At 71.4% G+C, this 49177-nt stretch carries 60 protein-coding genes; 32 read left to right on the top strand and 28 right to left on the bottom strand.

The window, feature by feature from the left end; all coding sequences use genetic code 11:
• Positions 1–212: 212 nt before the first annotated feature.
• Positions 213–764 carry a TetR/AcrR family transcriptional regulator gene (locus tag ADL15_RS43765; protein ID WP_067705290.1) on the bottom strand — a complete coding sequence of 184 codons (552 nt, stop codon included), beginning with the start codon at positions 762–764 and terminating at the stop codon, positions 213–215.
• Positions 765–841: 77 nt separating this feature from the next.
• Between ADL15_RS43765 and ADL15_RS43760 the strand changes: the two genes are divergently transcribed.
• Positions 842–1807 (top strand): alpha/beta hydrolase, encoded by a 966-nt coding sequence (locus tag ADL15_RS43760; protein ID WP_067705273.1) that lies wholly within the window; start codon positions 842–844, stop codon positions 1805–1807.
• A 4-nt stretch (positions 1808–1811) separates the two neighbouring features.
• Here ADL15_RS43760 and ADL15_RS43755 read toward each other — a convergent pair whose 3' ends face one another.
• The gene (locus ADL15_RS43755; RefSeq protein ID WP_067705271.1) at positions 1812–2696 is read right to left on the bottom strand and encodes an aldo/keto reductase; all 885 of its coding nucleotides are present in this window, start codon (positions 2694–2696) and stop codon (positions 1812–1814) included.
• A gap of 96 nt (positions 2697–2792) precedes the next feature.
• Between ADL15_RS43755 and ADL15_RS43750 the strand changes: the two genes are divergently transcribed.
• Positions 2793–3683, top strand: coding sequence for a serine hydrolase domain-containing protein (locus ADL15_RS43750; protein WP_067705269.1), 891 nt, complete (start codon positions 2793–2795; stop codon positions 3681–3683).
• Here the strand turns inward: ADL15_RS43750 and ADL15_RS56140 are convergent.
• Together ADL15_RS56140 and ADL15_RS56135 are read right to left on the bottom strand one after the other, a co-directional pair.
• A complete protein-coding gene (locus ADL15_RS56140) occupies positions 3642–3923 on the bottom strand; it encodes a hypothetical protein (RefSeq protein WP_067705266.1) in 282 nt (93 codons plus the stop codon). The genes ADL15_RS43750 and ADL15_RS56140 overlap by 42 nt on opposite strands.
• Complete coding sequence (locus tag ADL15_RS56135; RefSeq protein ID WP_232344920.1) at positions 3920–4573, bottom strand: hypothetical protein; 654 nt, start codon at positions 4571–4573, stop codon at positions 3920–3922. Before ADL15_RS56135 ends, ADL15_RS56140 begins: the two co-directional genes overlap by 4 nt.
• Positions 4574–4803: 230 nt before the next feature.
• Here ADL15_RS56135 and ADL15_RS43735 point away from each other — a divergent pair, with 230 nt between their 5' ends.
• The 3 genes from ADL15_RS43735 (at position 4804) to ADL15_RS43720 (ending at position 6976) form a co-directional block, all read left to right on the top strand.
• On the top strand, positions 4804–5403 hold the full coding sequence (locus tag ADL15_RS43735; protein WP_067705261.1) for a cadmium resistance transporter: 600 nt from the start codon (positions 4804–4806) through the stop codon (positions 5401–5403).
• 227 nt (positions 5404–5630) lie between these two features.
• Positions 5631–5972, top strand: a complete 342-nt coding sequence (locus tag ADL15_RS43725) for a VOC family protein (RefSeq protein WP_067705257.1) — start codon at positions 5631–5633, stop codon at positions 5970–5972.
• On the top strand, positions 5969–6976 hold the full coding sequence (locus tag ADL15_RS43720) for an ADP-ribosylglycohydrolase family protein (RefSeq protein ID WP_067705255.1): 1008 nt from the start codon (positions 5969–5971) through the stop codon (positions 6974–6976). The genes ADL15_RS43725 and ADL15_RS43720 overlap by 4 nt, the downstream gene beginning before the upstream one ends.
• Positions 6977–6992: 16 nt before the next feature.
• On the opposite strand, the gene ADL15_RS52235 is transcribed toward ADL15_RS43720, so the two are convergent.
• Entirely contained in the window at positions 6993–7385 is a 393-nt protein-coding gene (locus ADL15_RS52235; protein ID WP_083972485.1) for an ankyrin repeat domain-containing protein, read from the bottom strand.
• A 40-nt stretch (positions 7386–7425) separates the two neighbouring features.
• Entirely contained in the window at positions 7426–7695 is a 270-nt protein-coding gene (locus ADL15_RS43715; protein WP_067705254.1) for a hypothetical protein, read from the bottom strand.
• A gap of 77 nt (positions 7696–7772) precedes the next feature.
• On the opposite strand from ADL15_RS43715, the gene ADL15_RS43710 reads away from it, so the two are divergent.
• Positions 7773–8150, top strand: coding sequence for a VOC family protein (locus ADL15_RS43710; RefSeq protein ID WP_083972484.1), 378 nt, complete (start codon positions 7773–7775; stop codon positions 8148–8150).
• 98 nt (positions 8151–8248) lie between these two features.
• Here ADL15_RS43710 and ADL15_RS43705 read toward each other — a convergent pair whose 3' ends face one another.
• From ADL15_RS43705 to ADL15_RS43695, 3 genes are all read right to left on the bottom strand, one after another.
• On the bottom strand, positions 8249–9082 hold the full coding sequence (locus tag ADL15_RS43705) for a MerR family transcriptional regulator (protein WP_067705252.1): 834 nt from the start codon (positions 9080–9082) through the stop codon (positions 8249–8251).
• 117 nt (positions 9083–9199) lie between these two features.
• Positions 9200–10372, bottom strand: a complete 1173-nt coding sequence (locus ADL15_RS43700; RefSeq protein ID WP_157441968.1) for a hypothetical protein — start codon at positions 10370–10372, stop codon at positions 9200–9202.
• Between the two features lie 230 nt (positions 10373–10602).
• Positions 10603–11469: an AraC family transcriptional regulator gene (locus ADL15_RS43695; protein WP_067705248.1), complete on the bottom strand. Its 867-nt coding sequence runs from the start codon at positions 11467–11469 to the stop codon at positions 10603–10605.
• 208 nt (positions 11470–11677) lie between these two features.
• Between ADL15_RS43695 and ADL15_RS43690 the strand changes: the two genes are divergently transcribed.
• Together ADL15_RS43690 and ADL15_RS43685 are read left to right on the top strand one after the other, a co-directional pair.
• Positions 11678–12511, top strand: a complete 834-nt coding sequence (locus ADL15_RS43690; protein ID WP_067705246.1) for an alpha/beta fold hydrolase — start codon at positions 11678–11680, stop codon at positions 12509–12511.
• Positions 12504–13058 carry a TetR/AcrR family transcriptional regulator gene (locus ADL15_RS43685; RefSeq protein WP_083972483.1) on the top strand — a complete coding sequence of 185 codons (555 nt, stop codon included), beginning with the start codon at positions 12504–12506 and terminating at the stop codon, positions 13056–13058. The genes ADL15_RS43690 and ADL15_RS43685 overlap by 8 nt, the downstream gene beginning before the upstream one ends.
• 10 nt (positions 13059–13068) lie before the next feature.
• On the opposite strand, the gene ADL15_RS43680 is transcribed toward ADL15_RS43685, so the two are convergent.
• The 4 genes from ADL15_RS43680 to ADL15_RS43665 form a co-directional block, all read right to left on the bottom strand.
• Positions 13069–13536, bottom strand: a complete 468-nt coding sequence (locus tag ADL15_RS43680; RefSeq protein WP_067705244.1) for an NUDIX domain-containing protein — start codon at positions 13534–13536, stop codon at positions 13069–13071.
• Positions 13537–13717: 181 nt separating this feature from the next.
• Positions 13718–14539 (bottom strand): tyrosinase family protein, encoded by an 822-nt coding sequence (locus tag ADL15_RS43675; protein ID WP_067705242.1) that lies wholly within the window; start codon positions 14537–14539, stop codon positions 13718–13720.
• Between the two features lie 32 nt (positions 14540–14571).
• The gene (locus ADL15_RS43670) at positions 14572–15042 is read right to left on the bottom strand and encodes a tyrosinase family oxidase copper chaperone (RefSeq protein WP_067705240.1); all 471 of its coding nucleotides are present in this window, start codon (positions 15040–15042) and stop codon (positions 14572–14574) included.
• A gap of 142 nt (positions 15043–15184) precedes the next feature.
• Positions 15185–15586, bottom strand: coding sequence for a hypothetical protein (locus tag ADL15_RS43665; protein WP_067705238.1), 402 nt, complete (start codon positions 15584–15586; stop codon positions 15185–15187).
• Positions 15587–16045: 459 nt separating this feature from the next.
• Here ADL15_RS43665 and ADL15_RS43660 point away from each other — a divergent pair, with 459 nt between their 5' ends.
• Positions 16046–18172, top strand: coding sequence for a 2Fe-2S iron-sulfur cluster-binding protein (locus tag ADL15_RS43660; RefSeq protein ID WP_232344919.1), 2127 nt, complete (start codon positions 16046–16048; stop codon positions 18170–18172).
• Between the two features lie 176 nt (positions 18173–18348).
• On the opposite strand, the gene ADL15_RS43655 is transcribed toward ADL15_RS43660, so the two are convergent.
• Positions 18349–19365, bottom strand: coding sequence for a polysaccharide deacetylase family protein (locus ADL15_RS43655; RefSeq protein ID WP_067705234.1), 1017 nt, complete (start codon positions 19363–19365; stop codon positions 18349–18351).
• A gap of 190 nt (positions 19366–19555) precedes the next feature.
• Here ADL15_RS43655 and ADL15_RS43650 point away from each other — a divergent pair, with 190 nt between their 5' ends.
• The gene (locus ADL15_RS43650; protein ID WP_083972482.1) at positions 19556–19813 is read left to right on the top strand and encodes an FCD domain-containing protein; all 258 of its coding nucleotides are present in this window, start codon (positions 19556–19558) and stop codon (positions 19811–19813) included.
• A gap of 7 nt (positions 19814–19820) precedes the next feature.
• Here the strand turns inward: ADL15_RS43650 and ADL15_RS43645 are convergent, their stop codons facing one another.
• Positions 19821–20450, bottom strand: a complete 630-nt coding sequence (locus ADL15_RS43645; RefSeq protein WP_067705232.1) for a DUF899 family protein — start codon at positions 20448–20450, stop codon at positions 19821–19823.
• A gap of 64 nt (positions 20451–20514) precedes the next feature.
• On the opposite strand from ADL15_RS43645, the gene ADL15_RS43640 reads away from it, so the two are divergent.
• The 3 genes from ADL15_RS43640 to ADL15_RS43630 are packed head-to-tail and all read left to right on the top strand — an operon-like array spanning position 20515 to position 22503.
• Positions 20515–20931: a DUF4440 domain-containing protein gene (locus ADL15_RS43640; protein ID WP_067705230.1), complete on the top strand. Its 417-nt coding sequence runs from the start codon at positions 20515–20517 to the stop codon at positions 20929–20931.
• Positions 20932–20968: 37 nt separating this feature from the next.
• A complete protein-coding gene (locus ADL15_RS43635; protein WP_067705228.1) occupies positions 20969–21346 on the top strand; it encodes a PadR family transcriptional regulator in 378 nt (125 codons plus the stop codon).
• Positions 21343–22503, top strand: a complete 1161-nt coding sequence (locus ADL15_RS43630; RefSeq protein WP_067705226.1) for a hypothetical protein — start codon at positions 21343–21345, stop codon at positions 22501–22503. The genes ADL15_RS43635 and ADL15_RS43630 overlap by 4 nt, the downstream gene beginning before the upstream one ends.
• A 13-nt stretch (positions 22504–22516) precedes the next feature.
• Here the strand turns inward: ADL15_RS43630 and ADL15_RS43625 are convergent, their stop codons facing one another.
• Positions 22517–22960, bottom strand: a complete 444-nt coding sequence (locus ADL15_RS43625; protein WP_067705224.1) for a winged helix-turn-helix transcriptional regulator — start codon at positions 22958–22960, stop codon at positions 22517–22519.
• 117 nt (positions 22961–23077) lie between these two features.
• Here ADL15_RS43625 and ADL15_RS43620 point away from each other — a divergent pair, with 117 nt between their 5' ends.
• A complete protein-coding gene (locus ADL15_RS43620; protein WP_067705222.1) occupies positions 23078–23944 on the top strand; it encodes an aldo/keto reductase family oxidoreductase in 867 nt (288 codons plus the stop codon).
• A gap of 130 nt (positions 23945–24074) precedes the next feature.
• On the opposite strand, the gene ADL15_RS43615 is transcribed toward ADL15_RS43620, so the two are convergent.
• Together ADL15_RS43615 and ADL15_RS43610 are read right to left on the bottom strand one after the other, a co-directional pair.
• A complete protein-coding gene (locus ADL15_RS43615) occupies positions 24075–25139 on the bottom strand; it encodes a cutinase family protein (RefSeq protein ID WP_067705220.1) in 1065 nt (354 codons plus the stop codon).
• Positions 25140–25225: 86 nt separating this feature from the next.
• A complete protein-coding gene (locus ADL15_RS43610; protein ID WP_067705284.1) occupies positions 25226–26095 on the bottom strand; it encodes an SDR family oxidoreductase in 870 nt (289 codons plus the stop codon).
• 58 nt (positions 26096–26153) lie between these two features.
• Between ADL15_RS43610 and ADL15_RS52230 the strand changes: the two genes are divergently transcribed.
• The 6 genes from ADL15_RS52230 to ADL15_RS43585 all read left to right on the top strand — a co-directional run bounded on the left by ADL15_RS52230 (position 26154) and on the right by ADL15_RS43585 (position 30923).
• On the top strand, positions 26154–26279 hold the full coding sequence (locus tag ADL15_RS52230) for a DUF1731 domain-containing protein (protein ID WP_083972481.1): 126 nt from the start codon (positions 26154–26156) through the stop codon (positions 26277–26279).
• Between the two features lie 444 nt (positions 26280–26723).
• A complete protein-coding gene (locus ADL15_RS43605) occupies positions 26724–27341 on the top strand; it encodes a TetR/AcrR family transcriptional regulator (protein ID WP_157441967.1) in 618 nt (205 codons plus the stop codon).
• A gap of 57 nt (positions 27342–27398) precedes the next feature.
• On the top strand, positions 27399–28316 hold the full coding sequence (locus ADL15_RS43600; RefSeq protein WP_067705216.1) for an ABC transporter ATP-binding protein: 918 nt from the start codon (positions 27399–27401) through the stop codon (positions 28314–28316).
• A complete protein-coding gene (locus tag ADL15_RS43595; RefSeq protein ID WP_232344917.1) occupies positions 28313–29041 on the top strand; it encodes an ABC transporter permease in 729 nt (242 codons plus the stop codon). The genes ADL15_RS43600 and ADL15_RS43595 overlap by 4 nt, the downstream gene beginning before the upstream one ends.
• A 29-nt stretch (positions 29042–29070) precedes the next feature.
• Entirely contained in the window at positions 29071–30285 is a 1215-nt protein-coding gene (locus ADL15_RS43590; RefSeq protein WP_232344916.1) for a sensor histidine kinase, read from the top strand.
• 17 nt (positions 30286–30302) lie between these two features.
• Positions 30303–30923, top strand: coding sequence for a response regulator (locus ADL15_RS43585; protein ID WP_067705277.1), 621 nt, complete (start codon positions 30303–30305; stop codon positions 30921–30923).
• On the opposite strand, the gene ADL15_RS43580 is transcribed toward ADL15_RS43585, so the two are convergent.
• Positions 30892–32319 (bottom strand): amidase, encoded by a 1428-nt coding sequence (locus ADL15_RS43580; RefSeq protein ID WP_067705214.1) that lies wholly within the window; start codon positions 32317–32319, stop codon positions 30892–30894. The genes ADL15_RS43585 and ADL15_RS43580 overlap by 32 nt on opposite strands.
• A gap of 153 nt (positions 32320–32472) precedes the next feature.
• Between ADL15_RS43580 and ADL15_RS43575 the strand changes: the two genes are divergently transcribed.
• From ADL15_RS43575 to ADL15_RS43565, 3 genes are read left to right on the top strand one after another with little or no spacing between them, the layout of a single operon-like run.
• Positions 32473–33120, top strand: a complete 648-nt coding sequence (locus ADL15_RS43575; protein ID WP_067705213.1) for a TetR/AcrR family transcriptional regulator — start codon at positions 32473–32475, stop codon at positions 33118–33120.
• Positions 33121–33165: 45 nt separating this feature from the next.
• Positions 33166–33675, top strand: coding sequence for a hypothetical protein (locus ADL15_RS43570; RefSeq protein ID WP_067705211.1), 510 nt, complete (start codon positions 33166–33168; stop codon positions 33673–33675).
• A gap of 44 nt (positions 33676–33719) precedes the next feature.
• A complete protein-coding gene (locus ADL15_RS43565) occupies positions 33720–34181 on the top strand; it encodes a hypothetical protein (protein ID WP_067705209.1) in 462 nt (153 codons plus the stop codon).
• On the opposite strand, the gene ADL15_RS43560 is transcribed toward ADL15_RS43565, so the two are convergent.
• Positions 34165–34563, bottom strand: a complete 399-nt coding sequence (locus ADL15_RS43560) for a VOC family protein (protein ID WP_067705207.1) — start codon at positions 34561–34563, stop codon at positions 34165–34167. The genes ADL15_RS43565 and ADL15_RS43560 overlap by 17 nt on opposite strands.
• A 38-nt stretch (positions 34564–34601) precedes the next feature.
• Positions 34602–34763 (bottom strand): hypothetical protein, encoded by a 162-nt coding sequence (locus ADL15_RS54740; RefSeq protein WP_198171268.1) that lies wholly within the window; start codon positions 34761–34763, stop codon positions 34602–34604.
• Between ADL15_RS54740 and ADL15_RS43555 the strand changes: the two genes are divergently transcribed.
• Positions 34752–35126: a hypothetical protein gene (locus tag ADL15_RS43555; protein ID WP_083972478.1), complete on the top strand. Its 375-nt coding sequence runs from the start codon at positions 34752–34754 to the stop codon at positions 35124–35126. The two genes, ADL15_RS54740 and ADL15_RS43555, sit on opposite strands and share 12 nt — an antisense overlap.
• Here ADL15_RS43555 and ADL15_RS43550 read toward each other — a convergent pair.
• Positions 35123–35563 carry a HEAT repeat domain-containing protein gene (locus ADL15_RS43550; protein ID WP_067705205.1) on the bottom strand — a complete coding sequence of 147 codons (441 nt, stop codon included), beginning with the start codon at positions 35561–35563 and terminating at the stop codon, positions 35123–35125. The genes ADL15_RS43555 and ADL15_RS43550 overlap by 4 nt on opposite strands.
• A 138-nt stretch (positions 35564–35701) precedes the next feature.
• On the opposite strand from ADL15_RS43550, the gene ADL15_RS53665 reads away from it, so the two are divergent.
• The 3 genes from ADL15_RS53665 to ADL15_RS43535 all read left to right on the top strand — a co-directional run bounded on the left by ADL15_RS53665 (position 35702) and on the right by ADL15_RS43535 (position 37309).
• Entirely contained in the window at positions 35702–36154 is a 453-nt protein-coding gene (locus tag ADL15_RS53665; RefSeq protein WP_157441966.1) for a hypothetical protein, read from the top strand.
• Positions 36155–36244: 90 nt separating this feature from the next.
• Positions 36245–36811, top strand: coding sequence for a phosphatase PAP2 family protein (locus ADL15_RS43540; protein WP_067705202.1), 567 nt, complete (start codon positions 36245–36247; stop codon positions 36809–36811).
• 12 nt (positions 36812–36823) lie between these two features.
• Entirely contained in the window at positions 36824–37309 is a 486-nt protein-coding gene (locus ADL15_RS43535) for an ABC transporter permease (RefSeq protein WP_067705200.1), read from the top strand.
• Positions 37310–37398: 89 nt separating this feature from the next.
• On the opposite strand, the gene efeU is transcribed toward ADL15_RS43535, so the two are convergent.
• From efeU to ADL15_RS43520, 3 genes are read right to left on the bottom strand one after another with little or no spacing between them, the layout of a single operon-like run.
• On the bottom strand, positions 37399–38244 hold the full coding sequence (gene efeU, locus ADL15_RS43530) for an iron uptake transporter permease EfeU (protein ID WP_232344915.1): 846 nt from the start codon (positions 38242–38244) through the stop codon (positions 37399–37401).
• Between the two features lie 28 nt (positions 38245–38272).
• Positions 38273–38581 carry a polysaccharide deacetylase family protein gene (locus tag ADL15_RS43525; RefSeq protein WP_198171267.1) on the bottom strand — a complete coding sequence of 103 codons (309 nt, stop codon included), beginning with the start codon at positions 38579–38581 and terminating at the stop codon, positions 38273–38275.
• 59 nt (positions 38582–38640) lie between these two features.
• A complete protein-coding gene (locus tag ADL15_RS43520; protein WP_067705196.1) occupies positions 38641–39324 on the bottom strand; it encodes a response regulator transcription factor in 684 nt (227 codons plus the stop codon).
• A 110-nt stretch (positions 39325–39434) separates the two neighbouring features.
• Here ADL15_RS43520 and ADL15_RS56130 point away from each other — a divergent pair, with 110 nt between their 5' ends.
• Together ADL15_RS56130 and ADL15_RS43505 are read left to right on the top strand one after the other, a co-directional pair.
• A complete protein-coding gene (locus ADL15_RS56130) occupies positions 39435–41048 on the top strand; it encodes a sensor histidine kinase (protein ID WP_232344914.1) in 1614 nt (537 codons plus the stop codon).
• Between the two features lie 94 nt (positions 41049–41142).
• Positions 41143–41820, top strand: coding sequence for a phosphatase PAP2 family protein (locus tag ADL15_RS43505; protein WP_067705194.1), 678 nt, complete (start codon positions 41143–41145; stop codon positions 41818–41820).
• 63 nt (positions 41821–41883) lie between these two features.
• Here ADL15_RS43505 and ADL15_RS43500 read toward each other — a convergent pair whose 3' ends face one another.
• From ADL15_RS43500 to ADL15_RS43490, 3 genes are all read right to left on the bottom strand, one after another.
• Positions 41884–43497: a methyl-accepting chemotaxis protein gene (locus ADL15_RS43500; RefSeq protein WP_067705192.1), complete on the bottom strand. Its 1614-nt coding sequence runs from the start codon at positions 43495–43497 to the stop codon at positions 41884–41886.
• Between the two features lie 115 nt (positions 43498–43612).
• Complete coding sequence (locus tag ADL15_RS43495) at positions 43613–43984, bottom strand: BlaI/MecI/CopY family transcriptional regulator (protein ID WP_067705190.1); 372 nt, start codon at positions 43982–43984, stop codon at positions 43613–43615.
• Between the two features lie 61 nt (positions 43985–44045).
• Positions 44046–45509 carry a glycosyltransferase family 39 protein gene (locus ADL15_RS43490; protein ID WP_067705188.1) on the bottom strand — a complete coding sequence of 488 codons (1464 nt, stop codon included), beginning with the start codon at positions 45507–45509 and terminating at the stop codon, positions 44046–44048.
• Between the two features lie 200 nt (positions 45510–45709).
• Between ADL15_RS43490 and ADL15_RS43485 the strand changes: the two genes are divergently transcribed.
• From ADL15_RS43485 to ADL15_RS43475, 3 genes are read left to right on the top strand one after another with little or no spacing between them, the layout of a single operon-like run.
• Positions 45710–46798, top strand: a complete 1089-nt coding sequence (locus tag ADL15_RS43485; RefSeq protein WP_067705187.1) for an FAD-dependent monooxygenase — start codon at positions 45710–45712, stop codon at positions 46796–46798.
• Positions 46799–46808: 10 nt separating this feature from the next.
• On the top strand, positions 46809–48326 hold the full coding sequence (locus ADL15_RS43480) for a hypothetical protein (RefSeq protein ID WP_067705185.1): 1518 nt from the start codon (positions 46809–46811) through the stop codon (positions 48324–48326).
• A gap of 7 nt (positions 48327–48333) precedes the next feature.
• Positions 48334–49065, top strand: a complete 732-nt coding sequence (locus ADL15_RS43475; RefSeq protein WP_067705183.1) for a class I SAM-dependent methyltransferase — start codon at positions 48334–48336, stop codon at positions 49063–49065.
• Positions 49066–49177 lie beyond the last annotated feature (112 nt).

The raw sequence follows: 49177 nt of genomic DNA, 5'->3' as shown, positions 1-49177 counted from the left end.
CCTCTTACGTCCCTGCGGCCGACGATCACCACGGATCTCGAACACGAACAACTCCTGATCAGATCAGGTGTTGCAACGTTCCCTTGAACTCAAGCAGCCAAAGTCTGGGGGCGCGCTGCGGTCCGGAGTGGGCACGGGTGTCGCGTGGCCTCACGGGCGGGACGTGGCTCGTAGCCTACGGGCGGGCGCTCGGTATTCGTACCAAATAGGGTTTAGCGGAAGGTTTGCAGGACCATCTGGACCAGGGCGTCGACGTCGGGGGCGGACATGGGTTTTCCGGTCATGCCGAGGCGGTGCAGCAGGGTGCCGACGACGACGTCGATGAGGAACAGGACTCGGTGTTCGGGTTCGTCGAGGACCTCCTGCAGGGCCAGGCGGTAGGGGTCCTGCAACTGGGTGGAGAGGACCTGGCGCAGGTCGGGGTCGTTGACCGCGTCGGTGAAGACGCCGGCGAACGCGGCGCCGATGCCCGGTTCGCCGATGCGGGCGGCGATCCAGCGGATGGCCGCGGCGATGATGTCCAGGCGATCGGTTCCGGTCAGTGGGGCCGGGCCGAACGCGTCGACGAGGCACGCGGTGATCAGGGCGCCCTTGGTGGGCCAGCGGCGGTAGACGGTGGTCTTCGCGATGCCCGCGGTGGCGGCGATCCGGTCGACGGTGGCGCGGGTGTAGCCCAGCTCGTGGACGGTGCTCAGCGTGGCGGCGAAGACCGTGGCGTCGATGCCGGAGCGGGGGCGGCCGGGCGCGCGGGTCGAGGAAGCCATGGTCACACCCTAGCGAGTTATGCTACTTCTAGTACCGATACCTGAAGTAGCGTAATAGCGGCGATCGAGGGGGACCGATGGGTGACGAGCGGGCGGCACGGGGGATCCGGATCCTGCGGGCGCTGCGGAAGGAGCCGGACTGGGCGGCGATGTCGGACGAGCAGCTGGTGGCGTACCGGGACGCGGAGAACCGCACCCGGTCGGCCCGGCTGACCCGGGTGATCAGCGGGTTCCCGGACCGGAAGGCCGTGATCGGCTGGCAGCGGGTGGTGCTGCCGGAGCACGAGCTGCGGGTGCGCGTGCACCGGCCGGCGCGACCGGTCGGCGTGGCCCTGCCGCTGGTCGTGCACGTGCACGGCGGCGCGTTCGTCGGGACCGCCCCGCAGAGCGACTGGATCAACAGTCACCTCGCGGTGCGGCTGCCCGCCGTGGTGGTCTCGGTCGAGCACCGGCTGATCGGCCCGCGGACGCCGATGCTGGCCGCCGTCGACGACGGCTGGGACGTGCTGTGCGAGGTGGTACGCCTGGCCGATGAGTGGGGTGTCGACCCCGCGCGGGTCGCGGTGTTCGGGGAGAGCGGCGGCGCGGCGGTCACCGCGATGGCCGCGCTGCGGGCCCGCGACGACGGGCTGCCGCTGCGGGCTCAGGTGCTGGTGAACCCGTGTGCCGACCTGACCGCGACGGCACTGGACTATCCGTCGATGCGGGAGCACGCCGACGCGCCGGTGCTGAGCGTGCCGCTGCTGGAGTTCGTGCGGCGCCTCGCCGTGCCGGACGGTGCCGACGCCCGGGCGGTCTCGCCGCTGGCCGCCGCCGACCTGGGCCGGCTCGCCCCGGCCCTGATCGTGGTGCCGACCCTGGACCCGCTCGCGGACCAGGGCCGGGCGTACGCCGCGCGGCTGCGGGCGGCCGGGACGCCCGCGCGGCTCACCGAGCATCCCGGCGCCACCCACGCGTTCCTGAGCATGCCGGGGGTGGTCCCGCAGGCCCGGGCCGCGCGGGCGGAGATCACTGAGTTTCTGCGGGACCACCTGACGCCGTGATCGGTCAGTCCTCCGGGATGACTCGCTCGAACAACGGGCGGGGCACGTCCGGGTCCGGGCCGTTGCGGACGCCGGTGTCCAGGGCATCGATGCTCGCGAGCTGCTCGGCGGTCAGGTCGAAGTCGAAGACCGCGAAGTTCTCCGCGATCCGGCCCGGATTCGTGGACTTCGGGATCGCTGACCGGCCGTGCTGCAGCTGCCAGCGCAGCATCACCTGGGCGGGCGTCCTGCCGTGCGCGGCGGCGATCCCGGCGATCACCGGATCCTGCAGGACGTTGCGGCGGTCCTCACCCCAGCCCGGATAGAAGGTGATGCCACCGATCGGCGACCACGCCTGGGTGAGGATGCCGTGCTCGGCGTTCGCCTTCTGCACGTCCGGCTGGGCGAAGTACGGGTGCAGCTCGATCTGGTTCACGGCGGGGACCACGTCGGCCTGCGCGAGCAGATCCGTCAGGTGATGGCGCATGAAGTTGCTGACCCCGATCGAGCGGACCTTCCCGTCGGCGAGGAGTTGCTGCAGGGCACGGTAGGCCGCGATCGTACGGTCGAAGCGGTCCGGCGCGGGCTGGTGCAGGATCAGCAGGTCGATCCGGTCGACGCCGAGCTTGCGGGTGGCCTTCTCGAACGCGTGGAGGGTCTCGCCGTACCCGTAGTCGCTGACCCAGACCTTGGTCTCGATGAAGATCTCGCCGCGGTCGATGCCTGAGCGGCGGATGCCGTCACCGACCTGCCGCTCGTTGCCGTACGCGGCAGCGGTGTCGATGTGCCGGTACCCGGCGATCAGCGCGGCCTCGACCGCGGCGGCGGTCTCCTCGGGCGGGCTCTGGAAGACACCCAGGCCGAGGGCGGGCATCGGGATGCCGTTGTTGAGGAGGAGTTGCTGGCTCATGCCTTCGACGGTAGGCGCCCGTCCGGCGGTGTGAGAGGTACTGCCATTACCGGTCAGGGCGGCGGCTTCCGGACTCCCCGGTTTAGGGTCGGCGGCATGGTGCGGACCGAGATTTTGGTACGACAGGGGAGTGACGTTGTTGTCGATGAGACCACTCGGGAGCGGTATCAGCTCGCCTCGGTGAGCAAGCAGTTCACGGCGGCTGCGGTGCTGTTGCTTGCTGAGCAGGGTGTGCTGGGGCTGGACGATCCGGTGGGCCGGTGGATCTCCGGGTGCCCGGGGGAGTGGCGGGGGATCACTCTGCGGCAGCTGCTTCGGCACACCTCGGGGCTCGGTCACTGGGAGGACTACCCGATGATCGATCTGGCGGAGTGGGTGCCGCCCGAGGAACTGCTGACGACGTTCCACGCCGTGCCGTTGAAGTACTCGCCGGGTGGTGGGTGGAGCTACAGCAGCCCTGGATATGTGCTGCTCGCGCACGTGGTGGAGCAGGCGGCGGACACCCCGTACCGAAAGTTTTTGGGTGATCGGATTTTTGGGCCGCTCGGTCTGAGCCGGACGTTCGCCGGGATGCCCGGGGATGAGCCGGACGTGGCGAGCGGTCATGACGTCGCGGGCCAGCCGGTGCCCAGCTGGGAACTGGACGTGGTCGGGATGGGCGCCGGCGACGCCTGGTCGACCGCTGAGGATGTGCTGACCTGGTTGGACTCGGAACTGTTCGGGCGGCTGTGCGCCGATCCGGCGCCGACCGGTAAGGGTGCGGAGCAGAGCGGTTACGGGTACGGCGTTTTCACCGGGGAGACGGGCGGGGCCGGTGGGCGGCGCTGGTGGCACCACAGCGGGGACAACGCGGGGTTCAAGGCGTTCGCCGCGGTCGTGCCGTCGATCGAGCGGCGGTTCGTCGTGCTGACCAACAGCGATGTTCTTGACATGGCGACGGTCCGGTCAATAGCGGAACGTGGTGACCAGGCCGCTGAGCTCGGTTGACAGGCGCGCGAGTTCGCGAGTGGCGTGCTGGGACTGTACGACGCCTTCGCTGGTGACGCGGGCGGCTTCGGCGACGCCGGTGATGGTCTGCGCGATGTCGGCGGTGCCGGTGGCGGCCTCGCCGACGCTGCGGTTCATCTCCGAGGTCGTCGCGGTCTGCTCCTCCACGGCCGAGGCGATCGTGGTCTGGAACTCGCTGATCCGCGCGATCACCCGGGAGATCTCCTCGATCGCGGTCACCGCCCCGCGGGTGTCGGCCTGGATCGCCTCGACCCGTTCGACGCGGCCAGGCCGACCGCTTCGCCGGCCGCCTGGGCCGCCTCGCTGGCGTTCTGCGAGATCTCCCGGATCGAGGCGCCCATCTGCTCGCCGCCCGCCGACACCGTGTCGACGCTGCGGGAGAACTCCTCCGCGGCCGCCGACACCGTCTGTGCCTGCGCCGAGGTCTTCTGCGCGGACGCGGCGATCTGCGACGAGACGCTCGACAGCTCCTCGGACGCGCCGGCCAGCGATCTCACGATCGCTCCGGCCACGACCACCCCGAGACCGAGGGCGAGTAACAGACCGATGCTGAGCAGCGAGATGGACAGCGTACGACTGGAGGTGGCGGTGGACCGCGCGGTGGCGGCGGCAGCTGACGCGTCGGCCGCGAAAGTGCCGTCGCGGTAGGTGAAGATCGCCTGATCCAGAGCGGTCAGGTCCTCGGTGTAGGCGGTGTGGTACTTGTCGCTGGTGGCGTCGTCGGGCGCGATGGCCGAGGTGGCCAGATGCAGGCGGGCCAGCGCGAACGCGGCCTCGATCTGGCCGACCTGGGACACGTTGGCGACGTTGTTGGAGTAGATCGCCTGCGCCGAGTCCGCCGCCTTGTTCAGCGCGAACAGCGTGACGATCCCGACGACCAGGGCGACGGCGGCCGCGACCGCGATCGAGGCCAGGATCTTTGATCCGGACGCTGAGATCGGCGAAGAGCCGACGCCTCGTCGAGGTCGGGGTGGTTTCGCCGGGCCTCAGGGCCCCCTTGCTGATCATCTTCACAAAGAGGTGACGTCGCCTGGTGTAGGACTTTTCCGGCTGTGAGACGCTCCTTGCTCGACGGCAAGAAAGCGGGGGTGCGGCACACGTGAGCCTGGGCATCATCGGTCAGGCCGTGGGCTTGTTCGCCGTCACCAACATCGACGACATCGTCATCCTCGCGCTGTTCTTCGCCCAGGGCGCCGGGGTCAAGGGCGCGACCCGGAACATCGCCGCGGGGCAGTACCTGGGGTTCACCGCGATCGTGGCGGTCGCGGTGGCGGCCGCGTTCGGTGCGACGTTACTGCCGGAGAGCTCCGTTCCGTATCTCGGGTTGCTGCCGCTCGCTCTGGGTGTCAAGGCTGCGGTGCAGGCGTGGCGGCACCGGGGCGATGACGACGATGACGGTCCGGCGGCGGGGTCGGGTGGGCCGGGGATCCTCGAGGTGGCCGCGGTGACGTTCGCCAACGGCGGGGACAACATCGGGGTCTATGTGCCGGTGTTCGCCACGGCCGGCGTCGGCGGGATGGCCGTGTATGTGGCGGTCTTCCTGGTTCTGGTGGCCGTGTGGGTCGCGGCCGGGCGCTACTTCGCGACGCGCCCGGTGATCGCTCGAGCCCTCAGCCGGTGGGGGCACGTCCTGCTTCCGCTAGTGCTGATCGGTATCGGTCTGCTGATCCTCGTGGAGGGCGGCGCCTTCGGCCTCTGAGCGGAGGTCGACGGTCACCTCGTGGTGGGTGACCCGGTCGTCCCACCGGATCAGGGCGCGACGGGCGGGCTCCTCGAGTACGGCCTGGTCGGGGTCGTCGCCAGCGAACGCACGGACGGCGTCCATGTCGGTGAAGAAACTGAGCGACGTGAACATCACCTGGTCGCCGTCGAGGCACATCCCCGCCAGGTCCGCGCGATCATCGGTCCTCCTCGTAGCATGTCGTCGTGACCGTAGACCTCTTCGCGGGCATTGCCGTGCGTGACTATGCCGCGGCCGTGGCCTGGTATCAGCGGCTGCTCGGCGGGCCGCCGTCGTTCCTGCCCAACGACGTGGAAGCGGTGTGGGAGGTCGCGGCGAACCGGTACCTCTACATCGAAGTGCGTCCGGAGCGGGCCGGGCACGCGATGCAGACGCTCTTCGTCAGCGACTTCGACTCGCGGTTGGCCGAGATCGCCGGCCGGGGCCTGACTCCGGCCGATTTCGAGGTGTACGACAACGGAGTGCGCAAAGCGCTCTTCCATGACCCGGACGGCAACGAGATCGGCCTCGGCGGGGCACCGGCGTGACCGATCGCGCGTCGGGGTCACTGTTCGGGCTGGCGTACGGGGACTCGCTGGGCCGGCCGACCGAGTTCCAGGACTACGGTTCCATCGTCGAGACGTACGGGGTGGGCGGCCCGCAGGAACTGACCGGTGATCCGGCACGGGTCACCGACGACACCCAGATGGCCCTCGCCGTCGGTGAAGCGCTGCTCGAGGCGGCGGCGGTCACCCCGGAGAGCCTGGCCCCGGTGCTGTGCCGGCACTTCGTCGCGTGGCTGAAGAGCCCGGACAACACCCGCTCGCCGGGGATGACCTGCCTGCACGCGTGCGTTGCGCTGGCCGGTGGGGCGTCCTGGCGGGAGGCCACCCAGATCGGATCGAAAGGGTGCGGGGCGAACATGCGGGTCACGCCGGTCGGCCTGATCCCGGGGCTCGGCGACGAGCAGCGGGCCGGGGTGGCGCAGTTGCAGTCCGCGCTCACGCATGGCCATCCGACGGCGCTCGCAGCCAGTGAGCTCACGTCGTACGCAATCTTTGTGCTTGTGAACGGCCTCGCGCCGGCGCAGCTGCCTGGAGTACTGCTGGAACGCTGCGCCGAGCAGCGGACCCGGTATCACGCGGACTGGCTCGGGGATCTCTGGCGGCAGCCGGGGGTGTCGTCGCCGAAGATGTTCATGGCGCACGGCTGGGACGAGTGCGCCGACGCGGTGCAGCGGGTGGTGGACGCGCTGGGGCGGCGCCGGTTCGAGGGTGATCCGTGCCGGGCGACCGGGGCGGGGTGGGTGGCGGAGGAGGCGCTGGCGACGGCGCTGTACTGCTATCTGATCTCGCCGGAGGAGCCGGTGGCGGTGCTGGGCCGGGCCGCGGCGACCTCGGGCGACTCGGATTCGATCGCGTGCCTGGCGGGTGGGTTGGCCGGGGCGGCGCTGGGGATGGCGGCGTGGCCGGTGTCGTGGCAGAAGCGGATCGAGTACGGGGATCGGCTGGCTCGGCTGGGCCAGGCCTGGGACGGTGGCGCTCTGCGGTGAGCCGAACGCGGTCCGGTCAGGGCAGATCCGCGAAGAATGCCGCAACGGGGTAGTTGGCTATTGTGCGTGCTAATTCAACCGGAGTGCTGCCGTAAGCATTCACCGTGAAGGGATCCGCTCCGTGTTGCCGCAGCAGCATGATCAGTTTGCCGTCGCCTTGTGAGCTGGAAACCGCCGTCCATAACGGAGTGTTTCCGTGCACGTTCTTCGGACTGGTTGAAGCGCCGGATTCCAGGAGGGCGATCACTGCCTCGACCGAGTTCTGCTGAACGGCGAAATGTAGCGGCGTGAACCCCCTCTTGTCCGCGATGTCAGGATCGACGCCTGCCTCCAGGTGCTGGCGAACCGCTGTCACGTCGTTGTCCAGTGCCGCGTAGTGCAGAGGGTGGCGCCCGCCTCGGTCAATCATCGATTCAGCCTTTCGGAGATCGGCATCCTACTTCTTTTTCTCAAGTTTTCTCCATGTGCAGATCGCCGAAAGTGATGAACTCGCTTGAGGGTGATTCCTGGTCCCCGCAGGTGAATTGCGCCTTCAATACCCAGCCGACTGGTATGCCCGCCGCATCGAGTTGGAGCCACAGCACCCGGGCATCTGTCAGCATGTGGTCCGGCCGCTGCCGGGCCGTCAGCCACCTCTGGAAGTCAGGGTGGTTCCAGACCGGCAGTGGGATCTGGCGCTCGACGGCAGTGCGGTGCGAGCCGTGTCCGATCATCGTCATCGCCGCTGCGGCGGTGCCTGATGAGGCGCCGTCGGCAACGGACAGGTTCTGACCGCAATTGCGGGCAGGGTGGAGGCATGACCGTGACGTGGAAAATCGAGCTCGTGCCCGTGCCGGTGACCGACGTGGATCGGGCCAAGGCGTTCTATCAGCGGATCGGCTTCACCGCCGACGTCGACCGTCAGGTCCGGGAGGGCCTGCGATTCGTGCAGCTCACACCGCCCGGGTCGGCCTGCTCGATCGTGATCGGGGACGGCATCACCGCGAAGGTGCCGGGCACGCAGGAGATCCAGGTGGTGGTGGCCGACGCCGAGGCCGCCCGCAAACAGTTGCTGGATGTGGGCGTCGAGGCCGGCGAGGTCGACCCGCAGCCGTGGGGTGACTTCGTGTACTTCCAGGACCCCGACGGCAACCGCTGGTCGCTGCAGGCCATCGCAGCACGCCCGAACGGCTGACGGCGGCAACGGCTCGCGTCGGCGCTGGGCGTGGACTGCGCCGGGTTGACGCCGCGGGTGCTGATCGACACCCGGGTGCCATCCGCGCGCGGGGGTGATCACAGCGGTCGGGGTTCGACGGGCGCGCTGCTCAGGACGCCGTCCTCGTGGATCTCCTGGCGCAGGCGGGCCACGTTGACGAACCTGTCGGCGTCGAGCGGCTGGGCATCCAACAGGCGCAGGATCGTGGTGCAGTACTGCGCCATGGTGTGGCGGCCGGGCATGAAGATCGACATTTCGTCGTACGCCGGATGCTCCTGCACGTCGGTCCCGGCTGGCAGCGCGGTGAGGGCCGCAGCGGTCGCGGCCACCGCGACCTTCACGATCCAGAACGGGCCCTCGCCGTCCAGGACGCGCCGATCCTGCTCCGGGCTCTCCAGCGCCAGGGCCCGCCACGGCCGGCCCAGCCGGGTGATGCCGGCCTCCTCCACCAGCCGGACCAGGTCGTCCGAGGCCGCGGTGATGGCCGCCTCGGCCGTTTCCCACTCCCGCGCGTCGCGTCCGAGCGGGGTGCCGTGCACCATCCTGGCGACCACGGTCGTCGCGGGCCGGTGCCGCTGCCGGGGTTGCGGCTGCGCCACGGACAGCGCCCGGGCGGCCCGGATCGCCTCGTCCTGGGCTGCGCGTTGGCGCCGGAGCTCCGCGTCGTGCGACGCGAGCAGCGCCGCGGCCCGGTCCGGCTCGTCGAGCGACTGCCGCACGAGTTTGACGCTCATCCCGGTGTCGCGCAGCAGGGTGACGATCATGGCCCGTTCCACCTGCTCGAACGCGTACGAGCGGTAGCCGGTCCGCTCGTCGACGCCGGCCGGCACGAGCAGGCCCTCGGCGTGATAGAAGCGCAGGGCCTGCGGCGACAGGTGGCACATCTCGCTGAACTCGCTGATCGACAACATGCCACCAGGTTGCACCCTCCAGTAACCACAAAGGCAAGTCCGCGCGGCACGGTCCCGAGCGGCGGCGACCGCCGCCCGGCCCGGCTGATGCCGGCAGCGGTGGTGGCCATGCCGGCATCAGTAACCGATGGCGGTGGCCGCGGCGTCACGCAGGGCCGGTGCGGTGGTGGTGTCGCTGTCGACGTACAGGTTCGGCACCGGTCGCGGTGAGGTGCGGAACAGGATGCCGTACAGGGTGGCGGCGTTCAGGTAGATCGCGCGGCCGTGCGGGTGCTTGCCGTCCGCGACGATCAGGTACGACGTGCCGTTCGCGGCAATCAGCGGCTCGAACGTGTCACTGACCGGTGCGACGATGCCGGGCAGGGTCAGCCGGGCCGCGAGCGTGGCGTAGTTCTTGTCGAGCGCCGCGACGTAGGCGGCCCGGGACGGGAACGGCGCCGGGTCGACGGTCGCCCAGTTCTTGAACAGCACCACCTTGCCGGCAGGCTTGAGCACCTTCGCGACCGCCGGGGCGTACGTGCCCACCAGGGTGCTGCTCGCGGCCGGCAGGTCGGTCGCCACCAGGGAGCTGTACTCCTGCAGCACGACGTAGTCGTACTTCTTGGTGCCGTTGACCGCGGCGGCGACCTCGCCCGCGTTCCACGTCTGGGCGAGCGTGTTCCCGAAGTGGATGACCTCGGTGACGGTCACGGTCCGCCCGGTCGCGGCGGCCATGCTCTGCAGTACCCGCGGGGTGTCCTGGCCGGTGGAGGCGGTGGCGGTGCCGATCAGGCTGTTGCCGACGAACAGGACGTCGATCGCCGTGCTCGCGACCGCGGTGGCCGAGATCGTGAAGCGGATCGTCGAGGCGGTGCCGAGCGTGGCGGCGGTGGCGTTCGTCCCGGTGTAGGCCTGCACGGTCAGGGTGTAGGTGTCGGCGGTCGCGAGCAGCGGGCAGTCGACGTAGTCGTTGCAGAGGAAGTACGGCGCGACCGATTCGGTCCGCGTCCAACTGGTGCCCTTGGCCCCGGTCAGGGTGAACCGGAGGCTGCCGGCGGTCGCGCCGTCGACGAGGTCGGCGCGGATGCTCAGATGGCGGTTGGCGAGCCGGGTCAGGTCGACGACGGTGCCGTCGAGGATCGGGCTGACACCGAGGACGGGCCGGCGGGACACGTCGTTGATCAGTGTCAGTCCGGCGATCGGGCTGCTGGTGGCGGCCGCGACCGGTGCGGCACCGACGGCGGTGTACGACAGGACCAGGGCGAGGACGGCGGTGAGGGCGAGGCGAAGCCCTCGGGCTGCGGTGGACAACGAGATCCTCCACGGGGACGGGGAGCGGGGGTGATCGCTGCGCGTCGAGGCTGCCGCAGCGTCCCGCTCATCGTCCGAGCCGGCCTCGTGCCGTCCGAGGTTCTGTCCATTCTGTCGACGGTTCCGGTTCTCGCCGGTGGCCTCGCGCGGGTCGCCGCCGGCGCTCGGGCCGCCACGCCGGCCGTTCACGAACATCCGTGAACGGCCGGGCACAGACGGGTACCGGTGTCTCAGGCCGGCTCGACCGGCAGCCACAACTCGCAGGTCGCGGTGCTGAAATCGGCGGCCCGGTCGAGCACCGCGACGATCTCCGGGCCGGGTCGCAGCCGCCACGGGTTCGACGGGAACCACTCGGTGGCGGTCGCGGCCCAGGTCTGCTGCAGGGCCAGCGGATAGGGGCCGGAGCTGCGAAAGACCGCCCACATGCCGGCCGGCACCTCGATGGTGTCGAGGTCGCCGGGCAGCGGGGTGTCCGCGGTGACCGCCACGCCGTGCAGGTAGGTGAGCGTGCTGCCCTCGGTGCGGTCCGGGTCGAGGTCGTCGCTGACCTGCAGCAGACCGGCCGGTTCGGTGTCGCCGAGGGATTTCAGTCGCTGGTGCTCCTCGGCCGGCAGGGCGGCGATGTGCTGCTGGACGTGCGGGTTCGGGCCGTGGTGGATCAGCGGGATCCGGGCGGCGTGCCCGGCGAGCCGGAACGCGGGGCGGTCGGCGATGCGGGTGTCCATGGAGGTGCTCCCTTCGACGGTCAGGCGGAACCTGAGCTGCGGTTGTGTTCGAAGGGGGCCACCGTCGCGGCGCACCGTGCCCGGGCCGGCGCCGTGGACGGCCAGGAACGCGCGACCGAACGCCTCGGCCGAGCCGTACCCGTACCGGACGGCGATGCCGAGCAGGTCACCGCCGCGGATGACGTCGGCGGCGGCCATCGTCATCCGGCGGCGGCGGACGTAGTCCGCCAGCGGCATCCCGGCCAGGGAGGAGAACATCCGGCGGAGGTGGTGCTCGGTGGTGCCGGCTGTGCGGGCCGCGCCGGCCAGGTCGAACTCGGTGCCGAGGTGCTGTTCGACGAGGTCGGTGAGTCGGTTGAGTGCCGTGATCATGGGGCCCCCTTTCGATGTCGACTCTGCCGGGGTACTGCCTGGTCGCGCCCGATCGTTGCGGCCCGATCCGATCATGCCGGGTGGGGCGGGCGGCCCCGTCGCGAGGCTCAGCACTCCGGGAAGTAGTTGATCGAAGCTGCTGGTTGACAGATCTGGCTAATACGATTAGCTTTTAGCTAACGGAGTTAGCCAAGACCTGGAGGTTGTCATGACCGAGTTCCTTGCTGTTGACGGTGGCCGGATCGCCTACGACGTGACCGGGGACGGGCCGCTCGTCGTTCTCGCCCACGGGATGGGCGACAGCCGGCACGCGTACCGTTTCGTCGTGCCTCGCCTGGTCGCCGCGGGGTACCGGGTGGCCGCCACCGACCTGCGCGGCACCGGCGACTCGGACACCGGGTTCGCCGGGTACTCGCGCACCGACATCGCCGGTGACCTGGTCGCTCTGGTCCGGCACCTGGGCGGCCCGGCCGTGCTGGTCGGCCACTCGATCTCCGGCGGTGCGGTCACCATCGCCGCGGCGACCGCGCCCGAGCTGGTCAGCGCGATCGTCGAGCTGGGCCCGTTCACCCGCAAGCAGTCGATCGCGCTCGGCGACCTGCGGGTCAAGCGCTTCCGGCAGGGCATGACGCGGCTGCTCGGCACCGCGCTGTTCGGCAGCGTCAAGCAGTGGCTGAGCTACCTCGACGTCGCCTACCCGGGTCCGAAGCCGGCCGACTGGACCGCCGAGCTCGCCCGGATCGAGAGCAAGCTGCGCGAGCCCGGCCGGATGAAAGTGCTGCAGAAGATGGGCCAGACCACCCCGGCCGACGCCGGCGAACACCTGGCCGGGGTGCGCTGCCCGGCTCTGATCGTGCAGGGCACGCTCGACCCGGACTGGGCCGACCCGCGCGCCGAGGGCGAGGCGGTCGTCGCCGCGATGCCCGCCGGGCTCGCTACCCTGGCCCTCGTCGACGGCGCGGGACACTATCCGCACGCCCAGTTCCCCGATCAGGTGGTGTCGCTCATGCTCCCGTTCCTCGCCACGGCCGTCCGTGCCTAGGGCCGGTCTGGACCGGGCCACCGTCATCGCCGCGGCCGCTGCGGTCGCCGACGAGCGGGGCTTCGGCCAGCTGACCATGGGCCTGGTCGCCGAGCGGCTCGGCGTGCGCACCCCGTCGCTGTACAAGCACGTCGACAGCCTCGCCGCCCTGCAGCAGGGCCTGGCCGCCCTGGCGATGAACGAGCTCAGCGACGCGCTGCGCGACGCCACCCAGGGGTACGCCGGGCGGGACGCGCTGGCCGCCGCCGCCCGGGCGATGCGCTCCTACGTGGTCGGTCACCCGGGCCGGTACGCCGCGACCGTCGGCGTGACGTCCGATCCGGAGGTCGACGCGGCCGGTGCCCGGGGGATCGCCTCGCTCGCCGCGGTCCTGCGCGGCTACGCGATCGACCCGGCCGACCAGACCCACGCCCTGCGTACGCTGCGCAGCACCCTGCACGGCTTCGCGACGTTACAGGGCGCGAACGGCTTCCAGTGGAACGCCGACACCGATCAGAGCTTCGAGTGGCTGATCGACTTCCTGGACCGCGGCCTGCGGCGCTCTTGACCGACATGGATCACTGGGCGAGGTGACCGGTCGCCTGGAGCAGCGCGCGGGCGAACCGGTTGAGGTCGAGGCCGGCGAGCTGCGCCGGGGTGAACCAGCCCAGCTCGCTGATCTCCTCCTGGTCGGGAGTGGGCGTCCCGCCGGCGACATCGGCCTGGTAGACGGTGGTGACGTAGGCGACCTGGTCGCCGTTCGGGTAGGTCACCTCGAAGTCGGCGCCGCCGAGCGCGTCCAGCAGCCGTAGCCCGCTGATCTCGATGCCGGTCTCCTCGCGGATCTCCCGCACGGCTGCCCGGGCCGGGGTCTCCCCGACGTCGACCCCGCCGCCGGGCACCGCCCAGCCCTCCTGATGCCCGGCGTGACGCACCAGCATCAGCCGTCCGTGCTCGTCGACGACGATGACCGCCACCGACGGCAGCAGGATCAGGGCGTGGCCGATCATCGCCCGCAATCGGGCCAGGTGCGGAGAAATACCCATTAGGGCACAGTAGCCGCATTCCGCCCCGCCCCGACCAGCCAGCTGCCGCAGGTCGGCTGGTTGTCAGGGGTTTCTCGGGTGCTTCGAGGCACCGCTGAGCGCCAGCCGGGGTCGGCGTCGGCTGGCCGCCGGAATTGCCGTGTCCGAGCCGCGGGCGCCCGGAGGCGCCCGCGGCCCTGGATCAGGCGTATGTGTAGATGCTGCTGTGCTGCAGGACCGAGGCTGGGGTCACGGTCGGCCAGGGCTGCAGCGGCTCGTTGAGGTCGACCACTCCCGCGGTGCCGCTCGCCGGGACGTAGTGGGCGGCGTCGAAGCCCCAGCGGGTCTGCCACTGGGACCACAAGCGGTCGATGTTGCAGTGGTGCAGCCAGAACGCCGGGTCGTTCGGGGAGTCCTGCTGGCCCATGTGGCCGCCGACCCAGACGTGCACCGTGTTGTGCAGGTTCGGCGTCGTCCAGCCCTCCATCCGGTTGCGCATGCCGCCGGTGGCCGAGCTGTTCCACGGCGCCGCGTCGTACGCGGAAACGCCCAGCACCGAGGTGACCTGCGCCGCCGTCGGCAGGGTGTTCGTGCCCATCGCACGCCGCAGTGACGTGGCCGTGGTGCTGCCGACGTTGATGCGCCAGTTCGTCGCGCCGGCGAACGGGCCGGTGGTGACCGGGCCGTTGCCGCCGGAGCCGTTGCCGCCCAGCAGATCGGCGGTGAACGGCGCACCGCTGGTCGAGCGGTCCACCGTCCAGTCCCAGTAGGGGACGCTCACCGACGGGTCGTAGACCTGCAGGGCCCGCTCGAACTCGATCAGGTACTGCCGGTGCCAGGGCAGGAACGACGGGGCCTGGTGTGCGTACCGGATGCCGTTGACGCCGGCGAAGTAGGTCATGTGGGTGGTGACGAACCAGTCGTAGTTGCGACCGGTGGTCTGCGCCTTCAGCCTCTTCACGGCGGCGACGAATGCCGCTTTCTCGGGGCCGGTGAGGTTGCGCGCGCTCTTACGTACGCCCATGGTTGTGCCTTTCGGATCTTCGAGAAGGACGGTCAGTGACCGTGGTCGTGCTCGACGCCGGCCAAGGCGGTGAGCTCGGTGTCGCCCAGCGTGTCGACCGCGCGGCGGGCCAGCTTGAGCAGCCCGCCGGCGTGCTTGCCCTCGTCGACCAGGACCGGCTCGTAGTGGTTGAGCGCGCTGATGAAAGCGATCGTCCCGGCCGGGACGGCGGCCGAGGGCGGCAGCTCGATCGGCATGAGGGCCAGCTTGCGACCGTCGATGAGCACCTGGTGCGGTTCGCGGGTGCGGCTTCCGGACACGGTGACCCGGGTGTTGTTCGCCGGGCCGTGGGCGCCGGTGATCCGCTTGCCGCGGTACTCGACGTCGAAGTCACGCGGGTCCGTGGTCGCGGGCTGAGCGGCGGAACTGGGGGTGGACAGGGCCTGCGCGCCGACCGCGCCACTGACCACGACAGTGGCGGCGGCGCCGTAGCGCAGGAGGTCGCGACGAGTCACGGTGGACATAGGGTTGTGCCTTTTCTGGTGGGGGTGGGCGCCGAATGGGCGCGCAAAAACAGAGGGGTTCGAAAAAGGGCACGCGGAAGGCCGGCGCGCCGGATGACAATGGCGCGCCGGAACTCCGGCGAAATGGTGTTTTAGAAGAGCGTCAGCGCACGTAAAGGGTGTAGCTCGGCACGAAGCCGGTCTGGCACCGGAACGACACCCAGACCTTGCGCGCCACACCGGCCGCGCCGACGGCGAGGCACTCGCCCTGCGCGTCCGCGACCGTGGTGAAGGCGGCGGTGTACACCTGCTTCTCCGCGGCGTAGGCGGTGGTCCGCCGCTGGTAGGTCACGCTCAGGTCGTCGCCGGCGAAACCGGGACGGACCGCGAAGGAGCGCCACACACCGGCGGCAACACCGGCCTCGCCGATGACGCCGGCCCGGCCGAAGCCGTACGTGCCGAGCGGGGCGGTGGTGGTGCGGGACGCGGCCGGAGCCGCCGCGGCGGGGGCGAGCACGGCCGCCGTCGCGCCGAGAACGACAACAGTCTTGACGATGTTTCGCATGTGAAGGATTCCTTAGTGAAATGGCCGCGGGGATCTGCCCGTGACATTGGAGAGGCCCGGCGAAAGAGATCACCTCCGCCCGACGGCACGGACCATATCACCATTCCATACTGGAGAGATGTGCAGGCTGTCACAGTTTCCTGGTCATTATTCGTACGCAATTAACGATTGTTAAGTCTGATCGTCTTCACCTGTTTTTTACATCGTTTAAAAAGCGCGTAAAGCGCCTGCGCCTCAAGCAATCGAATTACATCAATTGGCGGCGCGCCCGGAATGCCGGATTGCCGGCGTTCGGGGCGTGGGCGCGCGCGGCGGAAATGTGAGCAACGGCGGTGCGGGCCGGCGCGACGGGTGAGCTCGGAGCGTGCTCCACGTGGCCGAAGACCGCGGTGCCGCAGGGCCTCCGCGGGGCGCGAAAAGCGAGTAGTCAAAACCTGAGCGATTGCTCACAATAGTACCGTGAACAGGGAAAACACGGCCGAGCACCGGCTGACCACGGTGGACGACATCGAGACGATCGTCGGTCGCCCGATGTCGATGATCATGCTCAAGCAGCTCAGCGCACTCGACGAGGGATGCCGGACGATCCTCGCCAAGTGCCCGATCGCGGCCTTCGGCTACCGCGACGCCGACGGCACCGGCCGGACCACGTTCATCGGCGGAGCGCCCGGTTTCGTGCGGGTCCATTCGCCCACCCGGATCTCGTTCCGCCTGCCGGAGCCGGGCGAGCCGCGCGGCCCAGTCTCGATGTTCTTTCTCCTGCCGGGCGTCGGCGAGATCCTGCGTGTCAACGGCACGGCCGCCGCCCGCAAGGGCGCGGAGACGACCGTCGAGATCGCGGAAGCCTACGTCCACTGCGCCCAGGCGGTCCTCCGCTCCCGCCTGTGGCAGCCGCCCACAGCGGTGCAACCGGAGCCGGCCCTCGAGATCACCGGAGACGGGCCCCTGAGACGGCCCGGCGTTGCCGAGTTCATCGCCGCCGCACCGTTCCTCGCGCTTTCCACCTGGGACTCCACCGGTGGCAGTGACACCAGCCCGCGCGGCGACCGGCAGGCGGTGGCGCGCATCCTGGACGGCCGCACGCTCGTCATCCCGGACCGCCGGGGCAACAAACGCGCCGACACGCTCCGCAATCTGGTGCAGGACGACCGCCTCTCGTTCGCCGCCCTCGTCCCGGGCCGCAGCGGCGTCCTGCACGTCCGCGGCCGCGGCGCGATCACCGACGACCCCGCCCTGCTGGCGACCATGGCGCTGCGCGGGATCCCCCCGCACGCGGCGCTGCTCATCGATGTCGAGCACGCCGAGGTGACCGGAAACGATCCCGTGGCCCGCTCCCGGATGTGGACACCCGGCGCACACCTCGACCGCGGCACCGCGCCGGACCTGATGGCGCTGGCCAGTGCCCACCTGGCCGCCAACGCGGCGAAGACCCGCGGCGGCCCGCCCGCGTTCCTGCTGAAAGCGATCGGGGCGATCCCGGGGATGACCCGGCTGATGCGCGTGGTGATGAACCGCGCCTACCGCTCCGGGCTGAGGAAAGAGGGCTACGACGACGCCACCCCCGGCGCCGGCGACGGCGCGCGGACCGAGCGTCCGGGGCGGGCGGTGCGCATCGTAGCGGTGCGCAGGGAGATACCCACCGCGATCACCCTCGTGCTGGCGGCCGACGGCGACCACCCGTTCGACTTCCGGCCCGGCCAGTTCTTCACCCTGGTCACCGACATCGACGGCCGCCCGGTGCGCCGCGCCTACTCCGCGTCCTCGGCGCCCGGGTCGGCACGCCTGGAGGTCACCGTCAAGCAGGTCGACGGCGGCCGATTCTCCACCCACGCCCACCGCGCCCTGAGCCCCGGCGATCGTCTGACGCTGCTCGGCCCGTCCGGAACGTTTCACGCCGAGGACCAGCCGCCGCAGCAGACCGTGCTCATCGCGGCGGGCAGCGGCGTGACCCCGATGATGAGCATCATCCGCGCACAGGGCGAGGGCCGGATCGCCCTGCTCTACAGCAGCCGCAGTCCGGAAGAGACCATCTTCGCCACCGACCTGACCCGGCTGGCCGAGGCCCGCCCCGACCGGCTTTCGGTCACCCACGTCACGACGAGCCGGGACGGACGCCTCGACGCGGACCGCGTCCGCCACTGGATCACCGGCCTGGCCCCCGCCGCCGACACCCACTACTACGTCTGCGGCCCCGAACCACTGACCGAAACCGTGCAGCAGGTCCTGACCAGCCTCGGCATCCCGGACGCACTGGTACACCAGGAGCGCTACACCTCCGGCGCGGACACCGCGACCACCACGACCGTTCCGCAGGAAATGACCGTCGACCAGGACGGCCATCGACTCGGCACGGTGACCGTGGACCCCGGCCAGACCCTGCTCGACGCGGGCCTGGCCGCCGGCCTGCCGATGCCCTACTCCTGCACGGTCGGCAACTGCGGCGACTGCATGGTCAAACTGCGCAGCGGCAAGGTCGCCCAGAACGACCCCAACTGCCTCACCCCGGCACAGAAAGCCGACGGCTACGTCCTGACCTGCACAGCCTGCCCACTGTCACCGGTCACTCTCGACATCCCCGAACCCTGAAACCCCATTTTGTACGACCTGGGCACAGTCCCGTGGCTACGCCGCGAGGCCGCGCTCCGTCCCGACCGCTGCGCGACCGCCGGGGTGTAGCGGCCCGTCACGGTCGGGAGATGCCGAGAGGCGGACAGCCGACGACCCCTGCTGGCTGGGGCGGGCCCTCTCCTGCGCGTGGCCCGTCACTTCAAGCGCTGCGGCGTGAGCCCCTTCGCGCGCACGGCATTGATGATCTGCTGCAGTCCCGAAGCGGTGTACCTGCCGTGTCCGTGCATCAGCAGGACACCACCGGCACGCAGCGGTGCGGTGCGGTAGTCGCCGTAGGTGACTCGTTCGACCATTACCTTGGTCGGGGTGTGGTCCCAGTCGACAGTGTCGGTGGTCCATCGGCACAGCTGGTAGCCGCGGGCTGCGGCGATGTCCACCAGCCGGGTACTGAACGCGCCGGCGCCGAACGGTGGCCGCAGCAGTTTCGGCTCACCGGTGGCGGCGGTACCCGCGTCGATCTGCTTGGTCAGGTTCGTCTTACCCATCCTGCTCAGGGCGGGGTGGGTGGAGGTGTGGTTACCGATCACATGTCCGGCCGCCGTGATGCTGCTGAACAGCTTCGGGTGCTGGCGAGCCCAGTCACCGCGGAAGAAGAAGTGCCCCTTGACGTTGTTGCGCTTGAGCGTGGCCAGGATGGACTTGACCTGCTTGGCGCTGCCGCTGTCGTCGAAGGTCAGCCACACGTCACTCGTGGTGTTCTGGCACCGTTCGATCTGCCGGATGGTCGCCGGCGACATCGGCTGCTCAGAGATCTTGCCGTCCGCCACGACCGGGCGGCCGGCCGCGCCGGAGACCGTGCGGGTGGATCCGTTCCGAGTCAGCGTCGCGGTGCCACGAACGGCGTACTTACCCGCCTTGGCCGGCAGACGCAGGTAGCAGGTGCGGCTGGCGGTGTGCCGGACCGGGTTCTTCCATACCGGCCCCGAGCAGGTCACCGTGCTTCCTGCGGTACCGGTGGCCGAGATGACGACCCGGGTGCCCTTGGCGATGTTGTACACGGTCACGATGGCGGGCACCGTCGCACCCGGGCTGTCGTACTGAACGGCGCTGACACCGACGCGGGGACCGTCGGCCGCTGACGCCGATGCCCCGCCGCCGACCAGTAGCAGACACCCGCTGAGGGCCGGGGTGATGAATTTCCAACCGTGCATGCTGTTCCTTAGCTCCGGGAGGAACGCACTTTATGCATCGCCGGGCCCGACCGGCAATCCGGTGCCCCGGTAACGGCGTTCAGGCCGTCCGCGTGCGGACGTCACCCCTGATCGAGGTGGGAGACGAGGGCGGCCAGGTCGCGGCGACGGGAGTCGGCGAGCCAGACCGCCCAGGTACGCCGCACGAGCGGTGCGCCGGTCAGGGCAGGCGCTGCTCGAGGGCTGCGGCAACGACGTCCTACTGGCCACCTTCGACCGGCTGTGGACCGACAGCGAACTGGCCCGCCGCTGGTCCACCGTGCACACCCCGGACCGCGACGGCGCCGCCGAGCCCCGCGCGATCGAGGAAGCCGCCCTGGCCCGCGACGCTGACGGTGCCGCCGAGCTGCTGTGCCGTCATGTGAGCCGCACGGTGGCGGCGCTTCCTCGTACGAAAAAAGGGTCTTGAAAGGGCGTCAGCCGTAGGTCGGGTGCTGGGGCCAGCCGGGCGGGGAGTCCTCCCAGTCCTCCTGGCGACCGAAGACGCTCAGGTCGGCGAGGTTGTTGGTGAACAGCAGGCGGTCGACGCCGCGCGCGGTCGTGCTGTAAGTCCGGTAGACCTCGTCGCCGTCGCGCAGGAACATGCTGAGCATGAAGCCACCGCCGGCGCCGCAGTCGTCGGCGAACGTGGTGCCCTGCGACGAGACGAACGGCATGGTCCAGCCGCGGACCGCGCGGTACGGCTCGATCTGGGCCAGCGGCATGTTCGACACCGTCGCCCAGCTGATGCCGCGCTGGCCCAGCATGACCAGGGCGTGCGACGGCACGTTGTTGGTGAACGCCGTGCAGCCCGGGCAGAAGTGGCCGGGCCCGTTGTCCATGAACTGGTAGACGGCCAGCTGCTCGCGGCCCTCGAACAGGTCGAGCAGCGTGCGCGGCCCGGATGGCGCCGCGAACGTGTAATCCCCGGCGAACCTGACCATCGGCAGGCGCCGGCGTCGCGCGGCGAGCGCATCGAGTGAACGGGTTGCCTCCTTTTCGGCCGTGAGCAGTTCCGCACGCGCCAGTTCCCACTGCTCGGCCGTGACCACATCGGGTTTCGCCATACCTGTGATGGTGCCCCGACCCACCGACAAGAAACCGCGTCGCGCATCGCCATAAAGTGAACTGATGGGCGACCATGAGAACATCGCCGAGCTGGTGCGGATCTTCTTTGCCGCGTTCACCTCGGACGACGACTGCGACGGCCGGCTCGACGCGCTGCGGGGCGTCTTCCTGCCGGCCGCGCTGATCATCCGGACCTGCGGGGGAGAGCCCACGGTGTACGACGTGGACGGCTTCATCGCCCCGCGCCGGGAGCTGCTCACCAGCGGCGAGCTCACCGACTTCGCCGAGTGGGAGGTGGCCGGGCGCACCGAGATCTACGGGGACATCGCCCAGCACTTCTGCACCTACGCGAAGTCGTGGCGCCGCGACGGCGAGCCGCACGCCGGGCAGGGTGCGAAGACGCTGCAGTTCGTCCGCACCGGTGCCGGCTGGCGGATCAGCGCCGTCGCCTGGGACGACGAACGGGGTGTTGCCGCATAGTCAGATCATCTCTATATTGCGTGTCGTGCCCCCATCGATGCGTGAGCCGACGTTCTGGGCTCTCACCGTGCTCGCTTCCGGTCCCCACCACGGCTACGGCCTGATCCGGGAGGCCGCCCGGCTCTCCGAGGGCCGGGTGATGCTGCAGCCCGGCACGCTCTACGCCGCGCTGGACCGGCTCGGCGCCGAGGGCCTGGTCACCCTGGACCGCGAGGAGATCGTCGACGGGCGGGCGCGGCGGTACTACCGGCTCACCGACGCCGGCGCCAAGGCCCTGGACGTGGAGGCGGCCCGGCTGAGGGCGAGCGCCGACGCGGCCCGCGCGCAGCTCGCCACCCGCAAAGGCCTCGGCCCGGCCGTAGCGATGGGCCCGGTTCTCGGGATGGGCCCGGCCCTCGCTGGGGGACCGGCGTGACCGGCGGCGAGCGCCTGGAACGGCGCTACCGGCGACTGATCCGCGTCTATCCGCCCGGCCCGCGTCGCGAGGAGCTGCTGAACACGCTGCTCGACTGCGCGCCGCCGGACCGCGTGCGTCCGACCGTGCGGGAGGTCGGCAACGTCGTACGCCATGGGGTGCGTGCCCGCCTCGGTCGTCCGAAGTCCCGCAGTGTGGTGGTGCTGGCCGCCCTGGCGGCCCTGGTGGCCGGGTGTTTCGGCGCGGCCGGGATGTCCGTGCTGGGCTGGCAGTTCGCTCCGGCGCTGACCGGTGTCGTGCAGGCGCAGGGTATCGACCGGACGGTCTTTCCGGGGATGGCCGTGAAGAGCTGCGAGGACGGCGACGAGTGGGTCTACTCGTCGGACTGCGCCGACATGCCGGCGTTCATCTGGAATCCGGACCTCGAGGGCACCCGGTACGGCTACCTCGAATACGTGGTGGCGCCGACCGCCGCGACCCTCGACCACCTGACGTTCACCACCGAGGTCCGGGATCGGCTGGTCGCCGACGGCTGGCGGATCGGCGCGGACATCCGGGTCCACGCCGGCATCGACGACCTCGACACCAGCGTGCTCGACGGCACCAGCGCCCCGTTCCCCGGCAACGACGTCGAGACGAACGTGCGGGAGGCGACGTTCTGGGCGCAGCGCGACGGCCTGGTCCTGGAGTTCTTCGACGCGACCGGCTCGGACGTCCCCGGTGGCGGGATCGACCCGCAGGCGAAGGCCCGGTTCACCGTGGCCCGCTCCGCGCCGTGGTGGCTGTGGGCCATGACGGTGGCCGGCGGGCTGGCCGGCATCCTGGCCGGCTGGCTGACGACCGGGTGGATCAGCCGCCGCCTCGAGGGCAACGGGCCCGCGAGCGTGGCGGCCGTCCTGCCGGCCTGGCTGGTCGCCCTCCCGCTGACCTACGCGGTCCTCCCGCTCAACGAGCAGGTCGGCCGCCCCTGGGAGGAAGGGATCTTCGTGGGGCTGCACGCCAGGCTGGCCTCGTGGCCGGACCTCGGGTTCACCGTGCTCAACCCGGTGATCGTGCTGGCGCTCATCGCGTTCGGACCGGCGCTGATCGTGGTGGCCTCGGCCCGGCGCACCCCGGACGGCGAGATCCCCTGGGCCGACCGCGACCCGTCCTTCTGACGATCCGGCGCGCTCAGCCGGTGCGGGTGTCGTAGGTGGTTCGGTGGCTGAGCACGTCGTCCATGTGGTCCTGGGCCCAGGACTTCAACGCCCGCATCGTGACGTGCAACGACAGGCCCAGCTCGGTCAGCTCGTAGGTCACCGTGACCGGGACGGTCGGGGTCGCGGTGCGGGTGACCAGGCCGTCGCGTTCCAGGGAGCGCAGCGTCTGGGTGAGCATCTTCTGACTCACGCCGGCCAGCATCCGGGACAGCTCCGAGTAGCGCATCGGGCGGGGCTGGCCGGCGCAGTCCGCGCCGAACTGGTGGGAGCCGTCGCTGCCCAGGGCGGACAGGATCAGCGTGACCCACTTGTCGGCCAGGCGGTCGAGCAGGTTGCGGCTGGGGCACTGGGCCAGGAACGCGTTGTACTCCGCCTTCGCCTGCGCCCGCTTCTCGGCCGCCGATGTTGTCGCCATCGCCCGCTCCTCGTGAGATGAGTCCGTTACGCACTTTCAGGTGCCTGCTTCCCGACAGGAAGCTGCCTGGTCATAGTGAAGCAGCAACCAGTTCAGCACGAAAGTCAGAGGTGGACGATGTCGACGAACTCTCTTCCCGGTGGCACCTGGTCGCTGGGGGACCTGACCGTGACCCGGTTCGGCTACGGCGCCATGCAGCTCGCCGGGCCGTGGGTGATGGGGCCGCCGGCCGACCACGACGGGGCGCTTGCCGTGCTCCGGGAAGCCGTCCAGCTCGGGATCACCCATATCGACACCAGTGATGCGTACGGGCCGGAGGTCACCAACCGGTTGATCCGGGAGGCGCTGCACCCCTACCCGGAGGGGTTGCACATCGTCACGAAGGTGGGTGCGAACCGGGACGAGCGGGGTGGCTGGCCGCCGGCTCGGGACGCGGAAAGTGTGCGTCGTGGCGTACACCAGAATCTCTTGAATTTGGGTCTCGAGGTCCTCGACCTGGTCAATCTGCGGCTCGGCAACGCGGAGGGGCCCCAGCCGGAATCGGTCACGGAGGCGTTCGGGACGCTCGCCGAGTTGCAGCGCGAGGGGTTGATCCGGCACCTCGGGGTGAGCAACGCGACGCCCGAGCAGGTCGCCGAGGCGCAGTCGATCGCCCCGATCGTGTGCGTGCAGAACCTGTACAACCTGGCGTTCCGGCAGGATGACGGCCTGATCGACTCGCTCGCCGAGCAGGGCGTTGCCTACGTGCCGTTCTTCCCGCTCGGCGGGTTCAGCCCGCTGCAATCCGCGGCTCTCTCCGCGGTCGCCGCCCGCCTGGAGGCCACGCCGATGTCGGTCGCGCTGGCGTGGCTGCTGCAACGCTCCCCGAACATCCTGCTCATTCCGGGCACCTCGTCGGTCACCCACTTGCGCGAGAACGTCGCCGGAGCCGGCCTGCAGCTCGGCGAGGACGACCTCGCCGAGCTGAACAAAATCGGGCTCTGAGGTCAGCAGGTGACCGTAGTGCGACCCGTTTTGCTGCCCCACTCGCAGGTGTCCTGCACGACGCCCGCCCTGGTGCGCAGCGTGGCGACGTCGCCGGTGACGGACAGCAGGATGTGCATGGAACGGCTCCTCAGTGGGCGGCGACGAATGCCGCGGCCGGGGCTTCCCAGCCGCTGTACCGGGTGTAGTAGTCCTTGTGCACGTCGGTGCGGCCCCAGGTGGTCCAATCCGGCCAGTAGCGGAACTTCTGGCGCAGCACCACGCCGGACTTCCAGGTGCCGATCGGGCTGCACACCACGTCACCGACGTAGCAGATCGATGCGGTGGGGATGCCCAGCGCGGTGAGTTGCCTGCCGGTGGACGTGCGGCCGATCGGGCTGGCCGTCACCACGGTGCGCATTCCGGTCAGCGTGTCCTGATACTTCTCGGTCAGGCGGCTCTGCTGCTGGAGCTTCTCGCAGGTGGTGACCGCGTCGCACAACTGGTCGGGCAGCACGCGGTGGATCTTGCCGAGGGCGGTCAGTGCCGTGTACCAGGCCGCACCGCCGACGGTGCCGTCCGCCATCCTGTTCGCGATGGTCAGCGTGCCGCTGCGGGCCGGGCCGTTCCAGCCGTCGCTGGTGGTGGGCTGCCGGTAGTCGGTGTCGTCGGCGAGCGGGTCGGCGATCAGGGCCAGCCCCTCGAAGCGGGTCTTCAGCGCGGGCGTGGTGCGGACCAGCTCGCTGACCGCCATGTGCGCGACGGCGGCACCCTGGCTGTACCCGGACACGATGAACTTCGTGTCCGGGTACTTTCCGGTCAGCCGCCGCAGCTGCGTCTGCAGGATCTGGTAGTTGGTGGTGACCTCGCGCAGGTATTCGTTCCACTGATCAAAACCGGCGCCGAAGGTGGGCACCGGCATCGCCTTGTACCGGTGCAGCGAGCCGGTGCAGGCGATCTTGCCCTGGTAGTGCGGGTCGTCGGCGAACCCGCGGTAGGCCTTGAGCACCCGGGTGCCCATCCGGCCGTCGGCGTCGATCGATGGCTCGCCGCTGCCGCGGACGCCGAGGAACACGTACGCCGGGGCCGTGGCGGCCTTGCCCAGGCCCAGGTTGTTGTCGCAGGGGTTGGCCGGCGCCGCGGACGCCGCGGTGGGCACGGTCAGCACCGCGGCCAGCACGGCCAGACCGACCCACCCGTTTCCCAGCTTGCGCATCGATTTCCCTGCCGTCGTGGCGATCACGGCAGGAGGATTTCACAAAAACCCCTATTTTGTACGTTTAGGACACGCCCCCAAACGGGTCAAATGGTGGCGAAATACCGTCCCCAGTGCGGCCGCCTGCCGTCCACGTCGTCGATGCGGTATTCCTCGGCGAGGTCCCACGAGCTGAGCACCTGGCCGGTGCGGGTGTGCACTTCCGGGTCGGCGGCCAGCGCGGCGATCACCCGGCCGACGAAGTGCGGGGTCTCGGAAGCGATGAAATGCGGATCCTTCTCGGCGCCGTCGCGCCAGTTGTCCTCGGTCACGCCGAAGAGTTCGAGCATCGCCTCGGAGCGCAGGAAACCGGGGGTGACGGCGAGTGCGGTGATCCCGTGCGGGCGCAGCTCCTCGGCCTGCCCGAGGGCCAGCCGGTTGACCGTGGTCTTGGTCAGGTCGTAGGCGAGGTTGCCCCGGTAGTCGTGGCCGAGGCCGTCGGTGACCTCGATGATCAGGCCGCGCTTCTGGGCGATCATGACGGGCGCCACGTGCTGGCTGGTGATCAGGTGGGTGAGCACGGCGCGTTGCCACATGGTCTGGAACTTGGTGAGGTCCAGCTGCCAGAACGGGGTGCCCCACTCGCTGAGCGGGTCACCGCCCCAGATGTCGTTGACCAGCAGGTCGAGCCGGTCGTGCGCGCCGGTGATCCGGGTGATCAGCGCGGCGACCTGCGCGGGGTCGCTGTGGTCGCAGGGGACCGGGATGCCCTGGCCGCCGGCCGCGGTGACCTGCTCGGCGGTGTCCTCGATGGTTTCCGGGCGGTCCATGTCCGAGCGGATGGCGCGGGTGCTGCGGCCGGTGACGTAGACGATGGCGCCGGCGGCGCCCAGCTCGGTGGCGATGCCGCGGCCGGCGCCGCGGGTGGCCCCGGCGACGAGGGTGACGGTCCCGGCGAGTGGCTTGTCCTTCTCAATCGTCTTCACCTTGTTAGTTAACCACGATTAACTAACTGGTGTCGGCCCCGGCCGGTGGGTGGTCCCGGCCCGGCTCATCGACGCGGGATTCACCTTCGACTACCCGCGGTGGGACGCCGCGGCCATGGATCTGGCCGCGCACCGCCGCCACGCTTCACCATCGATCAACGGCGTCACAAGGTAGTCAGAACGGCGGCGAGCCGGTCGCGGTACCGGTCCACGGCTGCTCAGCCGGCCGGGGTTCCTGCCGTTGCCGGAGTGTCACCGGGAACGCCGATGTTGTCCGGGCCGAGTACCCCGGGGCAGGAGCTCGGCAGGACGGTGCTGCCTGCGGGAAGCCCGCACGCTTCGAGGATTTCCGAAGGCAGCGGGAAAGGGAACGTCGCTGAGGGCGAGGGCTCGGGGGTGCTTGCCGGCTTCTCCGAGGTATCGGGATCGCAGCCGCTGAGCAGCGCAACCGCCGTCAGCGCGGCGCACAGCTGGACGAGGCGTAGCGGCATGACAGCGATATCGGCAGCTTCGGTGCCCGCCTGAGCGAGGCGACTGTTCTGGTCTGGTGTGCGACCAGGTCCGGGCGGCGATCGTCTGCCGATGACTGCCGGCGGAGCGGCCCGGTATCGTGCTCGGCATGGCGCGACCCAGGACCGTTGCGGACGAAACGATCCTGGCCGCAGCCGCCGAAGCGGTGGCGACCGCCGGGCCGGCCAACGTGACGCTCGCGCAGATCGGGGGCCGGGTCGGGCTGACCGCGGCCGCGCTGATGCGGCGGTTCGGGTCCAAGGACCGGCTGCTGCTCGCGCTCGCCCGGCACGATGCCGAGGCGCTGCCCGCGCGGCTGGCCGGGGCGGAGTCCGCGGAGCAGCCGGTCCACGCGCTGATCGAGGCGCTGGCGGCGATGGCGGGGGCGGTGCGCAGCACGACCGAGTTCGCCAACCACCTGGCGTTCCTGCTGCTGGACATGTCCGATCCGCGGTTCCAGCAGGTGAGCCGGGAGTACACGGTTGCCGTCGAGGCGGCGATCGGGGTGGTGCTGCGGGCCGGCCGTGCCGCCGGGGAACTCCGGGCCGGGGCGGACGACGAGGGGCTGCCGCGGGCGGTGCACGCCGCCTACAACGGGGCGCTCGTGACCTGGGGGATGGCGGGCGGTGACGAGGAGCCTGCTGCGTACGTACAAAAGCAATTGCTCTTCGTTCTGGGGTCTCGCCTCAGCCGATCGGTTGATCGGGCGGACCAGCCGCCTGGTTGAGGCGGGCCCTTCCGGTGGTCAGTATCGGTCCGGTCGGGGCGGCGAAACGATGAGTGCATGGCAGCAATCATCGAAGTTCGTAACCTTCACAAGCGGTATCGCGACACGGTCGCGGTGGAGGACGTCTCGCTGAGCGTGCAGGCCGGGGAGATCTTCGGGATCCTCGGGCCGAACGGGGCGGGCAAGAGCACCACCGTGGAATGCATCGCCGGGATCCGGGCGCCGGACCGGGGGAGCATCACCGTGACCGGAATTGATCCGTTGCGGGATCGCCGGGCGGCCACCGAGCGGGTCGGGGTGCAGCTGCAGTCCGGGCAGTTGCCGGAGCGGCTGCAGGTGGCCGAGGCGCTCGCGTTGTACAGCTCGTTCTATCCCGAACCGGCCGACTGGCGGGAGTTGATGGACTCGCTCGGGCTGGCCGGCAAAGCGAAGACGCGGTACGGAAAGCTGTCCGGCGGGCAGAAACAGCGGCTGTCGATCGCGCTCGCCCTGGTCGGCAACCCGCGGGTGGCCATCCTCGACGAGCTCACCACCGGACTGGACCCGCAGGCGCGCCGGGACACCTGGAGCCTGATCGAAAACGTCCGCGCCCGTGGCGTGACGATCGTGCTGGTCACCCACTTCATGGAGGAGGCGGAGCGGCTCTGCGACCGGATCGCCCTGATCGATGCCGGACGGGTCGTCACGGTGGACACGCCGGCCGGGCTGACCGCGCGGGCCGGCGTGGAGCAGCGCTTCGAGTTCCGGCCGTCCGCGGCGTTCGCCGACGGGTTGCTGACCGGGCTGCCCGAGGTGAGCCGGGTCGAGCGGCGCGGTGACCTGGTCGTCGTGGCCGGCGCCGACGGTGCGCTGTCCGCGGTGACGACTGTTCTGGCCCAGCACGGAGTCGCGGTGCGGCAGCTGCGGGTGTCGCAGACCAGCCTCGAGGACGCGTTCGTGACCATCACTCAGTCTGTTGCGAAGGAGCAGTCGTGAGCCTCGTCGTCGCGGAGATGAAGCTGTCCGTGCGGGACAAGGTCGGCCCGCTCTGGGGTGTCGCCTTCCCGTTGATCCTGCTGATCATTCTCGGGAACGTGCCGGCCATGCGGCAGCCCGAGGAAGCCAACGGCGGGCTGTCCACGTTCGAGATCTACGTGCCGGTGCTGATCCTGTTCAACCTGGCCATGCTGGCGCTCATCGCGCTGCCGACCACGCTCGCCGGCTACCGGGAGAACGGTGTGCTGCGGCGCCTGCAGACCACACCGGTCGGCCCGGCCCGGGTGCTCGGCGCCCAACTCGTCGCGAACCTGGCCATCGCGGTGGTCGCGGCGGCGGTCTTCCTGACCGTGGCCCGGCTCGGGTTCGGGGTGCACCTGCCGGACAACCCGGCCGGGTTCGCGATCGGGTGGCTGCTGGTGGCGGGCGCGCTGATCGCTATCGGCCTGCTGGTCACCGCGCTGGCGCCGCGGCGCGGGGTGGCCACCGCGGTCGGCACGGTGCTCTACTTCCCGATGATGTTCTTCGCCGGGTTATGGGTTCCGGTCACCCAGATGCCGCCGCTGCTGCGCGACATCAGCCAGGCCACACCGCTCGGAGCCGGGATCCAAGCATTTCAGCAAGCGTACGAAGGGAGCCTCCCCAGCGCCCGACCGGTTCTGATCCTGCTCGCCTACGCGGTGGTGTGCACCGCCGCCGCGATCCGCTGGTTCCGCTGGGAATAGGGTCGGCTCCACAGGGGAGGGGTGAATTCGTGAACAGCGAGATGCCACGGCCGCCGGCCCTGCTGGTGACCGTGGTGCCGTATGTGCTGCTGGCCGCGCTCGTCGGATACACCGCGCTCACCGGGCGCGGCGTCGAGCTGGCGCTGCTGCTGGCCGCGGGCGCGTGGATGCTGGGGATGTTCACCCTGCGTCCCGGGGCGTGGGAGCGGCTGCGGCCGATGGCGGTGTACTTCGCCGGCCTGCTGATCGTCACCACGATCCTGGTGCTGCGCGACCCGGCGTTCGGGTTCTTCACCCCGGTCGCCTACATCTACGCGTACGCGATCCTGCCCTGGCCGTGGCAGGTGCCCGCGGTCGGCCTGGTCGCGGTGGTGGCCGGCGTCGCCCAGGCGTCCGGCGTGGACGGGACCGACGCCCGGGGCGTCGCGATCTACGCGGCCATCGTCGGATTCAACATCGTCATCATGGTGAGCATGGCCTGGGCGCTGCGCCTGGTCGAACGCCGTCAGCTCACCCTGGCCGGTGCGCTCGCCGAGCTGGGCCGGGCGAACCACCTGCTCGAAGCGACCGCCGCCGAGAACGCCGCCCTGCACGACCGGCTGCTCGCCCAGGCCCGGGAGGCCGGAGTGCTCGAGGAGCGCCGGCGGATGGCCCGGGAGATCCACGACACCGTGGCGCAGGGGCTGACCGGGATCATCGCGCAACTGCAGGCCGCCGAGCAGGTCGAGGCCGTTCCGGAGCCGTGGCGGCGGCACACCGAGGCCGCGCAGGGGCTGGCCCGGCAGAGCCTGACCGAGGCCCGGCGGTCGGTCGACGCGCTGCGGCCGGAGCCGCTGGAGACGACCGGCCACCTCGGTGACGCGCTCGCCGAGGTGGCGGAGCGGTGGTCCGCGCTGCAGGGGGTGCCGGTGCGGGTGACGACGACCGGGGAGGTGCGGCCGATGCCGGCCGAGGCGGAGTTCGTGCTGTTGCGGACGGCACAGGAGGCCCTGGCCAACGTGGCCCGGCACGCTGAGGCGTCGCGGGTCGGGCTGACCCTGTCCTACCTGGCCGACGAGGTGGCGCTGGACGTGGTGGACGACGGGCGGGGGTTCGACCCGGACGCGGTGTCGTCGACTTCCTTCGGCCTCGGCATCATGCGGCAGCGTCTTGAAGGTGTCTCCGGGACGCTGCGGATCGAGTCCGAGTCCGGGACTGGGATCTCGGCGCGCGTCCCCCTACCGCTCCCGAGGAGTGACCTGTGACCGACCGCCCGATCCGGATGCTGATCGCGGATGACCACCCCGTCGTGCGGGACGGGTTGAGCAGCATGTTCGCCTCCGCGCCCGGGTTCGAGGTGCTGGGCCAGGCCGCCGACGGGGCCGAGGCGGTGCGGATGGCGCAGGCGCTCACCCCCGACGTGATCCTGATGGACCTGCGGATGCCGGTGATGGACGGGCTGGCCGCGATCAGCGAGCTGGCCCGGCTCGGGGTGGCGGCCCGGGTGCTGGTGCTCACCACGTACGACAACGACAGCCACGTGCTGCCGGCGATCGAGGCCGGGGCGACCGGGTACCTGCTGAAGGACGCGCCGCGGGAGGAGCTGCTGCGCGGGGCGCGGGCTGCCGCGAAGGGCGAGACCGTGCTGTCGCCGGCGGTGGCGACCCGGCTGTTCCACCGGGTGCGGACGCCACCGCCGCAGCTGCTCAGCCAGCGGGAGATCGAGGTCCTCGAACTGGTGGCGGCCGGCAACACCAACCGGGAGGTGGCGTCGCGGCTGTTCATCACGGAGGCGACGGTCAAGAGCCACCTGCTGAACATCTACGCCAAGCTCGGGGTGCCGGACCGGGCGGCGGCGGTCGCGGAGGCGTTCAACCGGCGGCTGCTGATCCCCCGGGGGTGATCGGGGTCAGGGTGCCGAGGCGGCGCTCGATCGCCGCCGCGGCGGTCAGGCAGGTGTCCTCGCGGTAGGGCCGGCCGATCAGCTGGATGCCGGTCGGCAGGCCGTCGACGACGCCGGTGGGGACGGCGACGGCGGGCAGGCCGACGAAGCTCGTCGCGGTGCACAGGCGCATGGCGGTGGTGACCAGGTCGCGGCCGGCCGGGTCGCGGGACTCGAGGCCCGGTGCGACCGGCGGCTGGGTGAAGACCGGGCCGAGCACCAGCGGGTAGCGCTGCAGGAACGCGCTCCAGGAGCGTTGGATGCTGAGGCGTAGCCCGGTCAGGCGCAGGAACTCGGCGACGTCCACGGGAGGTGTCGTGGCCATGCCGAGTTCGATGTAGCGGTGCGCGTCCGGCCCGAGCAGGCCACGGATGGCGGGCCACAGGGGGGCGAATTCGGTCATCACCAGGGACTGGTAGGCGTGCAGCGTTTCGGGCAGGCGGGGGACGTCGGGGACGGGCTCCACGACGTACCCGAAATCCTGCAGTGCTCCCGCGGCGGTCTCGATCGCCGCGACCACCGTGGGGTGAACGCCGAGCCCACCCGGATCGGTGACCACCGCGACCCGGATCCGGCCCGGCAGCGGCTCGCCGTCGAGCGGCACGGGCAGGGCCCGGGGATCCCGCGGGTCCGCGCCGGCCAGGACCGCGAAGACCGTGCGCAGATCGGTCACGCTGCGCGCCAGCGGTCCGTCGACCACAAAGGTCTGAGCACACCATGCGGGATCGTCCGGACCGATGCGATGATCGGCCGCCATTCTTCCGTACGTCGGTTTGAGCGCCGTCACCCCGCAGAACGACGCGGGAATGCGCACCGAGCCGCCGGCGTCGTTGCCGAGCCCCAGCGCGGCCATCCCGGTGGCGACCGCGACGCCGTCGCCGCCGCTCGAGCCGCCCGGGGTGCGCGTGGGGTCCCAGGGGTTGACCGAGTCGCCGAACAGCTCGCTGCGGGTGTGCATCCCGGCGAGGGTGAGGGTCGGCATGTTGCTGTGCCCGATGACGATCGCGCCGGCGGCCCGCAGGCGCGCGACCGGTGGGGCGTCGGCCTCGGCGACCAGGTGGCGGAGCCGGGACGCGCCGTGCGTGGTGGGTGTGCCGGCGACGGCGATGTTCTCCTTGACGGTGAACGGGACGCCGGCGAGCGGGCCTGGCTCTTCTCCGGCGGCGTGGCGTCGGTCGATCGCGGCGGCGTCCTGGTGGGCGCGGTCGGCGAGCACCTGGGTGACCGCGTTGACGGCCGGGTTGACCTCGGCGATCCGGGTCAGGTGCTGGTCGAGCAGCGCGGTGGCGGTGATCTCGCCGGTGCGGACCGCCGCGGCCTGCTGCACGGCGGTCATCCGCCACATTTCGTCGGCCATGGCTTCTGCCTCCTCGGCTCGTCTCTTCCGGCTCGCCTCCTCGGCTCGCCGCTTGGTGAGCCGAGTCTCGGTCTACGTCTCGGGGAAACCGATGCAGGTGCATCGGATAGTAGGGTGAAAGCGATGCGAGCGCATCGGTTTTTGGAGGTGGGGATGAGTCGGCAGAGCGAGCGGGAGGAACGGCGGCTGCGGATCGCCGGGGCGGTCTGCGCGCTCGCCGACGAATCCGGGATGGATGGCGTCACGCTGCGCGACGTCGCGGTCCGGGCCGACGTCTCGATGGGCGCCGTGCAGCGCTGCTTCCGGACCAAGGACGAGATGCTGCTGTTCGCGCTCGCGCATATCGGCGAGCAGGTCACCGCGCGGGTGCGCGCCGGGCTGACCGGCGTGCCAGCCGAGGGCGCGGCGGCACCGGCCCCAGGCGGGCCGACGTCGGGCACGCCGGCCCCGGCCGCAGGCGGGTCGGCGCCGGCCGTGGATGCGCTGGCGCGGGCTGCGGCGGAGATTGCGCTGCTCGGTGACGCGCATCGGACCGAGGCGCGGATCTGGCTCGCGTTCGTGGCGCGGGCCGCGGTCAGCCCGGCCCTGGCCGAGGTGCTGCGCGGCAACTATGCGCAGCTCGAAGACGTGTTCACCCGGCTGATCTCGGCCGCATCCGATGCTCCCGGCGCCCGTGCGGAAGCCCGCGCCCTGCTGGCGCTGGTCGACGGGCTGACCACGCATGTGCTGGTCGGGCATCTCGGCCCGGCCGACGCCGCGCAGGTGCTGCAGGCTCACCTCGATCGGATCGCCGCGTGTTAACTTTTACAACTTGTAGAAGTTGGCAGCGGGAGGCAGTGCAGCGCTATGACGGCGACGCTCGGGGACATCCTGCTCGTGTTTCTGGCCGACTGGCCGGCGACCGCGTATGAGCTGCAGCAACGGCATGCCACCACGTTCGGGGCCGAGCGGGCCGTGGACGTGACCCGGGTGATGGCGGCGCTGAGCCGTCAGGAGAAGCTCGGCTACGTCGAGTTGCGCAAGGGCGCCGCCCGCAAGTCGCCGCGCACGTGCGCGCTGACCGAGGCGGGCCAGTTGCGGCAGCGGGCCTGGATCCTCGACGTGCCGGACGAGCTCAGCGGCGCCGAGATCCTCGACCGGGTGCTGCTGGCGATGGCGGCGACCGACCGGCCGACGTTCGAGGCGGTCGTCGAGCAGTGCCTGACCGCGCTGGACGCCCAGCTGCCCCGCCGCCGGCACCGGGCGGTGGTCTCGGCGCCGTACGCGCTCGCCGAATATGAGGACGTGGTCGCCGCATCCACCCGGAAATGGCTGCGTGAGCTGGTCGGACGCCGCCGGGAACGGGACGCGGCCTGACCCTCGGCGCCTCAGGTGCGGGCCGGGAACGCCGATGGCTGAGTGTGGCAGTACAGACCTATGAACGCACCGCGATCGTCAGGCACAAGGCGCCGCCCCAGCGCCGGGCGCGGCATGCCGCGCCACCGTCCCGGCTCGCCGTCGGGCTGGCCACCGGTGTCGCGATCGTGGCCGCGTTCGGGTCGGTGGCCTGCGGATATCTGACCATCGGCAGCGGCGTCAGCCGGGCCGCCGGACCGGCCCCCGCGCTGCTGGCCGCCGAACGCGCGTGCCAGGAGGCGGTTCGCGCCGCGTTCGCCCCGGACAGCGCGCAGCCGGACTTCTTCCAGGCGTCGATGGACGACGTGAACGTGTGGGACTCCCACCCGGCGGGCGCCGCCGTGGTGGTCAGCGGCGACGTGGAGTGGACGCTGACCGCCGGCGTGTTCGGCCCGCACCTGCAGACGAACCGCTACACCTGCACGGCCAAGACCCAGGACGGCCGCATCGTCACGTCGGTGACGTGACCTCGTTGATCTCGATGAGGTGACCGTCGGGGTCGCGGACGAAGGCGCGCACCTCGCCGCCCCAGGCCGGCGCGGCCGGGGTGGTGAGCAGGGCGATGCCCGCGGCCACCAGGTCGGCGCACGCCCGGCGGCAGTCCTCGACCTGCAGGACCAGGGCGGCGGTGACGGTGGGGGAGGTGCCCTCCGGAGCCCGCAGCGCGAGATCGGGGCGGTCCGGCGGCGGATCGCCCGGGGACGCGAGATGCAAGACCTTTGCACCTGCGGTGAGCTTTGCGTACGTGGGCCACTGGACCGTGGGGTGGAAACCCAGGCGGCGGTAGAAACCGACGCTCTGCGCGACGTCCCGCACCACGATCAGCGGCGCGAAATCCGAGATCTGCACGGGTGCGCTTCCCTTCGGAGGCGACAGGCAGTCGCACCTTACCGCGTACCGGCCGGGTAGTGCTTGCGCAGGTCGGCGGTGGTCATCCGGTCGAGCACCCGGTCGGGCAGGGCCTGCACCATCCCGCCGTACCGAATGAATTGCTCTTTTGTCATCCTGGCGCCGAGGTCGCGGATCGCCGCGGTGCCGTGGCCGGCCATCGCGGTCTGCACGGTAGCGAGATCGTCTTCCGGCAGCCGCGGGACGCCGACGAGGTCCGGCTCGTGCTGTCCGCCGCGTGGAACGATCCTTACTCGTCGTATGCGGTGGACGGGGACGCGCATTGGACGCTTGACCTCGTACGAAAATGGTGGGCGGACCGGGACCGGCTGGCGGCCTGGATCGACGGACTTCAGCAGGCCTGGTCGGTCAGTGAACGGGCCGACGAGCGCGACAACGCGGCGGGCCTGCGGGACTACGGGCGGTATCTGGCCGACGGGCTCGAGGCGGATCTCCGCGGGTACGGATTCTGGCTGGACCACCGGCGGGCGCCGCGACCCGGCGAGACACTTCCCGATCTTTAGGCGCTCGCCTCGGTGAGCAGCCGGGTGGCGCGGGCGGCGGCGGCTCGGACCCGGGGCGTCGGGTCGGCGGCGAGCCCGGCCAGCTCCGGCAGGGCGTCACCGACCAGGTGCCGCGCGGCGACCTTGGCGGCCATCTCGCGAACCCGCCACGCCTCGTCGGCCAGCGCGGTCCGGACCGCGGGCACGGCGCGGTCGTCCCAGTTCCACAGCAGGCCGCGCAGACCCCAGACCCGCAGCCAGTAACGGTCATCGCGGGGCGGCCCGCCGATGAAGTGCCGCCCGGCCGGTCCGCCCAGCACCAGGATCATCCCGGGGTCGCCCTCGCCGTCTGCGATCAGGCGAAGGCAGGCCTTGACCACGGCTGCGGGCCCATTGCGGACGCACTCCGCCGCGATGCTCTGCCGGGGCGTGACACCCCAGCGCGACGTGATCGGCATGCGGGCCAGTATTCATCAGACCGAGAGTCCGGGCTCGCCGCTCGGCAGGAACCTGCCGGCGCGAGCAGCGGGGTTCAGACGGGGAAGTGCGACTGGGTACGATCCTGCGACTCAACTCAGGGCGAGGAGATCAACGTCGTGGACGGTGCGGAGTTCGAGCCAGGCGATCACTTGCTCGTCTCGTGCGAGCCGCGTCGCGTCGAAGTGGCGAGTGCGGACCAGTTCTACGTTTACGTGCGTTGTCCCTGGCGGCAACCGGATCCCGCGTCCCGGTACCGCTGGGATGGAACGACTGCCTTCCGCCGGGACCCGGAGGATTACGACTTCGATCGGGTCTGGCGTCTGGATCCTCCGCCGGCTCAGTTGCAGACGGGTGACTCCTGCGAACTGTCGATCCCCGCGATCGAGGTCGTCGTGACGTCGTTCACCCGGTACCCGGCACCTGAGGACATCGGCTGGCTTCCGCGGCCGTTCGCGGTGCTGGCCGTCGCCGAGGTCTTCGACGACCGGGACGAGGAGGACACGGCGCAGGCGCTGTACCTCAGCGAGGCTGTACCGCTCACAATCGAGCGCCTGGGCAGACTCCCGTAACCCGCGGCGACTGGCCTCCCTGAGATATCGCTGAACGAGCGCACCCGGCGCTTCAGCCGCTCCACAGCGGGCGGCGGGCAGCCTGCGACGATGAACTACTGGCTGTTCGAACTGGTCAATGGTCGGGCGGGACGCTCCGACGGTCTCGACGACGTGATGGAGTTCGTGGCGACCTGGCTGATCTACCCGGTCTTCGTGATCGCCGGAGTGCTCGCCGCCCGGGCGCTGTGGCAGCGGCGGATCCGCCCGGTGGTCGAGCTCGGCGCGGCGCTGGTGCTGGCGTTCCTCGGCGCGATCGGGATGTCGCACCTGAGCGGGCAGGTCCGTCCGTTCCAGAGCCACCAGGTCCACCAGCTGCTCGCCCACGATCCGGGGGTGTCGTTGCCGAGCGACCACGCGACCGCCGCGTTCACGATCGCGTGCGGCGTCTTCGTCTTCCTCGGCCGCCGGTGGGGTGTCGTGCTGGCCGTGGCGGCCGCGATGATCGGGCTGGCCCGGGTCTGGGCAGGCCTGCACTACCCGGGTGACATCGCGGCCGGCGCCGCGCTCGGACTGCTCGCCGTCGGTCTGGTGGTGATCTGCGGCCGGGTGCGACCGGCGACCGCGCCACCGAGGCGGCCGGGTGCGACCGGCGGCCGGGCCACCGCGGAGATCTGACACAGTGCCCGGATGAACCAGCCGACGATCTCGACAGGACCTGTGCTCGGCGTGGTCCTCGCGGCCCTCACGCTGATCGCGGTCGCGGCGGCGATCGCCGGTCGGCTCGGGGTGAGCCGTGCCGTGGTCACCGCCACGGCGCGGGCCGTCGTGCAGCTCGGCCTGGTCTCGCTGCTGATCGCCGCGGTGCTGCGGTCGTGGTGGTCGACCGCCGGATTCATCGTGCTGATGGTGCTGGTCGCGGCGGTCACCTCGGCCCGCCGGGTCAGCACGCTGCGCCTCGGCTGGCTGGTGATCGTCGCTTCCGGCACGGTGCCGCGCAGCGAGGTGGCGGTGCTGCCGATCGCCGGGATCCTGATCGGCGGCGGGTCCGCGGTGCAGGCCGGGGCGACCCAGCTGCTGGTGCTGGTCGGGCTGCTGGCCGCCGAGGCGATCGCGGCCGCGGTCACCCTCGAGCTGGTCGCGGGCAGCCTGGTCGGCCGCCTGTCCCCGCGCTGAAGCTGGCTTTTCCCCGCGCTGAAGTCCGCTCTCCCCGCGCTGAGGCCGGCTTTCTTTGCGCTGACCCCCGGACCGATCGGGGGCCGGATTCAGGCGGGCGTCACGGCCCGCTTCGCCGCCGGCCGCAAAAACAAGACCAAGATCAAGATGGCGTACGTCAGCCACGCCGCGATCTCCAGCACCGTGGCCGACGAGGTCACGTTGATCGTGGCGGCGAGCACCGTCCCGTACCAGGAGGTCGGCGCGATCGTGGCCGACCAGTCGTAGGCGACCGCCGTCGAGCCCGGCAGCAGGCCGGCGACCTGGAACCCGTGCACGGCGTATTTCGCGATCCCGGCGGCGACCAGCACCAGCAGCACGCCGGTGCCGGTGAACAGGCGGCCGAGGTTGACCCGGGCCACCGCCGCGTACATCAGAACGCCCAGCAGCACCGCGGAGACGACGCCGGCCAGCATGCCCAGCAGCGGGGCGACGGTCTCGCTGGCGGCCTGCGCGGCCGAGAAGACCAGCAGCACCATCTCGACGCTCTCCCGGATCACCGCGACGAACGCGAGCGCCGCGACGGCGAACCGGCCCAGCCCGAGCGCCTCGGTGAGCTTGCCGGTCAACTCGGACTTGATGGTGCGGGCGCTGCTGCGCATCCAGAAGATCATCCAGGTGACCATGGCGACCGCGACCAGCGAGGTGATCGCCTCGAACAGCTCCAGCCGCACGCCGGAGAGCACCGAGGTGGCCACGTACGTGAGGATCGCGCCGAGCGCCGCAGCGCAGAGCAGGGCGAGCACGACCCCGGCCCAGAGCGGGAGCAGGCCGTCCCGGCGCTGGGAGCGGGCCAGTAGCGTGACCAGGATCGAGACGACCAGCGCGGCCTCCAAGCCGTCGCGCAGGCCGATGAGGTAGCTGGCGAAGAACGCGCCGCCCACGGGTGTCTCCAAGCAGTTAGCCAGCCTTACCTGACTGCCGTCAAACTCCTACAGACTGTAGGTAAATGTCAAGTCCGTGCTCGTGCAGCGGGCCGACCGCGAAGCCCCGGGCCCGGCAGCGGACCAGGATCGCGGGCAGGGCGCCGAGCATCGACTCGAAGGCGCCCGGTGCGGCGCTGTGGTCGCTGTCGTGCAGCAGGATCGTGCCGCCGCCGGACAGCCCGCGTCGCACCGCGCGGAACACCGAGTCGGGGGTGGCCGACGCGGTCCAGTCCCGGCCCCACGCGGTCCAGAGCACCGGGGTCAGGCCGAGCCGGCGGGCGCCGAGCAGGGCGGCGGTGCTGGCCACCCCGTAGGGCGGGCGTCACTGATCCCGGTCGCCGTCGAGGTGCTGCGTGCGCGCCGGGTTCAGCCCTCCTCGGCCAGGCGGTAACCGGAGCCGCGGACCGTCTCGATCGCGGTGCGACCGAACGGGTGGTCGATCTTCTTGCGCAGGTAGCCGACGTAGACCTCGACGATGTTCGGGTCGCCGTCGAAATGCGCGTCCCAGACGTTCTCGATGATCGCGGTCTTGGTCATCGCCTGGCCCCGGTGCCGCATCAGGAACTCCAGCAGGGCGAACTCGCGCGGGGTCACCGCGATCGGCTGGTCCCCGCGCAGCACCCGGCGCTCGGCCGGATTCAGGCTCAGGTCACCGGCGCGCAGCACGGCGGGGCGTTCCGGCGCGCCCCGCCGGATCAGCGCCCGCAGCCGGGCGATCAACACCACGAACGAGAACGGCTTGATCAGGTAGTCGTCCGCGCCCAGGTCGAACGCGTCGGCCTGGTCGTAGTCGCCGTCCTTGGCGGTCAGCATCAGGATCGGCGTCCACACCTCACGGGTGCGCAGCTGGCGGCACACCTCATAGCCGTTAAGTCCGGGCAGCATGATGTCGAGCAGGATCGCGTCGTAGGCGCCGTGCGGGTGCTCGGTGGCCGTCCACAGCCCCTCGGCCCCGTCGTGGACCAGGTCGACCGTGAACCCTTCCTGGGTGAGCCCGTCCCGGATCGTCTCCGCCATGGCCACCTCGTCCTCCACCACCAGCACCCGCATCCGACCGCCTCTCCGCGTGACCGACCCGGCAGGCTGCCCGCCGGTCGCTGAAAAACCGCTGAAGACCTCTTTCAGGGCGCCTTCAGCAAGCCGCCGATAGCGTGACCGACATGCTCCAATTGTTACGGCGGCGGCTCGGTGTGCGGATGCGGTCGGCCATCGCGGCCGGCATCGTCGTCATCGTCGCGTCCCTCGGGGTCGGCGCGATCCTGCTGGTCACCGCACGGGGCATCCTGCTCGACAACGTCACCACCGCGGCGAACGACCGGGCCGCCCAGGTGACCACCGCGCTCACCTCGGGCAACACCGGCGCCCTCGAGGTGGCGCTGCGGACCTCGCGCGCCGGTCGCAGCCTGGCCCAGGTCGTGACGACCGGCGGTGAGGTGGTCGGCGCGTCCGCCGCGATCGAGGGCGCTGCGGCGATGTCCACGCTGCGCCCGGCGGTCGGCCGCCGGCTGACCGAGACGAAGGATCTGCGCCTGGGCGAGGGGGAGCCGTGGCGGATCCTGGCGATCGGGGTCGACAGCCCGTCCGGCCAGCGGGTCGTGCTGGTCGCCGAGTCGATGGACGCGGTCGCCGACAGCACCGAGGCGATCCTGACCGCCATGCTGCTGGGCCTGCCGGTGCTGGCCGTGGTGGTCGGTGTCGCGACGTTCCTGTTCGTCGGGCGCACGCTGCGCCCGGTCGAGGCGATGCGCCGGCAGGCCGCGACGATCACCGCGACGAACCTGCACGCCCGGCTGCCGCTGCCCGCCGCCGACGACGAGATCGCCGCGCTCGCCACCACGATGAACACCATGCTCGACCGGATCGAGACGTCCGCCGCGGCCCAGCGCCGGTTCGTCTCGGATGCCAGCCACGAGCTGCGCAGCCCGCTCACCACGATCCGCGCCAACGCCGACCTGCTGGCCGGCGCGGTCCGCAAGCGACCGCCCGCGGTCGAGGAAGAGGCGGGCGGGGCCCGGAACCGGTCAGGCGCGGCCGGAGAAGCGGTCGGGGAAGAGGTGGGCGCGGTCCGGAATCGGGCAAGCGCCGCAGGGGAAGAGACGGGCGCGGTCCGGAATCGGTCAGGTGCGGCCGGGGAAGCGGCGGGCGGGGTCCGGGGCCCGGCGGGCGCGGCTGAGGACGAGAGTGGTGTGGCGCGCGCGGAGCGGGACGACGCAGACGAGCGGTCGGCTCGCAGCATCGAGCGGATCCGGGCCGAGAGTGCGCGGATGTCGCGGCTGGTCGAGGACCTGCTGCTGCTTGCCCGGGTGGACGACCAGCCGGCGCCGCCGCGCCACGAGGACGTCGACCTGGACGACCTGGTTTTCGCCGAGCGGGAACGGGTCGGCGTGGAACACCCCGCGCTGCGGATCGAGGGCGGCGTCTCGCCGGTGCGGGTGGTCGGCGACCCCGACCAGCTCACCCGGGTGCTGCGCAACCTGGTCGACAACACCGTCCGGCACGCCCGCGAGCGGGTCACCATCGGCGTCGGGGCCCGGGACGGGCACGGCGAGATCGTGGTCGGCAACGACGGCCCGGCGATCCCGGCCGCCGACCGGGAACGGATCTTCGACCGGTTCGTCCGGCTCGACGACAGCCGCTCCCGCGAGGGCGGCGGCGCCGGGCTCGGGCTGGCGATCGCCCGCGAGATCATCACCGCCCACCAGGGCACGCTCACCATCGACGACCTTGCCGAGGGTGCCGCCATGCGGATGCGGCTCCCGGTGGGGCTGCAGTGAGTCCCGGGTCGGGCATGCGGGTCCCGGCTCCCGGTAGGGCCGCAGTGACTCCGGGAGCCGGGCACCTACAAATTGTAGGGGATAGGGTCGGGGGATGACGGTGCAGACACGCGACCACCTGGCCTTCGCCTCGACCGTGGTCGGCCTGTCGGCAGCCGCGTTCGTGCTGCTGGCCATGGCGGTGGCCGGACGGGCCGGCCCGCTGATCAGTTTCGACACCGTCGTCAGTGCGCACGCGCACGCCGTGGCGCTGGCCCACCCGCTCTGGCGTTCGGTCATGCTGGCGGTGACGGCGACCGGCAGCACCGTGGTGGTCGCCCCGCTCGGCGCGCTCGGTTGCTTGATCCTGTTGGCTACCGGCCGGTGGCGGCAGGCGGTGTTCGCCGCCGCCGCGCTGACCGTGGTCCCGCTGGCCCGGCTCGCGGTGCTGGCGCTGGTCGCCCGCCCGCGCCCGGTCGACCAGCTGGCCCCGGCCGCGAACTACTCGTTCCCGTCCGGGCACAGCACCACCTCGGCCACGGCGGCACTGGTCCTGGTGCTGGTCTGCTGGCCGCTGCTGCGCCGCCGGGGCCGGGTCCTGCTGGCGGTGCTCGCCGGGGCGTGGGCGGTCGCGGTCGGGGTGAGCCGGGTGGCGCTGGTCGTGCACTGGCCCACCGACGTGGCCGGCGCCTGGCTGTTCACCGTGGCCATGGTGCTGACCGTGGGCCTGGTGGTCCGCCGGACGCTCGGCCCTGCGGATCAGCGCGGCTTGATCAGCTCGCCCGGGTCGTAGACCGCCTCACCGGTCCAGGCCAGGGAGAACACCGCGAGCCCGAGCGGGCCATCGCGCCGGTCGTCAGTATCGGAAGCCTCGGACCAGTTCCCGCAGGTCGCTGGACATCCGGGCGACCGTGGCGATCTGGCCCTGCGACTGCACCACCTCGGCCTCCGCCTGCCGGGCGCTGCCGGCCACGCCGGTGATCGTGGCGGCGATCCGGGCGCTCGCCTCGGCGGCCTCGGCCACGCTGCGCCCCATCTCGCCGGTCGTCGCGGTCTGCTCCTCGACGGCTGCGGCGATCGCTCCCTGGTAGTCGTTGATCTCGTTGATCACTTCGCCGATCCGGCCGATCGCGGCAGCCGCCTCGGAGCTGGTGGACTGGATCGCGCCGATCCGGCGGGCGATGTCGTCGGTGGCCGCCGCGGTCTGCTGGGCGAGGTCCTTGACCTCCCCGGCGACCACGGCGAAGCCCTTGCCCAGCTCGCCGGCCCGGGCCGCCTCGATCGTCGCGTTCAGCGCCAGCAGGTTGGTCTGCTCGGCGATCATCGTGATCGTCTTCAGGACCTGCTCGATGTCGGCGGAGCTGCGGCCCAGCTGCTCGATCGTGGCCGTGGTGCCGGTGACGATGTCGACGGCGTCGCTGGCCACCGCCGCGGCCTGGCCGGCGCTGCGGGCGATCTCGCTGATCGCGGCGGTCATCTCGCTGGCGCCCGCGGTGACCGTGCTGATGCTGTGCGAGGCGCTGTCGGCGTCGCCGGACACCGTGCTGAACTGGGTGGCCAGGTCGCTGACCCGATGCGAGATCTGGTCGCTGCTGGTGGCGAGGTGATCGGCGGCGCCGCCCAGGGTGTCCGCCGACTCGACGATGGTGCCGACCGTGTGCCGCAGTGCGGTGTTCGCGGCGACCAGCGCCGCCCCCATCTGGCCCAGCTCGTCCCGGCCGGAGACACCGGGGTCACCGGTGAGATCGCCGGCGGCCAGGTCGCTGAGCACTCCGCGGACCCGCAGCAGCGGCCCGACGACCACCCGGGCGACGAGCACACCGATCACCAGGGCGACCACGATCACCAGCAGCGAGATGATCACCATGATGGTGCGCTGCCGGCTCTGCTCCGCCGCCGCGGTGACCTTGGTCTGTTCGCCGGCGGTGCCCTCGGACGCGGCGAGCTCGTCCAGCGCCGCGCCGAACTGCTTGTTCGCGGCGTCCAGCGCGCCGCCCGAGGCGATCAGCGCCTGGCCGCGGGCGGTGTTCCCGGCGCGGGCGAGCGGCACGAACTGCTTGTCGCGGACCTCGCGCCACTGACTCAGGCCCGCTTGCGCCTGGGTGATCAGGGCGGTCCGGGCGGCGTCCAGGGTGCCGTGGTCGCTGACGTATGCGGTGATCGCGGCGTCGGCGTCCGCATCGGTTTCGGTCATCTTGGTGATGACGGCTTCCTGGGCCTGTCCCGGCGGCAGGATCAGCACATCGCGGATCTCCACCCGGGAGTCACCCTGCATGTCGCGCAACGTGACCAGGTCGTTGAGCGGCCGGGCGACCTGGTCGTACATCACCTGGGTGCGTTTGCCCTCGGCGGAGAGCGCGGCCAGCCCGGACCAGGCGACCACGGCGATGCCGATCGCCGCCAGCACGACCGGGGCCAGCACCTTCACCTGGACCGAGACATCCGCTACCCACGAACGTGTCCGGCTCATGTCGTCCCTTCCCGCCTGCTCCGTCACCTGTCGTCAGGATGCAGTGCCGGGTGCCGAGACTCACCCGGTTCCGGGTATTGGGGCCCGTTTCGCGGCGGTTGTCAGACGGCGAACGTCATGCCGAGCGGCCGGCTTCGGCGAGCAGCGCCCGCAGGACCGCGGCGTCGGACGCGTCCAGCCCGGCGGCGAACTGCTGCAGCGTGGCGTGCCGATCGGTGCCGGCCGGCAGCGCCGCCCGCATCTGCGCCGCGGCGGCCGTCGCGGCGTCCTCGGCCGGCCAGTACTCGTGGCCGCGCCCGGCCCGGCGCCGCTGCGCCTGGCCCTTCTCGTGCAGCCGGATCAGGATCGTCTGCACGGTGTTGTACGCGAGGTCGTCCCCGACCTCCTGCTGCACCTGGGCGGCCGTCATCGGCGCGTCCGCCGACCACAGCGCGGCCATCACGGCCGCCTCGAGCGCTCCGGGCCGCCGCCTGTCCTTCGTGACCATCCTGACCTCCGCGGCCAGGATATCGGCACACCGGTATCCGTGAATGACCGCGAATGCCGGATCACGGGGTGGTGCGCAGGTAGAGCGCCATCGTGCCGTTCTTCACCGTCCACAGTCCGGCGCGCCGGAACCGGTCGTGCAGCAGCCGCCGCAGGTCGGGCCGGGTGGCGACCGGATCGGCGAAGCGGCCGTTGGCGACCAGCCAGATCCGGTCGGTGCCGGCGAGCCGGGTGACCGGGTCGGTGTGCTCGGCGGCGGTGAGGGTCGCGGTCTGCGCCGCGCTCCGGCGCAGCAGGACGTCCTGCGGGCGGCCGCGGTCGGCGCGCAGGTAGTAGTCGAGCCCGGCGCGCATCGTGCGGCCGCGCTGGAACACGATGGCGTCGCCGGGCTGCTGTCCGCGTTCGATCACGGCGGCCAGCGTGCGGTAGTCGCTGCCGTTCTTGATCGTCGGTCGCCGGACCGCGAGCTGCCCCGGCACCGCGGCCATGGCGAGGACCGTCAGGGCCAGCAGGCTGCCGCGACGGCTCCGGTACAGCCCCGCCGCCGCGATGATGGCCGCCGGCAGCAGGATGAACAGCAGGTACCGGTTCACCCAGAACGAGACGCCGGCGAACGCGGCCGCGCAGATCAGCGCCGCCGGCAGCAGCGCGACCGCCGCCATCTCGACGACCGGCCTGGACGGCCGGATCAGGGCCAGCCCGAACAGCCCGAGCAGCAGCCAGGCCACCTCGGGCGAGCCGGCCAGCAGCCCCGGGAACGAATAGACGGCGCCCAGCGTCATCGGCGGCATCCAGTGCAGCTGGGTGTCCCGCTGCTGCAGACCCCACCAGATCAGCGGCGCGACCACCACGACCGTGGCCAGCACCGCGGCGCACCACGGCAGCCAGCGCCGCCACTCGCCCCGGTACCGGACCAGCAGCACCGCGGCGTGCCCGGCCAGCGCCGACAGCGCCACCAGGCTGAACAGCCCCAGCACCGCGATCGCCGCGGCATAGGCCGTCCACCGGCCGACCCCGGGCCGCTCCACCGCGCGATGGAGCAACAGCAGCGCCAAGATCGAAAAAAGGCAGGCTATCGCGTACGGGCGGGCCTCGGCCGCGTACCGGGAGATGTTCGGCACCAGGCACAACAACCCGCCGGCCAGGGTGCCCGCCGCCGGGCCGAACAGGCGCGCGCCGAGCGCCCCGGTCAGCGCGGCCGCCCCCGCCATCGCCAGGATCGACGGCAGCCGCAGGCTCAGCACCGAGTCACCGCACAGCTGGATCCAGACGTGCATCGACAGGTAGTACGCCCCGAACACCGCGTCGAGGTGGTGGATCAGCTGCCAGATCTGCCCCACCGAGCGGTGCGCCACGTCGGCGGTGGCGATCTCGTCCCAGCTCAGGACGGTCCGGGTCGGCCGGATCAGCCCGATCACCAGCATGGCCACCCCCGGCCCGGCGATCGGCAGCCACCGCCGGGCGCTCCGGTTCGCCGTCACGGCGCGGACGGTGGCGCCACCGGGCCGGTCGAGGGTGATCGTCATCCGCTCACCGTTCCGGCCCGCCCTTGAACCGACGCTGAGAACGTCACTCGACCCCGCCTCCCCGTTCTGTCGCCGCCTCTGCTCACGGCGGCGATGGCGGCGAGCGTGCCACACCGGGACCACCCGGCCGCGGCGCCGACGGTCCCGGCCCCGACCGGGACGGCGGTTCACCGGGTTTGCCCGGCCCCTAGGCTGGGGGAATGGCGCGGACAGCGGTGATCGTGGGCGGCGGCATCGGTGGTCTGGCGGCCGCGGTCGGGTTGCGCCGGATCGGCTGGGACGTCACCGTGCTGGAGCGCGCGCCCGCCTTCACCGAGGTCGGCGCGGGCCTGTCGCTGTGGCCGAACGGTCTGCGGGCGCTCGAACTGCTCGGGCTGCGCGAGCAGGTGATGGCCCAGGGTGTGGTCGAGGCCCGCGGCGGGGTGCGCAGCCGGACCGGGCGGTGGCTGTCGCGGTCGAGTTCCGCGCAGATCGAGCGCCGGTTCGGGTCGCCGCTGGTCGTGGTGCACCGGGTCGACCTGATCCGGATCCTGCTAGCCGCACTGCCCGCCGGCGTGCTGCGCGCCGGCGTGGCGGTGACCGAGCCTCCGGAGGCCGATCTGGTGGTCGGCGCGGACGGGCTGAACAGCACGATCCGGGCCGGCCGGTGGCCCGGGATCATACCGCGCTACGCCGGGCACACCGCCTGGCGGATGATCACGAACCCGGTGCCGCCGCTCGCCGACGGCGCGGTCACCTGGGGCCCGGGGGAGCGGTTCGGGTTCACCGCGATGGCGGCCGGCCGGGTCTACTGCTTCGCCACCGGCACGGTCGGCGCGGGCCGGACGAGCGCCGACGGCGAGTATGCCGAGCTGCGCCGCCGCTTCGGCCGATGGCCGGATCCGATCCCCGCACTGTTGGCGGCCACGTCACCGGAGTCGGTGCTTCGCCATGATGTGTACGAGCTGCCGCCCCTGCCGTCGTTCGTCACCGGCCGGACCGTGCTGCTCGGCGACGCGGCGCACGCGATGACACCCAGCCTCGGCCAGGGCGCCTGCCAGGCACTGGAGGACGCGGTGACCCTGGCGGCGTGCCTGGACCGCGACGGCGACGTGCCGTCGGCGCTGGCCGCCTACGACCGGGTGCGGCGGCCGCGGACCCAGGCCGTGGTGCGGCGTGCGTCCCGGCTGGGCACGATCGGTCAGCTGGCCTGGCCACCGGCGGTGTTCGCCCGCGACGTCGCGGCCCGGCTCACCCCGGCGGCCGTGACCCTGCGGTCGATGGCCCCGATCCTCGGCTGGCGTATGTGATCATGACCGGGTGCCGGACTGGACCTACCACCCTCTGCGGCCGGTGGCGGCCGCCGTGCTGGGCCGGCGACGCTCGCAACTCCTCGCGCTGCGGGCGCTGGGCGCACTGACCTCCCGCCCGGGCGGCGCCCGCCTGGTCGCCACGCTGTTCGCGCACCCCCGTGCCCCGGCCGGTGTCGCGGGGCGGCTCGGCGCGGTGGTGCCGGTGGAGGTGGCCCGGGACGCGATCCGGGCGCTGCCGGTCCAGGGCGCCGACGTGATCGAGGTGGGACCGGTCGGCGCCGGCGACGTGGCCGCGGTTCGCGAGGCGGTGGCCGGCCGGCGCTGCGTGGTCATCGTGCGCGCCACCAGCGAGGACGTGGCGGCGCAGCTCACGCCGTACGTCGAAAGGGTTTTTGTCGGTGAGGACAGCGACCTGATCCGCCTCAGCGACCCTGCCGTCGCGTCGGCGGTGGCGGCCCTCGCCGACCCGGCCGTGACGGTGCTGGCGACGCCCGGGGTGCTCCTCGACGCCGGACCCGGCTGGTTCCAGCGGGTCATCGAGGCGGTGACACCGGTCGAGCGCCCACCCGGGCTGCGCGACGTTCCGCTCGACCCGCGGCGCTGGCCGGCGTGGTGGTGGGGCGTGCTGGTCGGGCTCGGCATGATCGGCGGCGGGCTGGGCGCCGCGGTGATCACCCTCGGGCCGGTGCTGCTCTGGTACGACAACGACTACCTGCGGATGAACCGCGAACAGCTGCACGCGGTCAACCACCACCTGGTGCACTTCCTGCAGCACGACCGGATCACGATGGCCGGCACCATGATCGCGATCGGGGTGCTCTACACCGGCCTGGCCTGGGGTGGCATCCGGCAGGGCTGGGCGTGGGCCCGCACCGTCTACCTCGTCTCGGGCGCGGTCGGCTTCCCCACCGTGCTGTACTTCCTCGGCTCCGGCTTCGTCGAGCCGCTGCACGCCGCGGTGACCGTGCTGCTGTTCCCGATGTACCTGATCGCGGTCTGGCGGCGCCCGGCACCGCCGCGCTGGCGCGTGCTGCCGGACGGCCCGGAACGTCTCCGGCAGCGCGCCCTGGTCGGCCAGCTCCTCATGATCATCACTGGTCTGGGGCTGCTGGCCGGTGGCGCGACCGTCTCGGTGGTCGGGCTCAGCACGGTGTTCGTCCCCACCGACCTGACGTTCCTGGGCACCGACGCCGCCCACCTGGAGGCCGCGAACGCCCGGCTGCTGGGGTTCATCGCCCATGACCGGGCCGGTTTCGGCGGTGCGCTGATGGCCGCCGCGCTCGGCGTGACCCTGCTCAGCGCGTGGGGCTGGCGCCGCGGCGAGTCCTGGGTGTGGTGGACGCTAGCCCTGTCCGCGGCCGCGGGTTTCGGCCCGGCCGTGGTCGTGCACGTCCTGATCCACTACACGAGCTTCGTGCACGTGGCCCCGGTCTACATCGGCATCATCCTGACCACGGTCGCCCTCACCCTCGCCCGCCCCTATCTGTGCGCCGTCTCTTGCCCGGTGGGCGGTGCGCCGGTTTGATCGAGGGATGGCTCTGATCGCTTATGACAGTGCGGACGCCGCGGCGTTCGCGCAGACCCGGCACCTGCGCGACGACGACCTGGCTGTCTGGCGGGCGGCGATCGGCCGGTATCTCGAGCCCCGGCCCGGGATGCGCCTGCTCGACCTCGGATGTGGCACCGGGAGCTGGGCGCGGGCGTTCCGCACCTGGTGGCCCGACGCCGAGATCCTGGCGGTGGAGCCGTCCGCGGCGATGCGCGAGCGCGCGGTGGTCGAGCCGGTGCTGGCCGGCAGCGCCGAGGACATTCCGGTCGCGGACGCGAGCCTCGACGGCATCTGGCTCTCCACCGTGATCCATCACGTCGCTGACCTGGAAGCGGCCGCCCGGGAGATCCGGCGGGTGCTGAAGCCGGGCGCGCCGGTGCTGATCCGGTCGGCGTTCGCCGGTCGGCACGAGGCGATCAGCCTGTTCCGCTGGTTCCCGGAGGCCGTCGCGGTACTCGACCGCTATCCGAGCATCGCCGGGGTGGAGGCGGCGTTCGCCACGGCCGGGTTCAGCACCGCGGGCTGCGAACCCGTGGCGCAGGTGACCGCGCCGTCGCTGGCGGTGGCCGCGGCCGGGCTCCGCCGGGAGGCGCACACGCCGCTGCAGCTGATCAGCGACGAGGCGTACGCGGCCGGGGTCGCGCGGCTGGCCGAGGCCGCTCACACACCGTCCGGGCCGGTGGTGGATGCCCTGGACCTGTTGGTGCTGCGGTAGGTCGGGTTCTAGATCCAACGCCGTTCAGTTAGGGCTGGGTGGCTTCTGTCAAGATCAGGACGTTGATCTCGGTGGTGGCTTGGTAGGTGGTGCGGTCGATGTTGGGGCCGCG

Origin of the sequence: Actinoplanes awajinensis subsp. mycoplanecinus (assembly GCF_001509495.1) — a bacterium.
In the GTDB taxonomy this organism is placed as follows: domain Bacteria; phylum Actinomycetota; class Actinomycetes; order Mycobacteriales; family Micromonosporaceae; genus Actinoplanes; species Actinoplanes palleronii.
The sequence above is the reverse complement of the archived record's forward strand: the minus strand, read 5'-3'. Positions and strand labels throughout refer to the sequence as shown.

What these genes read in the sequence shown, in the direction of transcription:
- ADL15_RS43765 (WP_067705290.1), bottom strand. Translation starts at nt 764, where the DNA reads ATGGCTTCCTCGACCCGCGCGCCCGGCCGCCCCCGCTCCGGCATCGAC.
- ADL15_RS43760 (WP_067705273.1), top strand. Translation starts at nt 842, where the DNA reads ATGGGTGACGAGCGGGCGGCACGGGGGATCCGGATCCTGCGGGCGCTG.
- ADL15_RS43755 (WP_067705271.1), bottom strand. Translation starts at nt 2,696, where the DNA reads ATGAGCCAGCAACTCCTCCTCAACAACGGCATCCCGATGCCCGCCCTC.
- ADL15_RS43750 (WP_067705269.1), top strand. Translation starts at nt 2,793, where the DNA reads ATGGTGCGGACCGAGATTTTGGTACGACAGGGGAGTGACGTTGTTGTC.
- ADL15_RS52235 (WP_083972485.1), bottom strand. Translation starts at nt 7,385, where the DNA reads ATGATTGACCGAGGCGGGCGCCACCCTCTGCACTACGCGGCACTGGAC.
- ADL15_RS43715 (WP_067705254.1), bottom strand. Translation starts at nt 7,695, where the DNA reads ATGACGATGATCGGACACGGCTCGCACCGCACTGCCGTCGAGCGCCAG.
- ADL15_RS43710 (WP_083972484.1), top strand. Translation starts at nt 7,773, where the DNA reads ATGACCGTGACGTGGAAAATCGAGCTCGTGCCCGTGCCGGTGACCGAC.
- ADL15_RS43705 (WP_067705252.1), bottom strand. Translation starts at nt 9,082, where the DNA reads ATGTTGTCGATCAGCGAGTTCAGCGAGATGTGCCACCTGTCGCCGCAG.
- ADL15_RS43695 (WP_067705248.1), bottom strand. Translation starts at nt 11,469, where the DNA reads ATGATCACGGCACTCAACCGACTCACCGACCTCGTCGAACAGCACCTC.
- ADL15_RS43690 (WP_067705246.1), top strand. Translation starts at nt 11,678, where the DNA reads ATGACCGAGTTCCTTGCTGTTGACGGTGGCCGGATCGCCTACGACGTG.
- ADL15_RS43680 (WP_067705244.1), bottom strand. Translation starts at nt 13,536, where the DNA reads ATGGGTATTTCTCCGCACCTGGCCCGATTGCGGGCGATGATCGGCCAC.
- ADL15_RS43675 (WP_067705242.1), bottom strand. Translation starts at nt 14,539, where the DNA reads ATGGGCGTACGTAAGAGCGCGCGCAACCTCACCGGCCCCGAGAAAGCG.
- ADL15_RS43670 (WP_067705240.1), bottom strand. Translation starts at nt 15,042, where the DNA reads ATGTCCACCGTGACTCGTCGCGACCTCCTGCGCTACGGCGCCGCCGCC.
- ADL15_RS43665 (WP_067705238.1), bottom strand. Translation starts at nt 15,586, where the DNA reads ATGCGAAACATCGTCAAGACTGTTGTCGTTCTCGGCGCGACGGCGGCC.
- ADL15_RS43655 (WP_067705234.1), bottom strand. Translation starts at nt 19,365, where the DNA reads ATGCACGGTTGGAAATTCATCACCCCGGCCCTCAGCGGGTGTCTGCTA.
- ADL15_RS43645 (WP_067705232.1), bottom strand. Translation starts at nt 20,450, where the DNA reads ATGGCGAAACCCGATGTGGTCACGGCCGAGCAGTGGGAACTGGCGCGT.
- ADL15_RS43640 (WP_067705230.1), top strand. Translation starts at nt 20,515, where the DNA reads ATGGGCGACCATGAGAACATCGCCGAGCTGGTGCGGATCTTCTTTGCC.
- ADL15_RS43635 (WP_067705228.1), top strand. Translation starts at nt 20,969, where the DNA reads ATGCGTGAGCCGACGTTCTGGGCTCTCACCGTGCTCGCTTCCGGTCCC.
- ADL15_RS43625 (WP_067705224.1), bottom strand. Translation starts at nt 22,960, where the DNA reads ATGGCGACAACATCGGCGGCCGAGAAGCGGGCGCAGGCGAAGGCGGAG.
- ADL15_RS43620 (WP_067705222.1), top strand. Translation starts at nt 23,078, where the DNA reads ATGTCGACGAACTCTCTTCCCGGTGGCACCTGGTCGCTGGGGGACCTG.
- ADL15_RS43615 (WP_067705220.1), bottom strand. Translation starts at nt 25,139, where the DNA reads ATGCGCAAGCTGGGAAACGGGTGGGTCGGTCTGGCCGTGCTGGCCGCG.
- ADL15_RS43605 (WP_157441967.1), top strand. Translation starts at nt 26,724, where the DNA reads ATGGCGCGACCCAGGACCGTTGCGGACGAAACGATCCTGGCCGCAGCC.
- ADL15_RS43600 (WP_067705216.1), top strand. Translation starts at nt 27,399, where the DNA reads ATGGCAGCAATCATCGAAGTTCGTAACCTTCACAAGCGGTATCGCGAC.
- ADL15_RS43585 (WP_067705277.1), top strand. Translation starts at nt 30,303, where the DNA reads ATGCTGATCGCGGATGACCACCCCGTCGTGCGGGACGGGTTGAGCAGC.
- ADL15_RS43580 (WP_067705214.1), bottom strand. Translation starts at nt 32,319, where the DNA reads ATGGCCGACGAAATGTGGCGGATGACCGCCGTGCAGCAGGCCGCGGCG.
- ADL15_RS43575 (WP_067705213.1), top strand. Translation starts at nt 32,473, where the DNA reads ATGAGTCGGCAGAGCGAGCGGGAGGAACGGCGGCTGCGGATCGCCGGG.
- ADL15_RS43570 (WP_067705211.1), top strand. Translation starts at nt 33,166, where the DNA reads ATGACGGCGACGCTCGGGGACATCCTGCTCGTGTTTCTGGCCGACTGG.
- ADL15_RS54740 (WP_198171268.1), bottom strand. Translation starts at nt 34,763, where the DNA reads ATGGCCGGCCACGGCACCGCGGCGATCCGCGACCTCGGCGCCAGGATG.
- ADL15_RS43550 (WP_067705205.1), bottom strand. Translation starts at nt 35,563, where the DNA reads ATGCCGATCACGTCGCGCTGGGGTGTCACGCCCCGGCAGAGCATCGCG.
- ADL15_RS43540 (WP_067705202.1), top strand. Translation starts at nt 36,245, where the DNA reads ATGAACTACTGGCTGTTCGAACTGGTCAATGGTCGGGCGGGACGCTCC.
- ADL15_RS43535 (WP_067705200.1), top strand. Translation starts at nt 36,824, where the DNA reads ATGAACCAGCCGACGATCTCGACAGGACCTGTGCTCGGCGTGGTCCTC.
- ADL15_RS43520 (WP_067705196.1), bottom strand. Translation starts at nt 39,324, where the DNA reads ATGCGGGTGCTGGTGGTGGAGGACGAGGTGGCCATGGCGGAGACGATC.
- ADL15_RS56130 (WP_232344914.1), top strand. Translation starts at nt 39,435, where the DNA reads ATGCTCCAATTGTTACGGCGGCGGCTCGGTGTGCGGATGCGGTCGGCC.
- ADL15_RS43505 (WP_067705194.1), top strand. Translation starts at nt 41,143, where the DNA reads ATGACGGTGCAGACACGCGACCACCTGGCCTTCGCCTCGACCGTGGTC.
- ADL15_RS43500 (WP_067705192.1), bottom strand. Translation starts at nt 43,497, where the DNA reads ATGAGCCGGACACGTTCGTGGGTAGCGGATGTCTCGGTCCAGGTGAAG.
- ADL15_RS43495 (WP_067705190.1), bottom strand. Translation starts at nt 43,984, where the DNA reads ATGGTCACGAAGGACAGGCGGCGGCCCGGAGCGCTCGAGGCGGCCGTG.
- ADL15_RS43490 (WP_067705188.1), bottom strand. Translation starts at nt 45,509, where the DNA reads ATGACGATCACCCTCGACCGGCCCGGTGGCGCCACCGTCCGCGCCGTG.
- ADL15_RS43485 (WP_067705187.1), top strand. Translation starts at nt 45,710, where the DNA reads ATGGCGCGGACAGCGGTGATCGTGGGCGGCGGCATCGGTGGTCTGGCG.
- ADL15_RS43475 (WP_067705183.1), top strand. Translation starts at nt 48,334, where the DNA reads ATGGCTCTGATCGCTTATGACAGTGCGGACGCCGCGGCGTTCGCGCAG.